The organism is Streptomyces sp. R818 (genome assembly GCF_056172735.1).
Window position 1 is genome coordinate 1,475,328 of record NZ_JAOCNE010000003.1, and the last position, 56,966, is coordinate 1,532,293.

At 72.0% G+C, this 56,966-nt stretch carries 50 protein-coding genes and 1 pseudogene (2 of these 51 cut by a window edge); 31 read left to right on the forward strand and 20 right to left on the reverse strand.

The window, feature by feature from the left end; genetic code table 11:
• Positions 1–173, forward strand: the 3' portion of a protein-coding gene (locus tag N5I75_RS11810) for a hypothetical protein (RefSeq protein ID WP_476676656.1). The gene continues 40 nt to the left of window position 1, outside the view; 173 of the gene's 213 nt are visible here — the last part of the coding sequence; its start codon lies beyond the left edge, outside the window; the stop codon is at positions 171–173.
• A 9-nt stretch (positions 174–182) separates the two neighbouring features.
• Here N5I75_RS11810 and N5I75_RS11815 read toward each other — a convergent pair whose 3' ends face one another.
• Positions 183–824 (reverse strand): mycothiol-dependent nitroreductase Rv2466c family protein, encoded by a 642-nt coding sequence (locus N5I75_RS11815; protein ID WP_476676657.1) that lies wholly within the window; start codon positions 822–824, stop codon positions 183–185.
• Positions 825–1,026: 202 nt separating this feature from the next.
• On the opposite strand from N5I75_RS11815, the gene pepN (N5I75_RS11820) reads away from it, so the two are divergent.
• Both pepN (N5I75_RS11820) and N5I75_RS11825 read left to right on the forward strand, forming a co-directional pair.
• Positions 1,027–3,606, forward strand: a complete 2,580-nt coding sequence (gene pepN / locus N5I75_RS11820) for an aminopeptidase N (protein ID WP_476676658.1) — start codon at positions 1,027–1,029, stop codon at positions 3,604–3,606.
• Between the two features lie 211 nt (positions 3,607–3,817).
• A complete protein-coding gene (locus tag N5I75_RS11825; RefSeq protein ID WP_476676659.1) occupies positions 3,818–4,915 on the forward strand; it encodes a hypothetical protein in 1,098 nt (365 codons plus the stop codon).
• A gap of 2 nt (positions 4,916–4,917) precedes the next feature.
• Here N5I75_RS11825 and N5I75_RS11830 read toward each other — a convergent pair whose 3' ends face one another.
• Together N5I75_RS11830 and N5I75_RS11835 are read right to left on the reverse strand one after the other, a co-directional pair.
• A complete protein-coding gene (locus N5I75_RS11830; RefSeq protein WP_476676660.1) occupies positions 4,918–6,678 on the reverse strand; it encodes a TIGR03767 family metallophosphoesterase in 1,761 nt (586 codons plus the stop codon).
• 215 nt (positions 6,679–6,893) lie between these two features.
• Positions 6,894–7,343: an NUDIX hydrolase gene (locus N5I75_RS11835; RefSeq protein WP_476676661.1), complete on the reverse strand. Its 450-nt coding sequence runs from the start codon at positions 7,341–7,343 to the stop codon at positions 6,894–6,896.
• Positions 7,344–7,601: 258 nt separating this feature from the next.
• Here N5I75_RS11835 and N5I75_RS11840 point away from each other — a divergent pair, with 258 nt between their 5' ends.
• A complete protein-coding gene (locus N5I75_RS11840) occupies positions 7,602–10,937 on the forward strand; it encodes a S8 family serine peptidase (protein WP_476676662.1) in 3,336 nt (1,111 codons plus the stop codon).
• 59 nt (positions 10,938–10,996) lie between these two features.
• On the opposite strand, the gene N5I75_RS11845 is transcribed toward N5I75_RS11840, so the two are convergent.
• Positions 10,997–11,734 (reverse strand): hypothetical protein, encoded by a 738-nt coding sequence (locus N5I75_RS11845; RefSeq protein ID WP_476676663.1) that lies wholly within the window; start codon positions 11,732–11,734, stop codon positions 10,997–10,999.
• A 1-nt stretch (position 11,735) separates the two neighbouring features.
• On the reverse strand, positions 11,736–12,269 hold the full coding sequence (locus tag N5I75_RS11850; protein WP_476676664.1) for a sigma-70 family RNA polymerase sigma factor: 534 nt from the start codon (positions 12,267–12,269) through the stop codon (positions 11,736–11,738).
• 195 nt (positions 12,270–12,464) lie between these two features.
• Between N5I75_RS11850 and N5I75_RS11855 the strand changes: the two genes are divergently transcribed.
• Positions 12,465–13,484, forward strand: a complete 1,020-nt coding sequence (locus N5I75_RS11855; protein ID WP_476676665.1) for an aspartate-semialdehyde dehydrogenase — start codon at positions 12,465–12,467, stop codon at positions 13,482–13,484.
• A 201-nt stretch (positions 13,485–13,685) separates the two neighbouring features.
• Here N5I75_RS11855 and N5I75_RS11860 read toward each other — a convergent pair whose 3' ends face one another.
• Complete coding sequence (locus N5I75_RS11860; protein WP_476676666.1) at positions 13,686–14,198, reverse strand: DUF1203 domain-containing protein; 513 nt, start codon at positions 14,196–14,198, stop codon at positions 13,686–13,688.
• Between the two features lie 131 nt (positions 14,199–14,329).
• Between N5I75_RS11860 and pepN (N5I75_RS11865) the strand changes: the two genes are divergently transcribed.
• The 4 genes from pepN (N5I75_RS11865) (at position 14,330) to N5I75_RS11880 (ending at position 18,748) form a co-directional block, all read left to right on the forward strand.
• Positions 14,330–16,906 (forward strand): aminopeptidase N, encoded by a 2,577-nt coding sequence (pepN, locus tag N5I75_RS11865; protein ID WP_476676667.1) that lies wholly within the window; start codon positions 14,330–14,332, stop codon positions 16,904–16,906.
• Between the two features lie 386 nt (positions 16,907–17,292).
• Positions 17,293–17,559, forward strand: a complete 267-nt coding sequence (locus N5I75_RS11870) for a DUF6332 family protein (protein ID WP_476676668.1) — start codon at positions 17,293–17,295, stop codon at positions 17,557–17,559.
• 53 nt (positions 17,560–17,612) lie between these two features.
• Positions 17,613–18,161 (forward strand): helix-turn-helix domain-containing protein, encoded by a 549-nt coding sequence (locus N5I75_RS11875; protein WP_476676669.1) that lies wholly within the window; start codon positions 17,613–17,615, stop codon positions 18,159–18,161.
• A gap of 32 nt (positions 18,162–18,193) precedes the next feature.
• Entirely contained in the window at positions 18,194–18,748 is a 555-nt protein-coding gene (locus tag N5I75_RS11880; RefSeq protein WP_476676670.1) for a transposase, read from the forward strand.
• 13 nt (positions 18,749–18,761) lie between these two features.
• Here the strand turns inward: N5I75_RS11880 and alc are convergent, their stop codons facing one another.
• Together alc and N5I75_RS11890 are read right to left on the reverse strand one after the other, a co-directional pair.
• Positions 18,762–19,898 carry an allantoicase gene (alc, locus tag N5I75_RS11885; RefSeq protein WP_476676671.1) on the reverse strand — a complete coding sequence of 379 codons (1,137 nt, stop codon included), beginning with the start codon at positions 19,896–19,898 and terminating at the stop codon, positions 18,762–18,764.
• Between the two features lie 64 nt (positions 19,899–19,962).
• Positions 19,963–20,916, reverse strand: a complete 954-nt coding sequence (locus N5I75_RS11890; protein WP_476676672.1) for a LysR family transcriptional regulator — start codon at positions 20,914–20,916, stop codon at positions 19,963–19,965.
• A 39-nt stretch (positions 20,917–20,955) separates the two neighbouring features.
• Here N5I75_RS11890 and N5I75_RS11895 point away from each other — a divergent pair, with 39 nt between their 5' ends.
• On the forward strand, positions 20,956–21,450 hold the full coding sequence (locus tag N5I75_RS11895) for a GNAT family N-acetyltransferase (RefSeq protein WP_476676673.1): 495 nt from the start codon (positions 20,956–20,958) through the stop codon (positions 21,448–21,450).
• Here the strand turns inward: N5I75_RS11895 and N5I75_RS11900 are convergent.
• The 7 genes from N5I75_RS11900 to N5I75_RS11930 form a co-directional block, all read right to left on the reverse strand.
• On the reverse strand, positions 21,357–22,367 hold the full coding sequence (locus N5I75_RS11900; protein ID WP_476676674.1) for a DMT family transporter: 1,011 nt from the start codon (positions 22,365–22,367) through the stop codon (positions 21,357–21,359). The genes N5I75_RS11895 and N5I75_RS11900 overlap by 94 nt on opposite strands.
• 89 nt (positions 22,368–22,456) lie before the next feature.
• Complete coding sequence (locus N5I75_RS11905) at positions 22,457–23,101, reverse strand: LuxR C-terminal-related transcriptional regulator (RefSeq protein WP_476676675.1); 645 nt, start codon at positions 23,099–23,101, stop codon at positions 22,457–22,459.
• A complete protein-coding gene (locus N5I75_RS11910; RefSeq protein ID WP_476676676.1) occupies positions 23,065–24,345 on the reverse strand; it encodes a sensor histidine kinase in 1,281 nt (426 codons plus the stop codon). The genes N5I75_RS11905 and N5I75_RS11910 overlap by 37 nt, the downstream gene beginning before the upstream one ends.
• Before the next feature lie 26 nt (positions 24,346–24,371).
• A complete protein-coding gene (locus N5I75_RS11915; protein ID WP_476676677.1) occupies positions 24,372–26,003 on the reverse strand; it encodes an FAD-dependent monooxygenase in 1,632 nt (543 codons plus the stop codon).
• Between the two features lie 115 nt (positions 26,004–26,118).
• Positions 26,119–26,358 (reverse strand): hypothetical protein, encoded by a 240-nt coding sequence (locus N5I75_RS11920; protein ID WP_476676678.1) that lies wholly within the window; start codon positions 26,356–26,358, stop codon positions 26,119–26,121.
• 20 nt (positions 26,359–26,378) lie between these two features.
• Positions 26,379–28,619: a 4-alpha-glucanotransferase gene (gene malQ, locus N5I75_RS11925; RefSeq protein ID WP_476676679.1), complete on the reverse strand. Its 2,241-nt coding sequence runs from the start codon at positions 28,617–28,619 to the stop codon at positions 26,379–26,381.
• Entirely contained in the window at positions 28,616–28,828 is a 213-nt protein-coding gene (locus tag N5I75_RS11930; RefSeq protein WP_476676680.1) for a hypothetical protein, read from the reverse strand. The genes malQ and N5I75_RS11930 overlap by 4 nt, the downstream gene beginning before the upstream one ends.
• A 216-nt stretch (positions 28,829–29,044) precedes the next feature.
• Between N5I75_RS11930 and N5I75_RS11935 the strand changes: the two genes are divergently transcribed.
• Genes N5I75_RS11935 through N5I75_RS11945 form a run of 3 tightly spaced genes read left to right on the forward strand, consistent with a single transcriptional unit; the run spans position 29,045 to position 31,709 of the window.
• Positions 29,045–29,602 carry a PadR family transcriptional regulator gene (locus tag N5I75_RS11935; RefSeq protein WP_476676681.1) on the forward strand — a complete coding sequence of 186 codons (558 nt, stop codon included), beginning with the start codon at positions 29,045–29,047 and terminating at the stop codon, positions 29,600–29,602.
• Positions 29,599–30,351 (forward strand): ABC transporter ATP-binding protein, encoded by a 753-nt coding sequence (locus N5I75_RS11940; RefSeq protein ID WP_476676682.1) that lies wholly within the window; start codon positions 29,599–29,601, stop codon positions 30,349–30,351. The genes N5I75_RS11935 and N5I75_RS11940 overlap by 4 nt, the downstream gene beginning before the upstream one ends.
• A complete protein-coding gene (locus N5I75_RS11945; RefSeq protein ID WP_476676683.1) occupies positions 30,348–31,709 on the forward strand; it encodes an FtsX-like permease family protein in 1,362 nt (453 codons plus the stop codon). Before N5I75_RS11940 ends, N5I75_RS11945 begins: the two co-directional genes overlap by 4 nt.
• A gap of 16 nt (positions 31,710–31,725) precedes the next feature.
• On the opposite strand, the gene N5I75_RS11950 is transcribed toward N5I75_RS11945, so the two are convergent.
• Positions 31,726–32,805 (reverse strand): mechanosensitive ion channel family protein, encoded by a 1,080-nt coding sequence (locus N5I75_RS11950; protein WP_476676684.1) that lies wholly within the window; start codon positions 32,803–32,805, stop codon positions 31,726–31,728.
• A 269-nt stretch (positions 32,806–33,074) separates the two neighbouring features.
• On the opposite strand from N5I75_RS11950, the gene N5I75_RS11955 reads away from it, so the two are divergent.
• Positions 33,075–33,611, forward strand: coding sequence for an HNH endonuclease (locus N5I75_RS11955; RefSeq protein ID WP_324769927.1), 537 nt, complete (start codon positions 33,075–33,077; stop codon positions 33,609–33,611).
• A gap of 87 nt (positions 33,612–33,698) precedes the next feature.
• On the opposite strand, the gene N5I75_RS11960 is transcribed toward N5I75_RS11955, so the two are convergent.
• From N5I75_RS11960 to N5I75_RS11970, 3 genes are all read right to left on the reverse strand, one after another.
• Positions 33,699–33,947: a hypothetical protein gene (locus N5I75_RS11960; protein WP_476676685.1), complete on the reverse strand. Its 249-nt coding sequence runs from the start codon at positions 33,945–33,947 to the stop codon at positions 33,699–33,701.
• A complete protein-coding gene (locus N5I75_RS11965; RefSeq protein WP_476676686.1) occupies positions 33,940–34,293 on the reverse strand; it encodes a hypothetical protein in 354 nt (117 codons plus the stop codon). The genes N5I75_RS11960 and N5I75_RS11965 overlap by 8 nt, the downstream gene beginning before the upstream one ends.
• Positions 34,294–34,355: 62 nt before the next feature.
• On the reverse strand, positions 34,356–34,826 hold the full coding sequence (locus tag N5I75_RS11970; RefSeq protein ID WP_476676687.1) for an ATP-binding protein: 471 nt from the start codon (positions 34,824–34,826) through the stop codon (positions 34,356–34,358).
• A 248-nt stretch (positions 34,827–35,074) separates the two neighbouring features.
• Between N5I75_RS11970 and N5I75_RS11975 the strand changes: the two genes are divergently transcribed.
• The 17 genes and pseudogenes from N5I75_RS11975 to N5I75_RS12055 all read left to right on the forward strand — a co-directional run bounded on the left by N5I75_RS11975 (position 35,075) and on the right by N5I75_RS12055 (position 56,032).
• Positions 35,075–35,929 (forward strand): helix-turn-helix domain-containing protein, encoded by an 855-nt coding sequence (locus N5I75_RS11975; protein ID WP_476677023.1) that lies wholly within the window; start codon positions 35,075–35,077, stop codon positions 35,927–35,929.
• Between the two features lie 4 nt (positions 35,930–35,933).
• Positions 35,934–36,122 (forward strand): DUF397 domain-containing protein, encoded by a 189-nt coding sequence (locus tag N5I75_RS11980; protein ID WP_476676688.1) that lies wholly within the window; start codon positions 35,934–35,936, stop codon positions 36,120–36,122.
• Positions 36,123–36,127: 5 nt separating this feature from the next.
• Positions 36,128–36,307: a DUF397 domain-containing protein gene (locus N5I75_RS11985; RefSeq protein WP_476676689.1), complete on the forward strand. Its 180-nt coding sequence runs from the start codon at positions 36,128–36,130 to the stop codon at positions 36,305–36,307.
• Between the two features lie 143 nt (positions 36,308–36,450).
• Positions 36,451–37,020, forward strand: a complete 570-nt coding sequence (locus tag N5I75_RS11990) for a Uma2 family endonuclease (protein ID WP_476676690.1) — start codon at positions 36,451–36,453, stop codon at positions 37,018–37,020.
• A gap of 148 nt (positions 37,021–37,168) precedes the next feature.
• A complete protein-coding gene (locus N5I75_RS11995) occupies positions 37,169–38,335 on the forward strand; it encodes an ROK family transcriptional regulator (RefSeq protein WP_476676691.1) in 1,167 nt (388 codons plus the stop codon).
• A gap of 55 nt (positions 38,336–38,390) precedes the next feature.
• A complete protein-coding gene (locus N5I75_RS12000; protein ID WP_476676692.1) occupies positions 38,391–39,728 on the forward strand; it encodes an ABC transporter substrate-binding protein in 1,338 nt (445 codons plus the stop codon).
• A gap of 17 nt (positions 39,729–39,745) precedes the next feature.
• Entirely contained in the window at positions 39,746–40,681 is a 936-nt protein-coding gene (locus tag N5I75_RS12005; protein ID WP_476676693.1) for a carbohydrate ABC transporter permease, read from the forward strand.
• A gap of 6 nt (positions 40,682–40,687) precedes the next feature.
• Positions 40,688–41,596, forward strand: coding sequence for a carbohydrate ABC transporter permease (locus N5I75_RS12010; RefSeq protein ID WP_476676694.1), 909 nt, complete (start codon positions 40,688–40,690; stop codon positions 41,594–41,596).
• Positions 41,597–41,622: 26 nt separating this feature from the next.
• Positions 41,623–42,888 (forward strand): 6-phospho-beta-glucosidase, encoded by a 1,266-nt coding sequence (locus tag N5I75_RS12015; protein WP_476676695.1) that lies wholly within the window; start codon positions 41,623–41,625, stop codon positions 42,886–42,888.
• Positions 42,885–43,859 (forward strand): N-acetylglucosamine kinase, encoded by a 975-nt coding sequence (locus N5I75_RS12020; protein WP_476676696.1) that lies wholly within the window; start codon positions 42,885–42,887, stop codon positions 43,857–43,859. Before N5I75_RS12015 ends, N5I75_RS12020 begins: the two co-directional genes overlap by 4 nt.
• 679 nt (positions 43,860–44,538) lie before the next feature.
• On the forward strand, positions 44,539–45,984 hold the full coding sequence (locus N5I75_RS12025) for a hypothetical protein (RefSeq protein ID WP_476676697.1): 1,446 nt from the start codon (positions 44,539–44,541) through the stop codon (positions 45,982–45,984).
• A 134-nt stretch (positions 45,985–46,118) separates the two neighbouring features.
• Complete coding sequence (locus N5I75_RS12030; RefSeq protein WP_476677025.1) at positions 46,119–47,114, forward strand: glutamate ABC transporter substrate-binding protein; 996 nt, start codon at positions 46,119–46,121, stop codon at positions 47,112–47,114.
• A gap of 52 nt (positions 47,115–47,166) precedes the next feature.
• On the forward strand, positions 47,167–48,489 hold the full coding sequence (locus N5I75_RS12035; protein WP_476676698.1) for a coiled-coil domain-containing protein: 1,323 nt from the start codon (positions 47,167–47,169) through the stop codon (positions 48,487–48,489).
• A gap of 704 nt (positions 48,490–49,193) precedes the next feature.
• Positions 49,194–51,776 carry a serine/threonine-protein kinase gene (locus tag N5I75_RS12040; protein WP_476677026.1) on the forward strand — a complete coding sequence of 861 codons (2,583 nt, stop codon included), beginning with the start codon at positions 49,194–49,196 and terminating at the stop codon, positions 51,774–51,776.
• Positions 51,777–51,780: 4 nt separating this feature from the next.
• The gene (locus N5I75_RS12045; RefSeq protein WP_476676699.1) at positions 51,781–53,103 is read left to right on the forward strand and encodes a protein phosphatase 2C domain-containing protein; all 1,323 of its coding nucleotides are present in this window, start codon (positions 51,781–51,783) and stop codon (positions 53,101–53,103) included.
• 62 nt (positions 53,104–53,165) lie between these two features.
• Positions 53,166–54,509 carry a vWA domain-containing protein gene (locus N5I75_RS12050; protein WP_476676700.1) on the forward strand — a complete coding sequence of 448 codons (1,344 nt, stop codon included), beginning with the start codon at positions 53,166–53,168 and terminating at the stop codon, positions 54,507–54,509.
• A gap of 129 nt (positions 54,510–54,638) precedes the next feature.
• A pseudogene (locus N5I75_RS12055) lies at positions 54,639–56,032 on the forward strand (FHA domain-containing protein).
• Between the two features lie 218 nt (positions 56,033–56,250).
• Here the strand turns inward: N5I75_RS12055 and N5I75_RS12060 are convergent.
• A protein-coding gene (locus N5I75_RS12060; protein WP_476676701.1) for a methyltransferase domain-containing protein crosses the window boundary here: on the reverse strand, positions 56,251–56,966 show its 3' portion. The gene runs 277 nt beyond the window's last position; the window shows 716 of its 993 coding nt (coding positions 278–993); its start codon lies off the right edge, out of view; its stop codon occupies positions 56,251–56,253.

The following is a 56,966-nucleotide window of genomic DNA, read 5'->3' on the forward strand; positions in this document are numbered from 1 at the left end:
GCGACGAGACGCACCACCAGCTGGACAAGGACGAACAGCGCAAGCTGGTGAAGGCCGCCGGGGTGAAGCACCCCCACGAGTTCTGGATGTGCGACGGCGACGACGGGGACTGCCGGAACCTGCGGACCGGCTTCGACAAGCGCCCCTTCGGCGGCGGCCCCCGCAGGATCTGACAGCCGGGCTCAGTCGAAGACCGGGCCCTGGGTGCGGGTGCGCTTGATTTCGTAGAAGCCCGGGACCGAGGCGACGAGGAGCGTGCCGTCCCAGAGCTTCGCCGCCTCCTCGCCCTTGGGCGCGGGCGTGACGACGGGGCCGAAGAAGGCGATCTGGTTGCCGTCCGCGCCGGGGACCGCGATGACCGGGGTGCCGACGTCCTGGCCGACGAGGTCGATGCCCTCCTTGTGCGAGGCGCGCAGCTCGGCCTCGTACTTGGTGCCGTCCCAGTGGTCGAGCAGGGACGCGGGCAGGCCGACCTCGTCGAGGGCGCCGGCGACGGCCTCCTTGGTCGGGCCCTGGCCCTGGTTGTGGATCCGGGTGCCGAGCGCCGTGTAGAGGTCGCCGAGGACCTCCGCGCCGTGCTCCTGCTGCGCCGCGATGACGACGCGGACCGGGCCCCAGGCCTGGGTGCGCATCATCTCCTGGTACTCCTCGGGGAGCTCCTCCAGGCGCGGCTCGTTCAGTACGGCGAGGCTCATCAGGTGCCAGCGGACCTTGATGTCGCGGACCTTCTCGACCTCCAGGACCCAGCGCGACGTCATCCAGGCCCAGGGGCAGAGCGGGTCGAACCAGAAGTCGACGGGGGTCTTCTCGTCCACAGCGGACATTGCTCTCCTCGGAAGTCACGGGATCACCGGGCTGTCTTGCCTGCGGCAACGCGACCCGGGCCCTGCGCATTCCCGGGTGCCCGGCGCGGGAGCCGCGTGCGAGGATCGTAGGCGTTCGAACGGCCCCACAAGGGCCCGGACAGGCCCGTACAGGTCAGGCCACATCAGAACGCCACGAAGAACGTCACGAAGGAGTGCCGCCGTGCCCGGAGAGAATCTGTCCCGCGACGAGGCCCGCGAGCGGGCGGGTCTGCTGTCCGTCGACGGGTACGAGGTCGCGCTCGACCTGCGCTCCGCGGTCGGCGAGGCCACCGGCGACGGGCCGCGCACCTTCCGCTCCCTGACCACGATCCGGTTCCGCGCGAACGAGCCGGGCGCCTCGACCTTCGTCGACCTCATCGCCCCGTCCGTCACCGCCGTGTCCCTGAACGGCGAGGACCTCGACCCCGCCGCCGTGTTCGACGGCAGCCGCATCCACCTGGAGCGCCTGGCCGAGGAGAACGAGCTGGTCGTCGACGCCCAGTGCGCCTACTCCCGCACCGGCGAGGGCATGCACCGCTTCGTCGACCCCGAGGACGGCGAGGTCTACCTCTACACCCAGTACGAGCCCGCCGACGCCCGCCGCGTCTTCGCCACCTTCGAACAGCCCGACCTCAAGGCTCCGTACCGCTTCAGCGCACAGGCCCCCGAGGGCTGGACCGTCTGGTCGAACGGCGTCGGGGAGCTGACCGACGGCGTCTGGCGCTTCGCCGAGACCAAGCCGATCTCCACGTACATCACGGCCGTGGTCGCGGGCCCGTACCACTACGTGACGGACACCTACGAGCGGACCCTCGACGACGGCTCGAAGCTGGTCGTGCCGCTCGGCGCCATGTGCCGCAAGGGCCTCGCCCCCTACTTCGACGCGGACGACGTCTTCCTCGTCACCAAGCAGGGCCTCGACTTCTTCCACGAGAACTTCGACTACCCCTACCCCTTCGGCAAGTACGACCAGGCGTTCGTGCCCGAGTACAACCTCGGCGCGATGGAGAACCCGGGCATGGTCACCTTCCGCGAGGAGTTCATCTTCCGCGGCAAGGTCACCCAGGCGTCCTACGAGCGCCGGGCCAACGTGATCCTGCACGAGATGGCCCACATGTGGTTCGGCGACCTCGTCACCATGCAGTGGTGGGACGACCTGTGGCTGAAGGAGTCCTTCGCCGACTTCATGGGCTCGTTCTCGATGGTCGAGGCGACCCGCTTCACCAACGGCTGGATCACCTTCGCCAACAACCGCAAGGCGTGGGCGTACCGCGCCGACCAGCTCCCGAGCACCCACCCGGTCACCGCGGACATCCGCGACCTGGAGGACGCGAAGCTCAACTTCGACGGCATCACCTATGCCAAGGGCGCGAGCGTCCTGAAGCAGCTCGTCGCCTACGTCGGGCGGGACGCCTTCCTCGAAGGGGCGCGCCGCTACTTCAAGCGCCACGCGTACGGGAACACGCGCCTGGGCGATCTGCTCTCGGTCCTGGAGGAGACGAGCGGGCGCGACATGGGGACGTGGGCGCGCTCCTGGCTCCAGACCGCCGGGGTCAACTCCCTCACCCCGCAGGCGATCCTGAACGGCGAGGGCCGGATCACCGAACTGGCCGTGGTCCAGGAGGCCGCCGAGTCCCACCCCGAGCTGCGCCCGCACCGGGTCGCGGTCGGCCTGTACCGGCGCTCCCCCGACGGCGCGCTGGAGCGCTACGCGCGCGCCGAGGTCGACGTCGAAGGACCGCGCACCGTCGTCACCGAGCTGGCCGGGGCCGACGCCCCCGAGCTGATCCTCGTCAACGACGACGACCTCACCTACTGCAAGATCCGCTTCGACGAGACCTCCCTCGCCACGCTCCGCGAGCGGCTCGGTGACATCACGGACCCCCTGGCCCGCGCCCTGTGCTGGTCCGCGCTGTGGAGCCTGACGCGGGACGCGCTCATGCCGGCCCGTGACTTCGTCGACCTCGTCCTGCGGTTCGCCGGGCGGGAGTCCGACATCGGCGTGCTCCAGATGCTGCACGCCTGGGCCCGCTCCGCGCTCACCCACTACGCGGTGCCGGAGTGGCGCGAGGAGGGCGGGCGGCTGCTCGCCGAGGGCGCCCTGCGCGAGCTGCGCAACGCCGAACCCGGCAGCCAGCACCAGCTGACCTGGGCCCGGTTCTTCACGTCCGTCGCGTCGAGCCCGGCCGACCTCCAGCTCCTGGAGGGCCTGCTCGCGGGCAGCGCGAAGATCGACGGCCTGGAGATCGACCAGGAGCTGCGCTGGTCGTTCCTGGACACCCTCGCCACGTACGGCGCCGCCGACGAGGCGCTGCTCACCGCCGAACTGGCCCGCGACGACACCGCGTCCGGCAAGCGCCACCAGGTGCGCTGCCTGGCCGCGCGCCCCTCGCAGGCCGTGAAGGCGCAGGCGTGGGCGCAGGTCGTGGAGTCCGACGCGCTGTCGAACGCGCTGGTGGAAGCGGTCATCGCCGGGTTCCAGCAGCCGTCCCAGCGCGCTCTCACCGCGCCCTACGCGGAGAAGTACTTCGACGTCATCGAGCACGTCTGGCAGGAGCGCTCGATCCAGATCGGCATGGACGTCGTACGCGGTCTGTTCCCGGCGTTCCAGGACAGCCCGGAGACCCTGGAGCGGACCGACGCGTGGCTCGCCGCCCACGAGGACGCGGCGCCCGCGCTGCGCCGCCTCGTCCTGGAGGCGCGGGACGACCTGGCGCGCGGGCTGCGCGGACAGGCGTGCGACGCGACGGCCGCGCGGTAACAAGGGTGACGCGCGGCGCCGGGTTGACGGACACCCGGCGCCGCGCCGTTCGCCGAGTGTTACCGAATGTGGGTATGACTGCCCGTAACCCGTCTGCCGCCTGGCCCTTTCGGCACTCCAACGCCCGGACTTTAGGGCGAACTTGTCCGGTTTTGTCGACGGCCTTGTAACAGCGGTTAGCGGAGGCGCCCGGTCCGGGAAGGTCCGGGGCATGAACCACGACACCTCCCCGGTCACCCCCGCCGCCTCCGCCACGCCGGCCCCGCTCTCCGCCCGCCCCCTCGGCCACCTGGCCGGCTCCCAGCGGCGCGTCATGAGCGCGGCCCAGCTCAAGGCCCACGGGGTCACCGCCGCCGCGGCGCAGGAGCAGTGCCGCCCCGGCGGGCCCTGGCAGCGGGTCCTGCCCGGGGTGTTCCTCCTCCACCCGGGACCGGCCACCGGCGACGAGCGGCTGCACGCGGTGCTCCTGTACGCGGGCCGCACCCAGGAGAACCGCGCCCAGCCCCGCCGCACGGGCGGCGTCCCGGCCCAGCCCCTCACCGGGGAGGACCACTGCGCGCCGTACACCGAGGCCATGGTCACCGGGCTCGCGGCGCTCGCCCTGCACGGGTTCGTCTCCGCTCCCCCGCTGCTCTCGCTCGACCACGTCGACGTCCTCGTACCGCGCACCCGGCGGCTGCGCTCCACCGACTTCGCCCGTCTGGTCCGCACGACCGCGCTGCCGACGCCCCTCCAGCTGAACGGAGTGCCGGTCGCTCCCGTGCCGCGCGCCCTCGCGGACGCCATCGGGCAGCTCTCCGACGCGTCCGCCGTACGCCGGCTGCTTACGGAGGCGGTGCGGGGCGGGTACTGCGAACCGGCGTCCGTCGTCCGCGAGTTGACGCAGGCCCGGCTGCTGACCCGGCCGCACGTCGTGGACGCCGTGGACTCGCTGCTCGCGGAGGGGCGGGCCATCGCCGAGGACCGGCTGTACCGCATGGTCGTCGAGTACGGGCTTCCCGACCCGCTGTGGAACGTGGACCTGCGCCTGCCCGGCGGCCCGCACCTCGGCGGCGTCGACGCGTACTGGCCCGAGCACGCCGTCGCCGTGGAACTGGACACGCGTGCGCCGCGCCAGGACGAGGACGCGCTGTGGAGCGAGTACGCCCGCAAGCGCGAGTACCTGGAGCGGCTCGGGATCACCGTCGTGCACCTCACGCCGCGCAAGCTGCGCGAGGCGCTCGAACAGCAGGCGGCCGTGGTGCGCACGGCGCTGATGGCGGCGGACGACCGGGACCCGGCGGCGTACGTCGTGGTCCTTCCCCGCTAGGTTCAGCCCTTCTTCAGGACCAGTTCCGTGTTGCGGTCGCCCGGGGTGCCGGAGAGGGTCGCGCGGGATCCCGGGGCGTTGAAGGAGAGTTCGCGGTAGAGGGCGGCGAGGCCGGTCTGGCTGAGGTCGGTGACGTCGGCGCGGTGCGGGGCGGCGGACTCGATGCAGGTGGTGAAGAGGGAGAGCGTGCCGTCGTGGTTGTCGGCGATCTCGATGATCCGGGCGAGCTGGGGGAAGTCCACGTGGGAGGCGGTGGAGACCTCCCAGTAGCCGCCGGTGCCGTCCTCGCCGGGGTGCGGGGTGATGGCGTTCTTGTGGCTGTGCCCGTTGACCCAGGCGAGGACCGGGCGGTGGCGGGCGAGGACGCGGGCGAGCTCCTTGCCGCCGTGGCGCCGCTCGCCGGGGTGGTGGGGGTCCTCGCGAAGGTTGCGCATCGACTTGCTGGTGTGGTGCGAGAAGACGACGACGTGGTCACCGTTCTTCTCGGCCGATGTCAACTGGGCCACCAGCCAGCGCAGTTGGCTCGTTCCGAGCGAGCCCTCGTAGTGGCCGCCGGGGTCGGTCGTGTCGAGGCTGATGCCGAGCACGTCGTCCGAGATGCGGAACGTGTAGTACTGGGTGACGGCGGCGAGGTTGGCCTGCGTGTACCCGTGGCCGACCGGGCCGGGGCCCGTGTGCGCCGGGTCGAGGTGCGCGGCCAGGTACTCGGCGGGGGTGAACGGGGCGCGGGCCTCGTCCGGGGTGACCCGGCGCATCGCCCGCGCATTGCTCCGGAGGAGGTCGCGGAAGGCGCCGCCCTTGGGGTCGCCGCCGTGCTTGACGTTGTCCCAGATCGCCTTGCCCGCCGAACCCGGCAGCTCCATGAGCTTGCGCCCGCCGACGGCGAACTCGGCGAAGAAGGAGTCGCCGGGCGCGTAGCAGCCGCCGGGCAGCGCGTCGTGGTTGCCGACCGTGGAGTACCAGGGGAGGTTCAGCCCCGGGCTGCGGAGTTCGGCGATGGCCGCCGCGAGGAAGCCGGGGATGCGCGGGAAGCCGTGGCCCTGCTTGTCGGCGTCGCGCCGGTCGGAGTCCGGCTGCCAGTAGAGGGGCACGCCGCTGTTCTGGACGCCCTCGTAGTGGCGCGGATCGCCGCTGTTGGGGGTGATGCGCCCGCCGCTCATCGTCTTGAGGAACCAGTCGAGCTCGGTACGGGAGTTGTTGTCCGTGTTGTCGCCGGTCGTCATGACGAAGTGGAGCGGGGACGCGGTGACGGGCGCGCCGCGCAGCGCGTTGACCCGCTCGACGAGCGACACGGCGCCCGCGACCGACAGCGCCTCCTGCGGGCGCCAGGCGCTGGCGGTCTGGGCGCGCAGGTACTCGTAGCGCAAGGGGTGCTGGACGTCGACCAGGTGCAGGTCGGTGAATTGCACGAACGCGGCGAGCGCGGTGCGGCGGGCCTCGCGGCCTGAGCGGGCGGACGTCAGCTCGGAGCGGACGACGCGCTGCCAGGCCGGTCCGTCGCCGAGCTTGCGGTAGCCGGACCCGGCCGGTCCGGTGGCGACGGAGGCGAGGGTCGTGCCGCGCGTGTACGGCAGGAGCGGGGCCGCGGGCGCGCGGCGGGAGGAGAGGGTGCGGGCGGGCGCGGGCCCCGCGGCGGCGGCGGAGCCGCCCGGCGCGAGGGCGTAGCCGAGTCCGGCGGTGAGCGTCGCCGCGCCGGTCGCGGCCAGGAGCGTACGGCGGTCGAGTGCGGCGGCTGCTTTGGTGACAGAGCGTAGGCGCGACATGGCGCGGTCTCCCCGGGTGCGAACGCGTCGACAGTGGCGTACTGGATCGTTGGCAGCGGGGGTGGCGTGCGCGTGAACGGGGACGCAACGCGCAGCGCAGATCGCGGTACGTGGATCACCGGGCGCGGTCGGAGGCCCCGGGTTGTCATGCGCGGGGAGGAACTCACCCCCCGCGCCGTCACCCTGAGTTCACTTTTCAGGGAAGAGAACGCCTCTCAGAGGGACAGGTGTCCCGACGGCGGGCGCTCGCGCCACAGCCGCAGGCCGACGTCGACGAGTTCGACGCGCGGCAGGCCGTCCACGGCGGCGAGGTCGTGCCAGGCGGCCATGTCCGTGGAGCCGTTCTCCTCGTGGCGCAGGATGCCGCCGGTGACGGTGGCCTCGTAGACGAGGCGCAGGCCGTGGAAGTCGGCGACCGTGCCGAGCTTGCGGGGGTAGCGGCGCAGGACGGTGTCGACGCCGAGGAAGGTGACGGGGTCGACGGTGTAGCCGGTCTCCTCGTCGACCTCGCGGACGACCGTGTCGTAGGGGTCCTCGCCGTGGTCCATGCCGCCGCCGGGCAGGGTCCAGCGCTTGCTGCCGTCCCCGGCGACCCAGCGGGCGAGCAGGATCCGTCCGTCGCGCACGCACACGGCGTACGCCGCCACCCTCAGCTCTTTGTGCATCCCCCGACGCTAACGGAGAGTTCGAGCTCTCCACCGAGGGTTCGGGGACGGGCCGGATTACGTCCGGTTAGCGACTGGTTCGTCCCCGATGGCGTATGGCGGAAGTACGCCATGGCTCCATCCCGTCTCGGGCAACTCTCCCCAAACTATGTGCACTTAGATAAAGCTGAGCGGTCATCGGGCACCGAATTCCGGAGCCGTACGAACATTCTTCACGCACCACACCCTCGTTGTCCCACTTCACGTACAGGGATGCTGATGACCCCCGATCCCCAGCGAGCACCCATATCCGGTGCGAGACGCGCGGCCCGGCTCGCGGCCGCCGCAGGTCTGGTGGCCGCGCTCACCGCGGCCGGGCCGATACCCATGGCCTTCGCCGCCGACGCAGACACGGCAGGCACCACTCCGTCCGCCGACCCCGCCGTCAAGGCCGCCAGTGAGAAGCTCGGCGCGCACGACGCGCAGCTCCTCGCCGACGCGAAGGCCGACGGCGAGAAGAACGTGACCCTCATGGTCGCGACCGCCCCGGGCGCCACCGAGCAGGTGGCGAAGCAGCTCGACGCGGTCAAGGGCGGCTCCGTGGGCCCCACCTACGACAAGCTCGGCTACGTCCGGGCGACCGTGCCGACCGGTAAGGCCGACGCCGCCATCAAGGCGGCCGAGAAGCTCTCCTCCGTGCACGGCATCGACCTGCGCCAGGAGATTCAGCTCGACGACCCGACCCCGGCGGGCGACCGTGCGAAGGGCGCGGCGAAGAAGGGCAGCGGCACGTACGGGGCTCCGGGCAAGAACACCCCGGCGAAGAACCCGTACAACCCGTCCTTCGAGACGGGCGCGGTCGACTTCGTGCAGGACAACCCGAAGGCCGACGGCCGCGGGGTCACCATCGGCATCCTCGACTCCGGCGTCGACCTCGGCCACCCGGCGCTGCAGAAGACCACGACCGGCGAGCGCAAGATCGTCGACTGGGTCACGGCGACCGACCCGATCGTGGACAGCGACGGCACCTGGCGCCCGATGGTCACCTCGGTGACCGGGCCGACGTTCACCGCGGGCGGCCGTACGTACAAGTCGGCGGCGGGCACCTTCGGCTTCAGCACGTTCGCCGAGTCCGCGACGACCGGCGGCGACGCCAAGGGCGACCTGAACCGCGACGGCGACACCACCGACAAGTGGGGCGTCCTCTACGACGCGAAGGCCGGCACCGTCACCGTCGACCTGAACGACAACGGCGACTTCACCGACGACACCCCGATGAAGCCGTACAAGGACGGCTACCAGATCGGGTACTTCGGCAAGGACGACCCGAAGACGGACGTCGTCGAGCGCGTCCCGTTCGTGGTGGAGATCCGCAAGGACGTCCCCATGGACCCGTACGGCGGTGACTGGGTCGGGCAGAAGCGCGACTTCGTCAACATCGGCGTCATCGAGTCCGAGCACGGCACGCACGTCGCGGGCATCACCGCCGCCAACGCGCTGTTCGGCAACAAGAAGATGAACGGTGCCGCGCCCGGCGCCAAGCTCGTCTCCTCGCGCGCCTGCACCTGGTCCGGCGGCTGCACCAACGTCGCGCTGACCGAGGGCATGATTGACCTCGTCGCCAACCGCGGCGTCGACATCGTCAACATGTCGATCGGCGGCCTTCCCGCGCTGAACGACGGCAACAACGCGCGCTCCGAGCTGTACACCCGCCTCATCGACACCTACGGCGTCCAGCTCGTGATCTCCGCGGGCAACTCGGGCCCCGGCGCCAACACCATCGGCGACCCCGGCCTCGCCGACAAGGTCATCTCGGTGGGTGCCTCGATCTCCAAGGAGACCTGGGCCGCCAACTACGGCTCCCAGGTCGAGAAGCGTTATGCGATGATGCCGTTCTCCTCGCGCGGCCCGCGTGAGGACGGCGGCTTCACCCCGACCATCACCGCGCCCGGCGCGGCGATCAACACGACGCAGACCTGGCTGCCCGGCTCCCCGGTCGCCGAGGCGGGCTACTCGCTCCCGGCCGGCTACTCGATGCTGCAGGGCACGTCGATGGCATCCCCGCAGGCCGCGGGTGCTTCGGCGCTGCTGCTCTCCGCCGCGAAGCAGAAGCACATCGCGCTGGCCCCGGCGAAGCTGCGCACCGCGCTGACCTCGACCGCGAACCACATCAAGGGCGAGCAGGCGTACGCCGAGGGCTCCGGCCTCATCGACATCGAGGACGCCTGGCGCTCCATCCGCCTCGGCGCGAACGCCCACACGTACACCGTGAAGGCGCCCGTCGACACCGCGATCGACTACGCGCTGAAGACGCCGGGCTTCGGCACCGGCATCTACGACCGCGAGGGCGGCCTCAAGGCCGGGCAGGCGAAGACCTACGACGTGACCATCACGCGTACGTCGGGCTCCTCGAAGCCGGTCCTGCACACGCTGTCCCTGAAGAACAACGAGGGTGACACCTTCCGCGTCGTCGGCTCGCGCCTCGTCCTGCTGCCGCTGAACAAGGCCGTCACCGTCAAGGTGCAGGCCAAGCCGGGCTCCGCCGGGCTGCACAGCGCCATCCTGGAGGTGAACGACCCGCTCACCACGGGCGTCGACCAGCAGGTCATGGCGACCGTCGTCGTCTCCGCGCCGCTGGCCAAGCCGTCGTACTCCTTCACCGCCAAGGGCTCGGTGCAGCGCAACAGCACCACGTCCTACTTCCTGACGGTCCCCGAGGGCGCCAAGGCGCTCCAGGTGCGGATGAGCGGGCTGAAGGCCACCAGCCAGACCCGCTTCATCTCCATCCACCCGTACGGTGTCCCGGTCGACGAGACGTCCACGCCGAGCTGCTACCCGAACTACGAGAACCCGGCCAACACCTGCCGCCCGGACCTGCGTTCGTACGCGGACCCGCAGGCCGGTGTCTGGGAGATCGAGGTCGAGTCGCGCCGTACGTCGCCGCTGCTCGACAACCCGTACACCCTGGACGCGTCGGTCCTCGGCGCCACCTTCGACCCGGCGGTGCAGACGCTGCCCGAGGCGAAGGTCGGTGCCCCGGCCGCCGTGAACTGGAAGGTCACGAACAACTTCGCGGCCATCAACGGCGGGAAGCTCGAAGGCGGTCCGCTCGGCTCGTCGAAGTCCGACCGTCCGTCCATCGCGAACGGTGCCACGCAGACCTCGACCGTCGAGGTGCCCGCGGGCGCCGAGAAGCTCGACGTCTCCATCGGCAACGTCTCCGACCAGGCCGCCGACCTCGACCTGACCGTCTACGACGCGGCCGGCAACCAGGTCGCGCAGTCCGCCGACGGTGACTCCGAGGAGGCCGTCAGCATCGCGAAGCCGGCCGCCGGCACGTACACGATCGAGGTCGCGGGCTACTCGGTGCCGTCCGGCTCGACCGCGTACGACTACGTCGACGTGTTCTACTCGCCGTCCCTCGGCACGGTGAAGGTCGACGACACCAAGACCGTGACCCTGGCCAACGGCGCGTCCACGAACGTGGCCGCCGAGGTCACCGCCGCGGCCGCCGCGCCGGAGGGCCGCGAGTTCTTCGGTGAGGTGCGGCTGGTGAACGAGCGCGGGGTCGCCGCGGGCGTCGGCAGCGTGAAGATCGAGAAGGTCACCGAGTAAGCGGGCCGGTGGCTTGAGCACGGGGGCGGACGCGAGTGGCGTCCGCCCCCGTCGCCGTGTCAGCCCGCCTCCGGGCCCGGGCAGGTCAGGCCCCGGGCCTCGGGGAGCACCGCGAGGATGTCGTCGCGGGCGTCGTCCACGCCGGGCCCGGTCGCCCAGTCCCGACGGCCTTGCCGGTCCTGCGGGTGCAGCGGGACGGCGATGAGCGCGTACGTGCCCGGCTCCAGGTCGGCGCGGGCCGACCCGTCCAGCGTGACGCTGACCGTCGGGTGCCGGGCCGCCGACCGCTCGGGCCGGTAGTAGCGCCTGACCTCCAGGACCACCTGTACGTCACCGTCGGCGCGCGGCGTCACGCTCCGCACGGTGCCTTCGAGCGACCAGCGCAGGCAGGCCAGCCGAAGGGCGCGTTGCTGCGCGCCGGACCCGTCCCCCGATTTCGCGGCCGCGCCGCTGTCGGAGCTGACGCTCTTGTCGTTCGCGCCGCCCGGCGCCTGCACCCCGAGCCACACCATCCCGCCGAACACGGTGACGGCGCAGGCGGCGACCAGCCCGCCGAGCGCGATCCGCAGCGGCCTGCGGCGGCGTACCGGGGCGGGGGCCGGCGCGGGGCGTACGGGTTTCGGGGCCGGGGCCGGGCGGGCCGCCAGCGCGTCGCCGAGCCCGGTGATCTGGTCGCGCAGGAGCGTGACATCGGCCGCGACCGCCGCCGCCTCCGGGTCGTCCGCGACGTCGCCGGGCAGCGGCTCACCCGCGATCGCGAGCAGCAGGAGCCGGTCCTCGCGTGTGCTGTCCTCCACGTCACACCACCTCCTGTTCGTGCAGCCGCGCCCGCAGCACGCGCACGGCCGTGTGCAGCCGGCTCTTGACGGTGCCCTCGGGCACGCCCAGCTCGGCCGCGATGTCGCGGACCGGCAGATCCGCGTAGAAGCGGAGCACGACGACCTGCCGCTGCTGGTCGGGCAGCTCATCGAGGCCCTGGGCCACCGCGAGGGAGAGGACGCGGGTGTCGGCGGCGTCCCGCGCGTCCTCCTGGCGCAGCGAGGCGAGCCGCTCCCCGAGCCGCTCCTGGCGGCGGCGCGCCCGGTGCCAGTCCATGGCGAGGTTGGAGGCGACGACCGCCGCCCAGGCCGAGACGTCGCGCGGGGCGTCCTGCCCCTTCGCCGCCCGTTCGAGCAGCCGCAGCCGGACCTGCTGCACCCCGTCCGGCAGGTCCGCGTACGGCACCCCGCCCAGTGACAGGACGGCTCGCACCCGGTCCTCGACCTTCGCGTCCAGCGGGTCCGGCACGTCCCGGACGTCCGGTGACCGTCTCCATGGTTTTCCGCGCAGCAAAGCCCCTCCCCTCCCCGCGTCCGCCCTGTGACGCGGGAGCGGCCCGAAACGTTCACACGGGTCCCGCACCGGTCCTGTGGCGAAGCCCACGCGTCCCGTACCTCGGACAATCGATTGGACAAGGCGACCCTGGACAGACACATCATGGACGCACCCGCAGGCCGGATGGCCGCTCGCAAGCACGGAGGAACCCCTGTGAAGGTCGGAATCGTCGGAGCCACCGGTCAGGTCGGCACGGTCATGCGCAAGATCCTGGTCGAACGCGCGTTCCCGGTCGACGAGCTGCGCCTGTTCGCCTCGGCGCGCAGCGCGGGCACGGTGCTCGACGGCGTGACCGTCGAGGACGCCTCGACGGCCGACTACACGGGCCTGGACATCGTCCTCTTCTCCGCCGGTGGCGCCACCTCCAAGGCGCTCGCCGAGAAGGTCGCCTCGCAGGGCGCCGTCGTGATCGACAACTCGTCGGCCTGGCGCAAGGACCCCGAGGTCCCGCTCGTCGTCTCCGAGGTGAACCCGCACGCGATCGCGGACCGCCCCAAGGGCATCATCGCCAACCCGAACTGCACGACGATGGCCGCCATGCCGGTCCTGCGTCCGCTGCACGACGAGGCCGGTCTCGAAGCGCTGGTCGTCGCCACCTACCAGGCCGTCTCCGGTTCGGGGCTCGCGGGCGTCGCCGAGCTGCACGGGCAGGCGCAGAAGGTCGTCGCCGACGCCGACAAGCTCACCCACGACGGCGGGGCCGTCGACTTCCCCGAGCCGGACGTCTACAAGCGCCCCATCGCCTTCAACGTGCTCCCCCTCGCGGGCAACATCGTCGACGACGGTCTGAACGAGACGGACGAGGAGCAGAAGCTCCGCAACGAGTCCCGCAAGATCCTGGAGATCCCGGCCCTCAAGGTCTCCGGCACCTGCGTCCGCGTCCCCGTCTTCTCCGGCCACTCGCTCCAGGTCAACGCCCGCTTCGCCCGCCCGATCTCCGTCGAGCGCGCCACGGAGCTGCTCGCCGGCGCCCCCGGCGTCGAGCTGTCCGACATCCCGACGCCGCTCCAGGCCGCGGGCAAGGACGCCTCGTACGTGGGCCGCATCCGCGGCGACGAGACGGTGGAGAACGGCCTGTCGCTGTTCATCTCCAACGACAACCTCCGCAAGGGCGCTGCGCTGAACGCCGTGCAGATCGCCGAGCTGGTGGCGCGGGAGCTCAGCGCCAAGTAGGCGCCTCAGCGGACGCGTCTGCGGGGTTCTTCGCCGTTGCCGGGTGCGGCGTACGTCGTGGCTGGTCGCGCGGTTCCCCGCGCCCCTGGAGCATGCGGCTTCGCCGCAGCCCCATGAGCTCCCCTGTGATGGCGCACGCAGTGCGCCTCTCAGGGGCGCGGGGAACTGCGCGACCAGCCACGACGCGACCCGCACGCGTGCTCAAGGCCGTCGCACCTCGAAGTGCAGGCAGCCGTACTCGACGGCCCGGACGTGGACCAGTGTGACGTCCGGGTCGGCGAACGCCTCGTCGAGCGCCGCGTCGAACCCGGCCGTCGCGTCGGCGGGGATCTCCAGGAGCCGCCCGCCCGCGATGCGGCCGCGCGCGTCGTAGCGGCGCAGGGTGCGCAGGGCGCCGGTCCTGTCGAAGGGGTAGCGGCCGGAATCGGCCACGTAGCCCGCGCAGTCCCCGGCGTCCGCGTGCAGGAAGACCGGGCCCTGCTCGTCGTAGGCGCCGGGGTCCGCGCCCGTCGCGGCGGCCCAGCGGCGCAGTGGCGCGTACGAGACGAGCGCGATGCGCTCCCCCTCCCGGACCGGCGTCAGGCAGCAGCGCAGCGGCGAGCCCGCGTCGTCGGCGGTGGCGGTGTACGGACGGCAGGGCCGGCCCGCGTCGTCGGTGGTGCGGAGTTCCTTCAGCGCGGCTTCCTCAATGGGGCGCGCGGTGTACCTGGTCATGGCTTCAGCCTGCTCTCGCGCGCGCGTGTCCACCGGCGGAAAACGGACATCGCGCTCGTACGCCCCCACGTGGAAGGATGACCGGAAACGTCACAAGCGTTGACCACGCAACCGCACTAGGAGATGACCGCGTGCCTGGCACCAATCTGACCCGCGTAGAGGCGCAGCAGCGGGCGAAGCTGCTCACCGTTGACTCGTACGAGATCGATCTCGACCTCTCCGGCGCGCAGGAGGGCGGCACCTACCGGTCGGTGACCACCGTGCGCTTCGACAGCGCGGAGGCGGGCGCCGAGACGTTCATCGACCTGGTCGCACCGACCGTGCACGAGGTGGTCCTCAACGGCCGCTCCCTCGACGCCGCCGCCGTCTTCCAGGACTCGCGCATCGCGCTGGCCGGTCTGGAGCAGGGGGCGAACGAGCTGCGGGTCGTCGCCGACTGCGCGTACACGAACACCGGCGAGGGTTTGCACCGCTTCGTCGACCCGGTCGACGAACAGGCGTACCTGTACACGCAGTTCGAGGTGCCGGACGCGCGGCGCGTGTTCGCGAGCTTCGAGCAGCCGGACCTGAAGGCCACGTTCCAGTTCACGGTGAAGGCGCCGAGCGGCTGGACGGTGATCTCGAACTCGCCGACGCCCGAGCCGCCCAAGGACGACGTCTGGGTCTTCGAGCCGACGCCCCGCATGTCGACGTACGTGACGGCGCTCATCGTCGGCCCGTACCACGCGGTGCACTCGACGTACGAGAACGCCGAGACGGGGCAGTCCGTGCCGCTCGGCATCTACTGCCGCCCCTCGCTCGCCGAGCACCTCGACTCCGACGCGATCTTCGAGGTGACGCGGCAGGGCTTCGACTGGTTCCAGGAGAAGTTCGACTACGCGTACCCGTTCGCCAAGTACGACCAGCTCTTCGTGCCGGAGTTCAACGCGGGCGCGATGGAGAACGCGGGCGCGGTCACCATCCGCGACCAGTACGTCTTCCGCTCGAAGGTGACGGACGCCGCGTACGAGGTGCGGGCCGCGACGATCCTGCACGAGCTGGCGCACATGTGGTTCGGCGACCTCGTCACCATGGAGTGGTGGAACGACCTGTGGCTGAACGAGTCGTTCGCCACCTACGCCGAGGCCGCCTGCCAGGCGTACGCGCCGGGCTCGAAGTGGCCGCACTCGTGGACGACGTTCGCCAACTCCATGAAGACGTGGGCGTACCGCCAGGACCAGCTCCCGTCCACGCACCCGATCATGGCGGACATCAACGACCTCGACGACGTGCTCGTCAACTTCGACGGCATCACGTACGCCAAGGGCGCCTCTGTCCTCAAGCAGCTCGTCGCGTACGTCGGCGAGGACGAGTTCTTCCGGGGCGTGCAGGCGTACTTCAAGCGCCACGCCTTCGGCAACACCCGCCTGTCCGACCTCCTCGGCGCCCTGGAGGAGACCAGCGGCCGTGACCTGAAGTCCTGGTCGAAGGCGTGGCTGGAGACCGCCGGCATCAACGTGCTGCGCCCCGAGATCGAGACCGACGAGCAGGGCGTCATCACGTCGTTCGCGGTCCGCCAGGAGGCACCCGCCCTGCCCGAGGGCGCGAAGGGCACATCGACGCTGCGCCCGCACCGCATCGCGATCGGCCTCTACGACCTCGACGAGGCGAGCGGCAAGCTGGTCCGGGGGGACCGGATCGAACTCGACGTGACGGCGAGCGAGTCGACGTCCGTCTCCGAGCTGGTCGGCAAGCGCCGCCCGGCGGTCATCCTCCTCAACGACGACGACCTCTCCTACGCCAAGGTCCGCCTCGACGAGCAGTCCCTCGCCGTCGTCACCGAGCACCTCGGCGACTTCGAGTCCTCCCTGCCGCGCGCCCTGTGCTGGGCGTCGGCCTGGGACATGACGCGGGACGCCGAACTCTCCACCAGCGCCTACCTGGACCTCGTCCTCTCCGGCATCGCCAAGGAGTCCGACATCGGCGTCGTGCAGTCGCTGCACCGCCAGGTCAAGCTGGCCATCGACCTGTACGCGGCGCCGGCCCACCGCGACACCCTCCTCGCCCGCTGGACCGAGGCGGCGCTGACCCATCTCCGTACGGCCGAGGCGGGCAGCGACCACCAGCTCGCGTGGGCCCGCGCGTTCGCGGCGACGGCCAGGACGCCGGAGCAGCTCGACGTCCTGGAGGGGCTGCTGGAGGGCACCCAGACCGTCGAGGGGCTCGCCGTCGACACCGAGCTGCGCTGGGCGTTCGTGCAGCGGCTCGCGGCGGTCGGGCGGTTCGACGAGACGGAGATCGCCAGCGAGTACGAGCGTGACCGCACCGCCGCCGGTGAGCGGCACGCGGCGACCGCGCGGGCGGCGCGGCCGACGCCCGAGGCGAAGGCCGAGGCGTGGGCCTCCGTCGTCGACTCGGACAAGCTGCCCAACGCCGTGCAGGAAGCGGTCATCGGCGGTTTCGTCCAGACCGACCAGCGGGAGTTGCTCGCGCCGTACGCCGAGAAGTACTTCTCCGTGCTGCGTGAGGTGTGGGACTCCCGCTCCCACGAGATGGCGCAGCAGATCGCGGTCGGGCTGTACCCGGCGGTCCAGGTCTCCGAGTCGACGCTGACCCGCACGGACGAGTGGCTGGCGTCGGCGTCGCCGAGCGCGGCGCTGCGCAGGCTGGTGTCGGAGTCGCGGGCCGGGGTGGAGCGGGCGCTCCGGGCGCAGGCGGCGGACGTGTAGGCGCCCGCACCCCCGCCCGGGCCGGGCCGGTCACCGTCTGCCGAACGCGGTTCATCGCGGACTGCGGACACGTCGTGGCTGGTCGCGCAGTTCCCCGCGCCCCTGAGATGCGCACTTCGTGCGGCATCTCGGGGGCGCGTTGCTGTGGGGCGCGTTGATGTGGGGGCGTATCTCCCCGAAGCCTGCCTCCCGAGGGACGCGCCACGGGAGGCGGTGGAAGGCGCGGCGTAGCCGCAAGCCTTCAGGGGCGCGGGGAACTGCGCGAGCAACCACGGCGGCGCCGCACCCGAAGAACAGGGGGAATGCCGCACGCAGTGCGCATTCCAGGGGCGCGGGGAACTGCGCGACCAGCCACAGCGAAAGCCGCGCCATGTGACACTGCCCCTATGGACGGCAGGACAGACGCGGGGCGGGAATCCCGGTGGGAGAAGGACGCGATGACGGTCGAGATCGGCTTCGCGTTGTTCACCGGCGCCCTGCTCGGCGGCGCCCTGTACGCCCTGCTCGCAGGCCCCACCTGGATCTGGCACCTGCCCCCGGGCGCGGAGGACCTCCTGCGCATGGCCGGAGCCGTACTGGGCTGCGGCGCAGGCATCTGGCGGGCCGCAGCCGTACTGCTCCGCTTCGACCGGACCCGCCGCCTGGGCCGCTAAGCGGGACCGTTGAAGTTGGGTGTGTTGGGTAGGCGCCCCGTGGGAGGGACACCATGGGGAAAAACCTCCGAGTAGAGCTGACCGACGATCAGCGCCGTGAGCTGCACGGACTGCTGGCTCGCGGTGATCTGACCGCGTATACCCGGCAGCGGGCTGAGTGCATCCGGTTCCTCGACCGTGGCAGAAGCACGGCCGAGGTCGCCGACCTGCTGGAATGCCACCCGGTCACGGTCCGGGCCGCGGTCCACCGCCTTCAAAAGGGCGGAATAGCAGGCCTACGCGATGCCCCGCGCCCCGGCCGTCCAGCCCGGCTTCTCACCCCCCAGGACCGGGCCGCACTGGGCGAGCTGCTGGATGAGTCCGCCGCGGCGGGGACCACGTGGAGCACGCCGGGCCTGTGCGACTGGCTGAAGGCGGAACGCGGGGTGGAGATCTCCACGGACTGGCTCGCGGAGCTGCTGCACCGGGAGGGTTTCCGCTGGAAACGTACCCGCGACAGCGTGCGGCACAAGGCCGACCCCGTCCTCCAGCAGACCGCCCGGGCCCAGCTGGAGGACTTGCGGCCTTACGGCTGGAGGCGAACGCCGGCCGGCGCGACCTGATCTTCCTGGACGAGTCCGGCTTCGCTCCCACCATGCCCACCGGATACACCTGGTCACGCATCGGACAGCGCGCCGTGGTGGCGAAGGAAGACACCCGCGGCCGCCGGGTCAACGTCCTGGGCGCGCAGATCGTCGGCATCGAGCCGGACCTGCTCTGGCAGCACACCGATGGCAAAATCGATGCCCGCATGCTGCAAGACTTCGTCTGCGTCCGCCTGGCGGGCCTGGGCGGCGGCGCGAGCGTGCTCGAGCTGGCTGCCGACGGCGTCGGAGTCGATGCGATCCCGCTCTGGTGCCGCCGACGGCCGTGCACCGTCGTCCTGGACAACGCCTCCGCACACGTGGCCAAGGCGTTCAAGGGCCGTCGGCGACAACTTGCGAGGATCGGAGTCGAGCTCTTTTACCTGCCGCCCTACAGCCCGGAGTTGAACGATATCGAGCTGGTCTGGCGGCAGGCGAAGTACGCGGACTATCCACAACGCACCCAGACCAGCACCGACGACATCGGCCAGGCCGTCGACCAGGCCCTGACCCGCCGACGCAATCGGATCCGCACATCAGCAGGGAACTTCACCCAGGCCGCTTAGACCCCGAACACGCCTACCCGGCGAACCGCTCGCGCAGCGCCACCCGCCCCGCATCCGTCAGCACACCGTGCACCCGCATCCGCGCCACGCCCCCGTCAGGGAACGCGTCAAGCCGCACATGCGTGGCCACGGCCCGCTCCCCCAGCGGGAACCGGTGCAGCGTGTCGGGCTGCAGCCGCGTACGCGGGATGATCTCGAACCACTCCCCGGTGTCCCCGTCCCGCCCGCTCAACGCGATCCACCCCGCCGAATTGCCCTTCAAGTAGGCCGTGTCGATCTCGACCGCGCGGATCTCCCCCTGCGCGGCGAGCCGGAAGCGGACCCAGTCGTTGGTGCCGTGGACGCGGCGGCGCCGGTTCTCCCAGCCGTCGTCCATCTTGCGGGAGGTGCCGGGCAGGATGATCTGGGTCGGGGAGGAGTAGAAGCGGTCGGACGCGTCCTCGTACACACCCCCGTTGAGTACGGAGACCAGGTCGAACGTGCCGAGCAGATCGAGCCACTCGGGGTCGGGTACGACCTCCCCGTGCACGCGGAGGCGGGCGATGCCGCCGTCGGGGTGCTGGCAGACGCGCAGGTGCGTGAAGCGGCGCTCGCTGGTGACGGCGAAGGCGTTGGCGGCGTGCCCGCGCACCTGGCTCGGCGCGACCAGCTCCTCCCACTTCACGTCGTCGCCGAGCAGCTCCTCGGGTCCGGGCGCCCCCGGCACGGCCGCCGCCTGGATGCTGACGCGCTGCGGGTAGTTGCCGCGGAAGTGCGCCGTGTCGACGACGATGCCGCGGATCACGCCGGGCGCCCCGAGCCGCACGATCGCCCAGTCGTGGTCCTCCGGCGCAGGGAAGGGCGACGCGGCCGTGCCGCGGCGGCGCCGCGTCTCCCAGCCGTCCATGATCTTGCCCTTGTGCCCGAAGTGCTCGGGGTCGAAGACGGCCCGCTCGCGTACGAGGAGGTTCTCGCGCTGGGCGAAGAACTCGTCGTTGGCGGCGATGACACCGGCGCCGAGCCGCCGGTCGGCGAGGTCGACGAGCTGGTCGAAGCCGGTCGGGTCACCGAAGGTGCGGTAGTCGGCGTACGGGTCGCCTCCGGCGTAGGGGGCGGCGTCGTTGGCGTGCGGGTCCTCGGGGGCCGGGGTCTGGGCGGGATGCGTCGTCATGCCGGTACTGTCGCCCCGCCGAACCGCGCAGGTCCATCGAAACTTTACGAGGTTGTCATTCAGCTCAGCTGAACAATGGGTCGGGCCGCACGGCCAACGCCTCCAGCACCCTCCGCACGGTCGCCCCTTCCTCCGCCCCCTTCCGCACCGCCGCCACCACATGCCGCACCGGCCGGTCCGCCCCGAGCGCGCACATCACCACGCCGTCCCGCCGCGCCGCCGCCATCCTCGGCACCAGCGCGACCCCCATCCCCGCCTCGACCATGGCGAGGATCGCCGTCCACCCGGCCGCGCTGTGCGCCTGCGCGGGGACGAACCCGGCGGCCTCGCACGCGGCGATCGTGATCTCGGACCAGGGCCCGGAGCCGCCGAAGATCCACGGTTCGCCCGCGAGATCGGCGAGGCGGAGCCCCGGCTCGGCCGCCAGCGGATGACCGACCGGCAGCGCCACGTCCAGCGGGTCCGCGAGCAGCGGCACCCGCGTGAACTTGGGGTCGCGGGCGGTCGGGGCGTGCGCGGCGAGCGACAGCGCGAGGTCCACGTCGCCGGAGGCGAGCAGCTCGTACGCCTCCCCCGCCTCGGCCTCGCGGACGCGGACGGCGATGCCGGGGTGCGCCGCGCGCAGCGCCCGTACGGCCGGCACGACGAGGGCGGGCACGGCGGTGGAGAACGCGGCGACCCGCACCGCCCCCGCCTCGCCGTGCACGTACTGCTCCAACGCGGCGTCGGCGCGCTCCAGTTGGGCGAGGACGGCGTCCGCGTGCGCGAGGACGAGGTGGGCGGCGTCGGTCAGCCGGACCCGCCGCCCGTGGGCCTGGAGGAGGGGCACACCGAGCTGTTTGGCCAGGTTGGTGAGCTGCTGCGAGACGGCGGACGGCGTCATGAGGAGCGCCTGCGCGGTGGCGGTGACGGTGCCGCGCTCCCGCAGCGTCCGCAGGATGACCAGCTTCTTGATGTCCCACCGGTCGGGCGCCTTCGTCGACGCCCTCCGTGCGGGCTCCGGCTCGTACTCGCTCATGCGCCACAACGTAACCCGGCGGCGACTTACGCTGGCGTCATGCGGCAGACGGTACGGACGGTGGAGCCGGTGGGCCCGGTACGGATCCGGGCGGCCAGGCCCGACGAGGCGGCCGAGCTGAGCGCGCTGGCCCTGCGCTCGAAGGCGCACTGGGGGTACGACGAGGCGTTCATGGCGGCGTGCGTCGACGAGCTGACGCTGCGGCCGGAGGAGGTCGAGGCGCGCAGGACCGTGGTGGCGCAGGCGCCGGACGGCCGCCTCCTCGGCCTCGCGACCCTCGAAGGGCTACCGCCGCGCGGCGAGTTGGGCCTGATGTTCGTCGACCCGTCCGCGATGGGCGGCGGCGTGGGACGACTCCTCTTCGACCATGTGCGGGAAGCGGCCCGCGCCACCGGTTTCACCCGCTTCAGCTGGGCCGCGGACCCCCACGCGGTCCCGTTCTACGAGGCGATGGGCGGCCGCCGGGTGGGCACGGTCCCCTCCGGCTCGCTGCCGGGGCGGGTACTGCCGTTGATGGAGGTGGGTCCGCTCTGAGGGGCCGGGCCCTTCCGGCGAGGCGGACGCGCCGCCGACGCCAGGACGACGCCCGTCAGGATCAGCCCCATGCACCCCACCTGCGCCCACCCCATCGCCTCACCCAGGACCGCGTACGACAGCAGCGCCACGCAGACCGGCTGCAGGTAGTAGACGACCCCGGCGCGGGCCGCCCCGACGAGCGCGATCGCCTTGTTCCACGCGAAGAACGCCAGCGCGGAGGAGACCACGCCCACGTACAGCAGCGGCCCGACCGTGCCCGCCCGCACCGCGAACCCGCCCTGCACCGCCACGCTCACCGCGTACGCGGGCACCAGCATCAGCGCGCCGAGCACGAACGTCGCGAACAGGAACGGCACCCCGCCGATCTCCCGCGGCCTGCGCCGCAGCAGCGCGCTGTACGAGCCGAAGCAGACAGCCGCGCCGACCACCCACAGGTCACCGGCCGCGAACCCCGGGCCCACCGATCCGTTGCCGACAAGCAGAACGACACCCGCGCACGCCACGAGCGTCCCGGTCACCCGACGGGCGCTGAGCCGAGCGCCGCCGAGCCGTTCGCAGAGCGCCATGAGGACCGGCGACGCCGCCATGATCATGCCCATGGCGCCGGCGGACGTGGTCAGGCCCGCCTGGTTGACGAGCGTGTTGTAGAGGGTGACGCCCAGGAGCGCGGCGAGCGTGACGTACCGCAAGTGCCGCCGCAGCAACGCCCGTTCACGCCAGGCCGCCCGGGCCCCGAACGGGGCGAGCGCCACGATCGCGACGATCCACCGCCAGAACGCGTGCTGCACCGGCGGCACGCTGTCGTGCAGCGCCCGAGCGGTGACGAAGCTGCCGGACCAGACGACGGTGGCGAGCGCGGCGAGGGCGATCCCGGCGGATGTCCGGGGGCGGTGCGGGACTTTCACGGAGGGCATGCGCCCAACGTCGCAGGACGCGACCCATCACGTCCATCGAAACTTTACGGCGTATGTGTTCAGGTGAACTGAACATTCTTGTGGTCGGCTCACCCCTCCAAATACGCCAGCACCGCAAGCACCCGCCGGTTGTCGCTCTCCCCCGGCAGCAGTCCGAGCTTGGTGAAGATGTTGCCGATGTGCTTGGCGACCGCCTTTTCGGTGACGAACAGCGCCTCCGCGACACCCGCGTTCGAGCGCCCCTGCGCGAGCATTCCCAGGACCTCGCGCTCGCGCGCCGTCAGCGAACCGAGTCTGCGGTCGCGGACCTTGCGGGCGAGCAGCTTCGAGACGACCTCGGGGTCCATCACCGTGCCGCCGCCCGCGACCTGCTCGATGGTGCGCAGGAACGCGGAGCCGTCGGTGACCCGGTCCTTCAGGACGTAGCCGACCGCGCCCGCGCCGTCCGCCAGCAACTCGTGCGCGTACAGCGGCTCCACGTACTGCGAGAGCAGCAGCACGGGGAGCCCGGGGACCCGTGCGCGGGCGGCGAGGGCCGCGCGCAGGCCCTCGTCGCTGAAGCCGGGCGGCAGCCGTACGTCGACCACGGCCACGTCCGGCCGCTCCTCGACGAGGACCTTGTGCAGCTCATCCCCGTTGTCGACGGCGGCGACGACCTCGTGCCCGTACGCGCCGAGGAGCCGTACGAGACCGTCCCTCAGCAGGAAGTGGTCTTCGGCGACGACAATGCGCACGGCACCTCCAGCGAGATCTGGGTCGGGCCGCCGACCGGGCTGTTCACGGCGAGCACCCCGTCGAAGGTGGCGAGGCGGCGCTCGATGCCGGCCAGGCCGCTGCCCAGGGCCGGGTCGGCGCCGCCGCGCCCGTCGTCGGTGACGCTGACGCGCAGGGCGGCGCGGGAGGCGTCGTAGCCGATGTCGATCCACAGCCGTTCGGCGTCGGCGTGCTTGGCGGCGTTCGTCACGGCCTCGGCGACGGCGAAGTACACGGCGGACTCCACGGGCGCGTCGGGGCGGCCGTCGAGGTCGACCGTGACCTCCGCGTGCAAGGGGCTGAGCAGCGCCAACGACCGTACGGCGTCCGCAAGGCCGCGGTCGGCGAGGACCGGTGGATGGATGCCGCGCACGAGGTCGCGCAGCTCCTGGAGCGCCGCGACGGACGAGGCGCGGGCCTCCGCGAGCAGGGCGCGCACCGCCTCCGGGTCGTCGGCGAGCCGGTGCTCGGCGGCGTCCAGCGTCATGCCCATCGCGACGAGCCGGGCCTGCGCCCCGTCGTGCAGATCCCGCTCGATGCGGCGCAGTTCGGCCGCGGAGGTGTCGACGGCGTCGGAGCGCGTCGCCGCCAGATGCGCGATCCGGGCGGCCATCAGCTCCTGCTCGCTCGGCGCAAGCGTGGCCCGTACGAAACGCGCGTGCCGGTCGACGGCGCCGGGGGCGAGGTACAGGCCCGCCCTGGCGACGGCGAGGCCCAGCAGGCCCGCGAGGACGCCGGTCGGCAGGTTCCGGACCGGGACGAACAGGTACCAGAGGCCGTCCCATCCCGCGTCCCGCGACAGGTCCGGGCCGAACACGGCGAGGAACAGACCCCACGCCCCGTACAGCACGAGGGCACCGGGAACGCAGGCGATGAGGCCGCCGACGAACGAGTACATCGTCGTCCACCGCCACTCGCGGAACCGCTGCGCGTCCCCGAACAGCCACCGGTAGCGGGCGAGCAGGCTCCGGCCCTCCTTGTCGCGCGCGGCCGGGGTGGGTGTCGCCTCCACCGTGATCCCCGACCACTCGGCGGCGAGCGCCCGTTCGCGGTCGACGAGGCGGCGCATCCCGGCGGCGGCGCGCGGCAGCAGCCCCGGGAGCGGGGTCCACACCGCGAGGTGCACCATCGACGACCAGTGCACCGCCACCATCGACAGCCACCACAGCCGCGTACTGCGCCGCAGAGCCTCCACCTGCCGTGCGATGTCCCCCGTGCGCGCCATCTCCCCCAGCTCCCCTGCTCGTCCGGCTACCGCAACGAGTATGAGGCGAACTCGGCGGGCAAGTCGGTGGACTTATCTCCCCCATTCCCGAACTCCCCGGGCACCTCCCGCGCCGCCCACGCCGCGTATCCGTCGGGCCGTACGAGCAGCGCGGTGCGCCGGTCGCTCGCCCAGTGCGCGACGCGGATCCCGTCGCTCTTGTACGCGGTCCCCTCCGGCAGGATCAGTACGAACTGGCCCGCGCGCAACGCCTCGTAGAGCCGTGTGCCACCGGCCAGCGCCACATCGGGCACGCGCCTGCCGACGAGCGGGTGGGCGCCCTTCGGGGCCGGGTAGGCGACGCCGAGGCCGGTGATCTGGCCGGTCGCGCGGGTGCGGGCGGGGCCGACCCGGCCGAGGACACCGGTGGCGGCGGCGCGCGCGGCGAGCGTCCAGGGCCGCTTCGCCATCGCCATGCGCACGATGCCGCCGCTGCTGCGCAGGACCGCCTTGCCGACGGGGTGGCGCTCGGCCTCGTACGTGTCCAACAGGGCGTCGCCCGCCCGGCCGCCCACGACCGCCGCCAGTTTCCAGCCCAGGTTGGCGGCGTCCTGGAGGCCGACGTTCATGCCCTGGCCGCCCGCCGGGGTGTGCACGTGCGCGGCGTCGCCCGCGAGCAGGACGCGGCCCACGCGGTAGGCGGGCGCCTGGCGTTCGTCGCTGTGGAAGCGGGACATCCAGCGGGCGTCGTACATGCCGAAGTCGCGGCCGAGGGCGAGCCGGGCGATCCTCTTGATCTCGTCGAGTCCGAGGGGTTCGCTGTCGGGCACGTTGCGCGCCCGGTGCCAGCCGATGACGCGGTGGTAGCCGTCACCGAAGGGCGCGATGAAGGCGAAGGCGTCCCCGACCGCGTTCACCGTGAGCAGGTTCTCCGGCTGCTCGGCGAGGCGGACATCGGCGAGGACGACCGAGCGGATCACGGACTTCCCCGGGAACGGCAGCCCCACCGCGCCCCGCACGACACTGCGCATGCCGTCCGCGCCGACGACGTAGGCCGCGCTCATCTCCGCCCGCTTCCCGTCCTTCCCCCGCACCTGGAGCGTGACCCCGTCCGCGCCCTGGACCAGGCCGAGCACCTCGGTCTCGTACGCGAAGGCGACTCCCGCGTCGACGGCGCGCCGCTCCAGCACCTTCTCGACCTCGTACTGCGGGACGACGAGGAGGTGCCTGAAGCGGGACCGCAGCCCGCTCAGGTCGATCGACAGGCGGCCGAACAGGCGGAGCCGGTCGAGCGGCTGCCCCTTCTCCTCGACCGCGTCGGCCAGACCGCGCGCGTCGAGCTGCTCCAGGGTGCGGGCGTGCACGACGAAGGCGCGGGAGAGGTTGCTGATCTCGTGGCTGCGCCGCTCCACGAGCGTCACGCGGACCCCGGCGGCGGCGAGGTCCCCGGCGAGCAGCAGCCCGGTGGGCCCGGCGCCGACGACGAGGACGGAACGGTCGTGCGGGGTGCCGTGGTGCGCGGTGCCGTTCATGGTGGCCTCCTGCGAGTCTCCGGGTGGTGCCCGTAGCGGCCCGTCCATGGTGCTGTGCGGGCGTGGGATCGAGGAAGACCCGGTCGCCGTGCGAACGATCGTCGCGCGAACGGTGACGGTGCGAACGGTCGTCGCGCGAACGGTCACGGTACGAACGGTCGTCGCGCGAACGATCACCGCGCGAACGCGTCGAGGGCACCCGTCACGCGTACGTGACGGGTGCCCTCGACGGAGAGACTGCGCGGCTCAGCGGCCTGGCGGCTCAGCTCTGCTTAGGCTGCTTGCGCGACTTGTCGCCGAGCGCCACGAGACCGGCGATCACCAGGAAGATGACGATCGGCGCGGCCACGTAGAGGCCGAGCGTCTCGATCACGCTCAGGCCCGTACCCGGGTCGTCGCCGTCGTCGCGCGTCAGGGCGAGCGCGGGGGACGACATGAGCAGCATCATCAGCGTCGTACCGGAGGCCAGGGCGCCGGCGCGCAGGGCGTTCTTCTTGTCCACGATGCCAACGTAGCGAACGCCTAATCGCCGCGCGCGTCCGGGGGGCCTATAAGGGGCGTGTCCGTTCCGGTGGGAGGCACTTCCGTTTCGGCGAACACCTGGAGCAACGCGTGCGCGCGCGGTGAGGCGGTCAGTTCCTCCAGGGTGACGGGGCGTCCGGTGGCGTCGGCGACGGGGAGCCGCCAGTTGGGGTACTCGGCCCAGGTGCCGGGCAGGTTCTGCGGCCGCCGGTCGCCCACCAGGTCGGGCAGCCAGACGCCGACGAGCCGCGCCGGGGTGCGCAGCAGGAAACGGTGCACCGCCCGCACGGCCTCCTCCTCGTCGTCCTGGCAGCCGCGCGGCAGCAGGCCGAGCCGCGCGAACAGGGCGAGCCAGTCGGCGACCTCCGCCGCCGCCTCGGCGGGCGTCGCCGTCGACAGTGCGAGCCGCTCGCGAAGGCGTACGTCGTCGCCGGAGAGCCGGGCGGCGGTGGACGGCAGGTCGTGGGTGGTGGCCGTGGCGACGCAGTCGGTGCGCCACTCCTCGGCCGGGACCGGGCTGCCGTCGCCGCCCGGCGGATAGTTCCGCTCGAACCAGAGCACCGACGTGCCCATGACCCCGCCCGCGTGCAGCCGCTCCCGCACGCCCGGCTCGACCGTGCCCAGGTCCTCCCCGATCACGTACGTGCCCGACCGCGACGCCTCCAGGAGGAGCACCGCCAGCATCGCCTCGGCGTCGTAGTGGACGTACGTCCCCTCGGTCGGCTCCTCGCCCTCGGGGATCCACCAGAGCCGGAACAGGCCCATCACGTGGTCGATGCGGACGGCGCCGGCGTACCGCATGAGGTTGCGCAGGAGGTCGCGGAAGGCCGCGTAGCCGGTCTCGGCGAGGCGGTCGGGGCGCCAGGGCGGCAGCCCCCAGTCCTGGCCGCGCGCGTTGAACGCGTCCGGCGGCGCCCCCACGCTCGTCCCCTGCGCGAAGACGTCGCGCTGCGCCCACGCGTCGGCGCCGCCCGGGTGCACCCCGACCGCTAGGTCGTGGACGAGGCCGACCGGCATGCCCGCGTCGAGGGCGGCCCGCTGCGCGGCGACCAGCTGCGTGTCGGTCAGCCAGGCGAGCCGGCTGTGGAAGTCGACCCGGTCCATCAGCTCGCGCCGCGCGTGCGCCGTCTCCGGGGAGCGGGGGTCCTGCAGCGCGGCTGGCCAGGTGCGCCGGTCGGGCCCGTGCACCTCGGCCAGCGCGTGGTACGTGGCGTGGTCCTCCAGGGCCGTGCCCTGCGCGGCGAGGAAGTCCCAGAAGGCGGCGCGGCGGCCGGGCGTGAGCGGAACGGCGTGCACCGCTTCGAGCGCCTGCCGCTTCAGCGCCCAGACGGCGTCCCGGTCGACGAGCCCGTCCGCGTCGCGCAGCACACCCTCGCGCAGCCGGGCGGCCTCCTTCGCGTACGACGGGACGTACGCGTACTCCGGGATGTCCTCGATCCGCAGGTGGACGGGGTCGGGGAAGCGCCGGGACGAGGGCCGGTACGGGGAGGGGTCGGTGCCCAGGTCGGGACTGCCGGGAACTGCCGCGTGCAACGGGTTGACCTGCAGAAATCCGGTGCCGTGCGTCCGCGCCGACCAGGAGGCCAGATCGGCCAGGTCGGCGAGGTCGCCCATGCCCCAGGAGCGGCTCGAGAGCAGGGAGTAGAGCTGGACGAGCAGCCCGTGCGTCCGCTCGGGCGGGAGCGGCGCCTTGCGCGGGGCGGCGATGAGGTGGGCCGTGGCGATGGCACCGGCCGGGGTCTCGACGGTGAGGACGTGGACGCCGGGCGGGGGGTCTGGCTGCTCGCTGCCGGGGTCGTCGCCGCGGCGGCGGTATGTCCAGCCGCTCGGCTCGTCCGCCGGCGATGCGGCCGACAGCACATGGGACACCGCACCCGGCGCCGCACCTGGCATCGCGGCCGACACCGTGCTCGCCTTGGTGCCCGGCGTCACGCCCGGCGTGAGGGACAACCGCGTGCCCTCCGGCAGCCCCTCCAGCCACTTCGGCCGCTCCGGCCTCTCGGGACCCGCCTTGCCGGGGCTTCCCAGCCACCACACCACGGTCGGCGGCAGCAACCGCGCCGCCGTCTCCGCCTCCCGCGCGGCCAGCGCGTCCCGTACGGCGTCCGGCGTGCTCGCGTCCACGCCGAGGGCGGCGAGCGCGGCGGTGACGGCCTTGTCGGAGGCGCGGACGGTGGTGTCCGGCGCCGGGGAGTAGGAAGTGGCGACGCCGTACAGCGCGGCGAGCCGGGCCAGGCTCATCCCGCGGCCAGGCCGCTCGGGGTGGGCTCGGAAGTCAGCGGGGCCGCGTCGGTGAGGGGCGGCTCGGAGGTCAGCGGCGCGTAGTCGGCGAAGGGGGGTTCGCTGGTCAGCGGGGGCTCGGCGGAGCAGGTCGTGGTGTCGGCGCCGACCGTGGTGGTGTCCGCCTGTTTGGAGAGGGCCGAGAGCAGAAGGTGTGCCGATGCGGCCACGAGGGCCTCCTTCGGTTGAGGGCTGCTGGATCCGAAGTCCTACCCAAAGGACACGACGGCAGACCTGTACGGGCGGACAACGTGTTGCTGCTCACATTGTGGGCAGCAAGAAGAAGTCGACCAGGAGGCGCGGAAAACCGAAAGAACTTCGCTCACTCCTCACCCACCCCTTCGAGCTATGTACTCAGTACATATACGCGGTACATAATGAGCCGCATGAGCACCCGTCACGTCCTGCTCGGTCTGCTCGTCGCCGGACCGCGCCATGGCTACGACCTCAAGCGACGCCACGACGAACGGTTTCCGCAGGCCCGCCCCCTCGCCTACGCGCAGGTCTACACGACGCTGCAACGGCTGGTCCGCGACGGCCTCGTGGAGGTCGACGGCACCGACTCCGACGGCGGCCCCGAGCGCACGCTGTACCGCGCCACGGAGCGCGGCCGCGACGAACTCCTCGGCTGGGCCGGTGAGATCACGCCGCCCGCGCCGCACGTCACGAACGAGATCTTCGCGAAGGTCGTCGTGTCGATCCTGGTGGCGGGCCAGGACGGCCCCGCGCACCGCGCCGATCCCGCCGCCCATCTGCTGGCCCAGCGCGCCGCGCACATGGCGCGGATGCGGGAGCTGACCGCCGTGAAGAGCACGCCGGGCGCCGACCTCACCACCGTTCTCTCCGCCGACTACGCCCTTGTCCACCTCGACGCCGATCTGCGCTGGATGACCACCACCGCGGCCCGGCTCGCCACCCTGACCGCGGAGGTCACCGGCACATGAACACCCTCACGTCCCCCCTGCTGAGCGCAGAAGGGCTCACGAAGTCCTACGGCAGCACGCCCGCCCTGCGCGGCGCGAGCGTCGAGGTGCGCGGCGGCGAGATCCTCGCCGTCACGGGCGCCAGCGGCAGCGGCAAGTCGACGCTGCTGCACTGCCTGGCCGGCATCGTCCGCCCCGACGCGGGCGCGGTCACGTACGACGGGCTCCGGCTCGACGGGCTCGACGAGGAGCGGCTGAGCGAGCTGCGCCGCACCGACTTCGGCATCGTCTTCCAGTTCGGGCAGCTCGTCCCGGAGCTGACGGCCCTGGACAACGTCGCCCTGCCGCTCCTCCTCGCGGGCCGCCCCCGCGCGGCGGCGCGCGGCGAGGCCGACGCCTGGCTCGAGCGGTTCGGCGTGCGCGGCCAGCGCGCACTGCGGCCGGGCGAGATGAGCGGCGGCCAGGCCCAGCGGGTCGCCCTCGCGCGCGCCCTGGTCACCGAGCCGAAGGCCGTCTTCGCCGACGAGCCGACCGGCGCGCTCGACTCCCTCGCGACGGAGCAGGTCCTGACCTCGCTGGTGCACGCCGCGCGCGAGACACACACGGCGGTGGTCCTGGTGACGCACGAGGCGCAGGTGGCGGCCTACGCGGACCGGGAGGTGAGCCTGTGCGACGGGGGTGTGCAGGATGCCTCCGGCGGTCACGGGAGCCAGGTCGCCGCCGGCGCCGCGGTGGCGGGCGGCGCCGCTTGCGCGGAGGTGACGCGATGACACAGCAGAACCTCCGCTCCGATCTGCGCCTCGCCTGGCTGCTGACCCGCGGTGCCGACCGGCTCGAACGGCGGCGGGCCGCGCTCACCGCGGTGGGCGCCGCCGTGGCGACAGGGTTCGCGTCGGTGGCCGTCGCGCTGCTGAGCGTCCGGGGCCAGTACTCCTTCTCGTACGGTCACGGGCTCCTCGACCAGCCGGGCACCCGGCACGGGGTCGTCGCCGGGCTGCTGCTCCTGCTCGTCCCCGTGCTCGGCTTCCTCGGGCAGTGCGCCCGGATCGGCGCCGTCCACCGCGACCGGCGGCTGGCGAACCTGCGGCTCGCGGGCGCCGGGCCGCAGCAGGTGCGGCGGATCGCGGCCCTGGAGGCGGGCGTGGCGTGCCTGGCGGGGACCCTGGCCGGGTTCGCCGTGTTCGCCGTGGCGCTGCCGGTGGTGGGCTGGGTGCCGCCGGGCGTGGCCTGGCCGGTCCTCGTCGCCGTCGTGGTGCTGATCCCCGTACTGGCCGCGCTGGTGAGCGGGGTCGCGCTGCACCGGGTCGTCGCGTCGCCGCTCGGGTACGTCCGCAGGGAGCGGCCGCGGCGCGGGCCCCGGCCGCTGACGGCGCTGCTGCTGCCCGCGCTCGTCGTCGTCCTCGGCGTCGGGGTGCTCATGGGCGGCGGTTCCCGGGCCGGGGTCGCGGGCCTTCCGCTGTGCGTGCTCGGCGCGGTCGTGCTGACCGGCGCGGGTGCGGTCTGGTTTGCCGGCGCGTCGGCGCGAGTGCTCGGCCGGCGCCTCGCCGACCGTACGGACGACCCCGCCGTGCTGCTCGCCGCGGCCCGCCTCCAGGAGGACCCGTGGGCGGCGGCCCGCAGCCACGCGGCGGTCGTCCTCGTCACGGTCGTCGGCGTCGCCCTGGTCGGTGTCCGCCAGGTCCTCCTCGCCGACCTGCACGACATCGAGAGCCAGGGCGAGACGGCCGCGCCGATGGACTACTACACCTTCGGCCTCGACCTCACCGCGGCGGCCGTCCTGATCGCCCTGCTGATCAGTGTGGCGGCGGTCGCCGTGGGCACGGCCGAGTCGCTGTCCACCCGCCGCCGGGCGCTCGCCGCGCAGGTCGCCGCCGGGGTGCCGCGCCGGATCCTGACCCGGGCGCTGCTCCTGGAGACGGCGCTGCCGCTGGCGCCCGCCCTGGCCCTGGCCACGCTCGGCGGCACGGCCGTCCACGCCGCGTACGGCGTCGCCGCGGGCCAGTCCATCGCCTGGGCGCCGCCGCTCCTCGTCCCGCTCGCGGTGTACGCGGTCTGCCTCCTGGCGACGACGACGGCACTGCCGCTTCTGCGCCGCTCGGTACGACCGGGGCGCCTGCGGACGGCGTGAATCCGGCTCGCCCGCGCTACTTCGCCAGGTTGGGCGGCGGTATCGGGGAGGCGGCCAGGGACTGCGGTGAGGTGGCGGAGGCGTAGGCGGAGGGTGCCGCCATGCCGGCGGTCGGGTCGGCGACCGGCGGCTCGCCGTCCACCTGGACCGGGACGCCGCCGACGATCCGGATGCCCGCCTCGTCGAAGGCCCGCTTGATCCGCCAGCGCAGCTCGCGCTCGACGGTCAGGGCCTTGCCGGGCATCGTCTTGGCGGTGACGCGGACCACCATCGAGTCGAGCAGCACGCTGTCCAGGCCGAGCACCTCGACGGGGCCCCACAGCATCTCGTTCCACGGCTCGGTCTTGCTCATCGCCTCGCCGGCCGCCGCGAGCACCGACTTCACCCGGTCGAGATCCTCGTCGGCGCGGACGGTGACGTCGACACCGGCGGTGGCCCAGCCCTGGGAGAGGTTGCCTATCCGCTTGACCTCGCCGTTGCGCACGTACCAGATCTCGCCCTGGTCGCCGCGCAGCTTGGTGACGCGCAGGCCGACCTCGATGACCTCGCCGGAGGCGACACCGGCGTCGATGGTGTCCCCGACCCCGTACTGGTCCTCCAGGATCATGAAGACGCCGGACAGGAAGTCGGTGACGAGGTTGCGGGCGCCGAAGCCGATCGCGACACCGGCCACCCCCGCGGAAGCGAGCAGCGGCGCCAGGTTGATCTCGAACGTGCCGAGGATCATCAGCGCCGCCGTACCCATGATCAGGAACGACGCCACCGAACGCAGTACGGACCCGATCGCGTGCGACCGCTGCCGCCGCCGCTCCACGTTCACGAGCAGCCCGCCGAGCGCGGTGCCGTCGACGGCCTGCGCGGTCCGGTTCATCCGGTCGATGAGTTTGGTGATGGTGCGGCGTACGACGACGCGCAGCACGCACGCGATGACCACGATGAGCAGCACGCGCAGCCCGATGCCCAGCCAGGTCGACCAGTTCTGCTCGACCCAGCTGGCGGCCTGTCCGGCCTGTTCCTGGGCGTCCTTGAGGGTGGGTTGCGGGGAGTCGGACGAGGAGTCGCTCGTCCCCACGGCCGACAGGACGGACAAGATCACGGCAGGTACCTCCAGGTGTAGCCAGGTGCCCGCCACGGACAACCGGCGACAGGAGCGGGCAGACCCACCACACTAACGGGGCATTGTGGGGGGATCGTTGTGATGTTCGAGGGAGAGACGGTGCTCACCTGGGGATGAAGGACGTGTGGTCGAAAACACTCCAAGGCCGTTACGTGGAGATGGTGGCGCCACGACCAGCCAGGAGGGGAGACTGGCTACGAGATCGTCCCGGCGCGAGCCACGCGCCGCCGGCGTACAAGGAGGCATCCGTGCCGCATGTCCTGGTCCTCAACGCGTCGTACGAGCCACTCGGCGTCGTACCGCTCCGCCGCGCGCTCGTACTCGTCCTCGAGAACAAGGCCACGTGCCTCGAGGAGTCCGGCGCCTTCATGCACAGCGCGACACGCACCGTCCCCGCTCCCAGCGTGGTCCGGCTCAAGCGGTTCGTCAGGGTCCCCTATCGGGGGCCCGTTCCTCTGACCCGGCGTGCACTGTTCGCCCGCGACGGCGGCCGGTGCATGTACTGCGGTGGCGTCGCAACCAGCGTCGACCACGTGATCCCGCGCTCCCGCGGGGGTCTGCACGCCTGGGACAACGTGGTGGCGTCGTGCCGCCGCTGCAACCACACCAAGGCCGACCGCCACCTCGTGGAGATCGGCTGGCGCCTGCGCCACAAACCGGCTCCGCCGTCGGGTCTGGCCTGGCGCATCATCGGGACCGGACATCGCGATCCGCGCTGGCTGCCGTACTTGCAGCCGTTCGGCGCGGACGAGGCCCTGGCCCGGATCGAAGGCGTGTCTGCCTGATCTTCGATCCGGGTTCTCGTATCACGTGCTCGGGTAGCTCGGGAGGGGACACGGCCGCACGCCGGTGGGTGTGCGGCCGCCGTCACATCACATCCAGGTGACCTGGATCAGTACGATCCGCTCGCCTCTGATGTCGGTCAGGTAGTCGATCATCAGCCGACCACGGGTCTCGGTGCGCACACCCGGTCCCGTCCCCGTGTAATGGGGGCCTTCCAGGAACACCATGGACTCGCGCACCGCGATCTCGGTCATCAGCCGTTCCGTCGCCGCCCGCGCGTCTTCCGGGAGGCCTTCCAGCACATCGTCCCGGAAGGCTTCCCAGCGCCAGTCAGCCACCGGCGACCTTGCGGTGCGCAGCCCGGACGATCTCGCCCGCCTCCTGCACAGCCCGCTCGCGCACCGCGGGGTCCGGGCTGTCCACTGCCTGCTCGGCCGCGCGCAGCCTGCGTGCGGTCTCCGGGTGCCGGGCGATCTCGACGATCACAGCCCACTGCCGGTAGAACATCCGGATCGGCACGACACTGTCCTCGTCCCCGGCCCGGACGAAGGCGCTCTGCAGGTCCTCGAAGAACTCGGGGAGGCGGGACGGCGCGACCGTTGCCACCGCCTGCCGCAACGCCGGGAGCGTCAGCTCAGGAGCGGGGACGACAGGGCCGTCCCCGTCCGCGTACGGCATGGTCATCGACCGCCCCTTCCGCTCGTCGAGCACCTCTATAGCACAGGCCCACGCTAGCGCCCTTCCGGTCACGCCTCCTCGCTGACGAACGAACACGCCATGTCTCCCTCGTCCCCGCGCAGCCGGTACGGGCGGAGATCCCATTGGGCCCACACCGCCTTGCCCGCCGTTCGTGGCTCCCAGCCCCAGTGGTCCGCCAGCGCCGCGACCAGCGTCAGGCCGCGCCCGAATTGGTCCGTGACCTCCGCCGCACGCGGGCTTGGCCATCGTTCTCTGCGCGGATCGCCGACTTCGACGCGGAGAGTCGTGCTGGTAGCACCCAGATGAACTCGCACAAGACGATCTTTGACGCTCCCGTGCAGGAGGGCATTCGTCATCAGCTCGGAGACGACGAGGGCTACGTCCCCGGCGAGATCCGGGTGCCCCCAGTCGAGGACGAAGCGGGCGGCGCGGTGTCTGGCGAGGGGGACGCTGCGTGCGGCGGGCAGGTAGTCGAGGGTGTCCGCGCTGCGGACGATTCCGGGCCGAAGTTCGGCCATGACACGCACCTCTCTGTGCGGTCGGGTAGTCAGCGGTGGCTTCGCCGCATCTGCGCTCAGGCAGCACGGTGCGCTTCCGCCAACTGGCTGCGCCTGCTGGCTTGTTGTGTACTGACCGTAGCGATGCGCCACTCTCCGGCGCAATGAACTCCGAGACACTTGTCCCCATCGAGTGAAGCGGTCGACGCGTTGACGCCACGCGAGGCACCATTACGTCCGTGAAGCGACCAGCTCAGCTCGGCAATCGCATGTCAACCGTCCTCGGGCGAAGGCTTGGTGGAGAGCTGCTCCGCCTGCGCGATGCCTCGGGCAAGACGCAGCAGCAAGCCGCCGAAGTGATCAGCGCGACCAACTCGAAGATCGTGAAGATGGAACGCGGTTGGGTTCCGATACGAGACCCGGACATCCGGGTGCTGTGCGAGTTCTACGGGTCGGTGGACCGCCGCACCACGACCCGACTCCTGGAGCTGGCCAAACTGGATCGCGAGCGGCGCAGGGCCAAGGGCTGGTGGCAGAATGTGCCGCATCCCGGCACTCTCTCCGAATACATCGCGCTAGAAGATGCCGCAGTCGGCGTGCGCACCTGGCAACTCGCGCTCATCCCGGGCTTGTTCCAGACAGCGGAATACGCCCGCGCACTGGCGGTGAGTGAGGGCGTCGGAGTCTGGGAAGACCCCGACGAGGTCGAGCGCTTGGTGGAGATCCGGCTCCGCCGCCAGGAGCGCCTGCACAGCGAGCGTCCCCTCCAGGTATATGCCCTCGTCTGGGAAGCGGCCCTCAGGCAACTCATCGGCGGTCCCGAGGTGATGCGGGCCCAGCTGGAGCACCTGCTGAAGTTGGCCGAACTCCCGAACGTGCGCCTCCAAGTGCTGCCCTTCCGTGCAGGCGGACACCCATGCATCACCGGCCCGTTCACCATCGTTTCGTTCGCCGAGATCGAGGCGGTCGACGTCGTACACGCCGACACCGTCGTGTCTACTGTGTGGGTGGAAAACGAGGTCGAAAGCGCCGCTTACAGCACCTTCTTCGACCGCACCGCTCGGTTGAGCCTCGCCCAGCGCGACTCGGTCCGCTTGATCGACACCATCCGCCAGGAGGCCTGAGCCCATGCCCGAATTCGACTTCGCCAAGTCCAGCTACAGCAACACCGGCGGCGAGTGCGTCGAGGTCGCCAGCAACGTCCCCGGAGTCATCGCCGTCCGCGACTCGAAGACGCCGCAATCCACCCGTGTCCTCCGCATATCACCGTTGGGTTGGTCCCGCCTGGTCGAGGGACTCCGCCGCAAGGAGCTGTGAAAGCCATGCACAGGTTCGCCTTCGAGACCTCCAGCTACAGCGACGCGGGTGGCGAGTGCGTTCAAGTTGCCCGCAACGTCAAAGGCGTCGTCGCCGTCCGGGACTCCAAGGAGCCGAGCCCTACCGCCCCCCTGGTGCTCCTCTCCCCGACCTCTTGGACCCGCTTCAAGGTAACGCCGCACTGAAGGGCAACGAACCGGCCTCTGCGGAGCGGAACGCTTCTGCACTCTCGTTCGAGTGAACAGACGCGCATACCCCGGACCGCCCCGCCCGGCACGGCCCACAGTTTTGCGCGGGGCATCACGGCCCCCTGGACAGGGAGCCGTTCATGCACCCAGAGCAGGACCCGACGGACCTGCTGCTCGCGGTCGAGGAGGCGTGCGCGATGCCTCTCCGGCCCGAGTTCATCGAGGGGACGACCCACGCGCCGTCGCGGCCGGGGCACCACCACAATGCCGGGGCGGTCAAGCTGATCGTCCAGTTCCATCTGGCGGGGTTCGACCTGGCCGGCGCCAACAACGGGTACAGGCTCGCCCACCAGGACGGAACAACCCGCGCGCTGCTCATCCCGGACTTCTATGTCTGCCGACGCGAGCCCAACGATCTCGACGAGTCCTCTCGCGAGGCCCATCGCGGCTGGTACCCCCTCGACATGGTCGCCCTCGTCGGCGAAGTCACCTCCAGCAACCACGAGACGGACACCGGGCCGAAACTGCGGACCTACGCCGCCGCCGACGTGCCCGTCTACGTCCTGATCGACCGGCACGCCAAGACGGCCACCTGTCACTCCGTCCCGGCCGACGATCACTACACGACCCGCACCGAGGTCGATCTCGGCCGTCCGCTGCCGCTGCCCGAGCCCTACCCGACGCTCGACACCGCTCCGTTCACGGGCTGAGGCCGCCAGGTCGCGCCCGCCTGGCCCCCGTATAACGACTTGGCTCCCTCGCCTCCACCCCCTATTGACGGCCCCGTCGCCGGACACTTACGTTCCTCGCAGCCGATAGGAAAGTTTCCTAACAGTGCGGCGAGGAGGCAGAGCGGCCATGGTGGCAACCCCCGGCACCCCCAGCGTCCTGCGCGTCATGAACGACCGCGCCGCGCTCGATCTCCTCGTCGCCCACGGCCCCCTCACCCGTACCCGCATCGGCGAACTCACCGGCCTCTCCAAGCCGACCACCTCGCAGGTCCTCGGGCGGCTCGAAGCCGCCGGGCTCGTGCGCGCCACCGGGAGTCAGAGCGGGCGCCCGGGGCCGAACGCCATGCTCTACGAGATCGACCCCGGCGCCGCGCACGTGGCCGCGCTCTCCGCCGACCCCACCGGCATCACGGCCGTCGTCGCCGACGTCACCGGCGCCGAGCGCGGCCGGTGCCGGATCGAGGCGCACGCCGTCGCGGAGGACGTGCGGCACCGGACCGCGCAGCTCGTCGCCGAAGCCGTGGACGGGGCGCTCGCCCAGGCAGGGCTCGGGCACGACGACCTCACCGCCACCGTCATCGGCACACCGGGCGCCATCGACCCCGGCACCGGACAGCTCCGTTACGCGCCGCACCTGCCGGGCTGGCACTCGCGCACGCTGCTGGCCGAACTCGCCGAGGTGCTCGGCACCCCCGTCTCCATCGAGAACGACGTCAATCTGGCCGCCCTCGCCGAGCAGTACGAAGGCGCCGCCCAGGATCACGACGATTTTGTGCTCGCCTACGTGGACGAAGGCGTCGGCGCCGCCATCGTCCTTGGTGGTGTCCTGCTGCGCGGTGCCACCGGCGGCGCCGGGGAGATCGGCTACATGCCGTTGCCCGGCGCCCCGCTGGCCCGCGGCGGTGATGCCGTCGCCGCCCGGACGGACGCGGGCGGCGGGTTCCAGAGCCTCGTCGCCGCCCCGGCCGTACGCCACCTCGCGCCGGACGCCGCCGATCTCGCCGGGGCGCTCGCCCAGGCGCCCGTGCTCGACGAGGTCGCCCGCCGCCTCGCCACCGGGCTCGCCGCCGTCGTCGCCGTGGTCGACCCCGAACTCGTCGTCCTTTCGGGGCAGGTCGCCCAGGCCGGCGGCGACGCGCTGCGCGAGCGCGTCGAGGCCGAGCTGACCGGACTCGCGCTGCCCCGGCCCCAGTTGCGCATCAGCGAGCTCGACGGCGACCCCATCCTCACCGGCGCCCTGCGCACCGCCCTCACCCAGGCCCGCGACACCGTCTTCGACACCAGCGGCGCCTGACGCCCGCCCCAGAAGTCCCGCTCCCCCGACCCCGTACACGTAAAGGACGTTCGCCATGCCCCGATGGCGTATACCCCTGCGCGCTCCCGTCGTGCTCGCCGCCGCCGGGCTGCTGCTCGCCGGCTGTGCCAACCCGAGCACCGGCAGCGCCGACGACGATCCGACGAAGCCGGTCACCATCAAGTTCTGGCACGGCTGGTCGGCCCCCGGCGAGGTGAAGGCGATCAACGACTCGATCGTCCGCTTCGAGAAGGCGCACCCGAACATCGAGGTGGAGGCCACCGGCAACGTCTCCGACGCCACCGTCAACCAGGCGCTGCGCGCCGGCGGTGACGAGGCCCCCGACGTCGTCTCCTCCTTCACCACCAACAACGTCGGCCAGTACTGCGACTCCGGCATGTGGGTCGACCTCGACCCGTTCATGAGGAAGACCGGGCTCGACAAGAAGAAGGTCTTTCCGCAGTCGCTGCTCGACTACACGAGTTACGACGGCAATCAGTGCGCCCTGCCGCTGCTCGCCGACGCCTTCGGGATGTACTACAACAAGGACGCGTTCGAGGAGGCGGGCATCACCCACCCGCCCAAGACGATGTCCGAGTTCATCGCCGACTCGGAGAAGCTGACGGAGAAGGACGGGGGCTCGTACAAGCGCGTCGGGTTCATGCCCAACTTCCGGCTCTACCAGAACAGTCCCGACCGGCTGTTCGCCCAGTGGGGGCCCACGTACTTCGACAAGGACGGAAAGTCCCGGCTGTCCAAGGACCCGGCTACGTACGCGTTCTTCGACACCGCGAAGAAGCTGATGGACGCGCAGGGCGGCTACAACGCCCTTGAGCGGTTCCGGACCTCGTTCGGCGATGAGATGTCCAATCAGAACGCTTTCCTCAGCGGGAAACTCGCCATGCATCTGGACGGGGAATGGCGCGGACTGATGCTGGACGAGAGCGAGGCGAAGTTCGACTGGGACGTCGCGCCGCTGCCCGTCCCCGACGACCAGGCCGAGACGTACGGGCGGGGCTATCTCACCGGCACCGTCGCCGGGATCGCGCACAGCAGCAAGCACCAGAACGCCGCCTGGGAGCTGGTGAAGTTCCTGACCGCCGACACGGACCAGGTCGTCGCGTTCGCCAATGCCATTCACAACGTGCCGTCGACGAAGGCCGCGCTCGCCTCGCCGAAGCTCGATGCCGATCCGACCTTCCGCACGTTCCTCGACATCGCCAAGAACAAGTACAGCCAGGTGCTGCCTCCGTCGACCAATGGCGGCATGTACGTCGTCCAGCTCCAGGACTTCTCGTACACCGAGGAGGCGGGGAAGGTCCCGGATCTGAAGAAGGGGCTGCAACGCCTCGACAAGCTCATCGACGCCGACACCCTGCAGTCGCAGAACTGAGGATCAGGAATTCGCGCATGGCACTCACACTCTCCCGGCCCGCGCGCCGCAGACTGCGCACGCTCGGCTTTCTCTCGCCCTGGCTGATCGGGTTCAGCGTCTTCTTCGCCTATCCGCTCCTTGCCACCGTCTACTTCTCGTTCATGCACTACAACCAGATCAAGGCGCCCACCTTCGTGGGGCTGCGGAACTGGAAGTACGTGTTCCAGGACATGCCGCTGTTCGGGCCCGCCCTGTGGAACACGCTGTGGCTCGTCGTGATCATGGTGGCGCTCCGGGTCGTCTTCGGGCTCTCGCTCGGGCTGCTCGTGACGAAGATCAAGAGCGGGGTCGGGTTCTTCCGGACCGCGTTCTATCTGCCCTATCTCGCTCCGCCGGTCGCCGCGACCGTCGCCTTCGTCTTCCTGCTCAATCCCGCCACCGGGCCGGTGAACGAGGTCCTGAGCAAGATCGGCATCGAGGGGCCCAACTGGTTCAACGACGCCGCCTGGGCCAAGCCCTCCCTGGTCATGCTCTCGCTCTGGGGCATCGGCGACCTCATGGTCATCTTCATGGCCGCGCTCCTCGACGTACCGAAGGAGCAGTACGAGGCGGCGGAGCTCGACGGGGCGGGGGCCTGGAGCAAGTTCCGGTTCGTGACCTGGCCGTCGATCACGCCGATCGTGATGTTCGCCGTGGTGACCGGTGTCGTACAGACGATGCAGTACTACACGCAGGCGCTGGTCGCCGGGAAGATCGCCTCCGGTGTCTCCATCGGACCCGGGTCCGTGATCCAGCCGGGGTACCCCGACCACTCGACGCTGACCGTCCCCCAGCTCGTCTACTCGATGGGCTTCCAGAACTTCAACACCGGCGCGGCGTGCGTGCTCTCGCTCGTCCTGTTCGTCATCGCGATGGCCGTGACCATGCTGCTCATGCGCAAGCGCTCGGGCCTGCTCTCGGCGGAGGACTGATCCCCCATGACCACTACGACCCTGCGCCCGGCGGCCACCGCGGCCGCCGCCACCTCCTCCGGGAGAGGCCCGGCCGACGCCCGCGCCCGCCGCAAGCGCGTCCTGCACTGGATCGCCGTCCACAGCATCGCGATCGCCGTCGCGCTCCTCTTCGTCCTGCCGTTCGTCTTCGTCTTCCTGACGTCCGTGATGAGCGACGACCAGGCGATGAGCGGCGATCTGTGGCCCAGCTCCTGGCACTGGGAGAACTACAAGACCGTCTTCCGGACCGACGGGTTCCTCGACTGGTGGAAGAACTCGCTCCTCTACGCGGGCCTGGGCACGCTCTTCACCGTCTGCTCGGCCGTGCCCGTCGCCTACGCACTCGCCAAGTTCCGCTTCCGCGGGCGGCGGACGGCGATGCTGCTCGTCATCTCGACGATGATGCTGCCGCCGCAGGTCATCGTCATCCCGATGTATCTCGTCTGGGCGCAGCAGTTCCATCTCTCCGGGACGCTGTGGCCGCTGATCATCCCGATGGCGTTCGGCGACGCGTACTCGATCTTCCTGCTCCGTCAGTTCCTGCTGACGATCCCGAAGGAGTACATCGAGTCGGCGAAGGTCGACGGCTGCGGTGAGCTGCGGACCCTGCTGAAGATCGTCGTGCCGATGGCCAAGCCGGGCATCGCCGCGATCGCGCTGTTCCAGTTCTTCTACTGCTGGAACGACTACTTCGGGCCGCAGATCTACGCGGCCCAGAACCCGGCCTCCTGGACGCTCAGTTACGGGCTCGAATCGTTCAAGTCCGCGCACAGCGTCAACTGGAACCTGACGATGGCCGCGACGCTGCTCGTGATGGCGCCGGTCTGCATCGTCTTCTTCTTCGCACAGAAAGCCTTCGTCGAAGGCGTCACCCTCACCGGGGTCAAGGGCTAACGGCAGTAAGGACGGTAAGGACAGTTATGAAGCTCGCAGTGGTCGGCGGAGGATCGACCTACACCCCCGAACTCATCGACGGTTTCGCGCGGCTGAGGGACACGCTGCCGATCGAGGAGCTCGTGCTCGTCGACCCCGCCGCCGACCGCCTGGAACTGGTGGGCGGCCTCGCCCGCCGCATCTTCGCCAAGCAGGGCCACCCGGGAGTCATACGTACAACGTCCGACGTGGACGAGGGCGTGGCGGACGCCGACGCCGTGCTGCTCCAGCTGCGCGTCGGCGGCCAGGCCGCGCGCAACCAGGACGAGACGTGGCCCCTGGAGTGCGGCTGCGTCGGCCAGGAGACGACCGGGGCGGGCGGCCTGGCGAAGGCGCTGCGGACCGTGCCCGTCGTGCTCGACATCGCCGAGCGTGTGCGCCGCGCCAACCCGGACGCCTGGATCATCGACTTCACCAACCCGGTCGGCATCGTCACGCGCGCGTTGCTGCAAGCCGGGCACAAGGCCGTCGGGCTGTGCAATGTGGCCATCGGCTTCCAGCGCAAGTTCGCCAAGCTGCTCGACGTGGCGCCCGGCGAGGTGCACCTCGACCACGTCGGCCTCAACCACCTCACCTGGGAGCTGGGCGTCCGCCTCGGCGGCCCGGACGGCGAGAACCTGCTGCCGCGCCTCATCGCCGAGCACGGGGACGCGATCGCCGAGGACCTGCACATGCCGCGCACGCTCGTCGACCGGCTCGGGGTCGTGCCCTCGTACTACCTGCGCTACTACTACCAGCACGACGCCGTCGTACGGGAGCTGCGCACCAAGCCGTCGCGGGCCGCGCAGGTCGCCGAGATGGAGCGCGAGCTGCTGAAGATGTACGGCGACCCGACGCTCGACGAGAAGCCCGCGCTGCTCGCCAAGCGCGGCGGCGCCTTCTACAGCGAGGCGGCCGTGGACCTCGCCGCGTCACTCCTCGGCGGGGGCGGGTCCGCGCACCAGGTCGTCAACACGTACAACAACGGCACCCTGCCGTTCCTGCCCGACGACGCCGTCATCGAGGTGCAGGCCGCCGTCGACGGCAAGGGCGCGCGTCCGCTGCCCGTGCCGCGCCTCGACCCGCTGTACGCGGGCCTCGTGGCGGGCGTCACCGCCTACGAGGACCTCGCCCTGGACGCCGCGCTGCGCGGGGGCCGGGAACGCGTCTTCAAGGCGCTGCTCGCCCATCCGCTGATCGGCCAGATCGAGTACGCCGAGCACCTCACCGACCAGCTGATCGCGCACAACCGGGAGCATCTCGCGTGGGCATGACCGTCCTTGCCATCGACGCGGGGAACAGCAAGACCGACGTCGCGGTGGTCGCGGCCGACGGCAGTGTCGTCGCCATGGCCCGCGGCGGCGGGTTCCAACCGCCCTACGTGGGCGTCGAGCCGGCCGTGGACGTCCTCGCGGAGGCGGTCGGCCGGGCGTTCGCGCAGGCGGGCGTCGACACCGTCGACCACGTCTCGGCCTGTCTCGCCAACGCCGATCTGCCGGTCGAGGAGGAGCAGCTCGCGCGGGCGGTACGCGCGCGTGGCTGGTCCGGGGCGGCGAGTGTGGACGTACGCAACGACACGTTCGCCGTGCTGCGGGCCGGGCTTCTGGAGGACGCCGAGCCGCGCGGGGTCGCCGTCGTGTGCGGCGCCGGGATCAACTGCGTGGGCATGCTGCCCGACGGGCGTACCGCGCGGTTCCCCGCGATCGGGAAGATGTCCGGGGACTGGGGCGGCGGCGGGGGGCTCGCCGACGAGGCGCTCTGGTACGCGGCGCGGGCGGAGGACGGGCGCGGGGAGCGCACGGCCCTGATGCGCACGCTCCCCGAGCACTTCGGGCTGTCCTCCATGTACGCGCTGATCGAGGCGCTGCACCTCGGGCGGTTGGCGGCGGCGCGGCGGCACGAGTGCGCGCCCGTGCTGTTCGCCACCGCGGCGGACGGGGATCCGGTGGCCCGGCGGCTCGTGGACCGGATGGCCGAGGAAGTGGTGGCCATGTCGACGGTTGCGCTGCGGCGGCTGGATCTGCTGGAGGAGGAGGTGCCTGTGCTGCTCGGGGGGAGTGTGCTGGCCGCGCGCCATCCTCAGCTCGATTCCCGTGTGCGGGAGTTGCTGGGTGAGCGGGCGCCGAAGGCGGTGGTCCGGGTGGTGTCCGAGCGGCCCGTTCTGGGGGCGGGGTTGTTGGGGCTGGACTTTGTGGGGGCGGTGCCTGCGGTCCATGCGAGGTTGCGGCGGGCCTTTGCGGGGTGAGGGTCGCGCCGTAGGGCCGGATCTCTCGTCGCCGAGTGCGGGTCGCGTCGTGGCTGGTCGCGCAGTTCCCCGCGCCCCTGAAGCATGCGGCTCCGCCGCAGCCCCATGGGGCGCTTCCCACGTGCGCCCCTCCTAGGCGCGCCGCCGCCGTGCGAGGCGCCCTTGCGCGGGGCGCATCACGCGCGCCCCTCTGAGATGGCGCACGCAGTGCGCATCTCAGGGGCGCGGGGAACTGCGCGACCAGCCACGACGGCGTCGCACCCGGCGAACAAGAGGACCGCCGCACGAAGTGCGCGTCCCAGGGGCGCGGGGAACTGCGCGAGCAACCACAACGGCGCCGCACCCGAAGAACAAAAGGACCGCCGCACGCAGTGCGCGCCCCAGGGGCGCGGGGAACTGCGCGAGCAACCACGACGGCACCGCACCCGAAGAACAAAAGGACCGCCGCACGAAGTGCGCGTCCCAGGGGCGCGGGGAACTGCGCGACCAGCCACGACGGCGCCGCACCCGGAGAACAAGAGGACCGCCGCAGGCTGGCACTCGTGCTCGGGAACCGAACACACCCCCAGTTCGTGTTCAAGGGAGGGGCCGGAAAACAAGATCCAGTGAATGGCTGTGCGGATGTCCGGCGCGGCAGCGATACTTGCGGCCGACGTACGACTCCATGGGGGAGGGTCGAGTGACACACCCGCCGAACGGGAGCGCCGCGCCGCCGAGGCCGAACGTGCCTCCGCAGCAACCGCCGGCGCCGCACCCCGTACCAGCCATGCCCGCACCCACACCCGTACCCCCACCCACGCCGGCAAGGCGAACCGCCTGGGCGGAAGGCGTCGACCGCCTGCGTTCGGCGGCGACCACCGAGCCCGGCCGGCTGCGGATCATCGGCGCGCTGCTCGCACTGCTCGTCGTCGCGTTCGGGGCGACGACGGCGTGGCAGATGACGGACCGCTCGGCGGCGGCCGACGACGTGCTGCGCTCCAGCCAGCCGCTGAGCGCGGACGCGGCCGACATCTACCGTTCCTTGGCGGACGCCAACACCGCCGCGTCCAGCGGCTTCCTGGCGGGCGGCCAGGAGCCCGCCGCCGTCCGCGACCGGTACGAGAAGGACATCCGTACGGCCGCCGGCAAGCTCGTCACCGCGGCCGCGAGCACCGATCCTGGCTCGCCCTCCGCCAAAACCATCGCGAAGCTCAACACGCTGCTGCCGCAGTACAAGGGCCTCATCGAGCGGGCCCGCGCCAACAACCGGCAGGGCTTCCCGCTGGGCGGCGCCTACCTGCGGTACGCGAACGAGAAGATGCAGACCGAGATGCTCCCCGAGGCGGAGAATCTCTACACGACCGAGAACCAGCGGCTGCGCGACGACTACGACGCGGCGACCCCGTACCCCTGGATCGCGATCGCGGTCGGCGTGCTCGCGCTCGGCTTCCTGGTGTGGGCGCAGCGGCGCAACTACCGGCGGACGAACCGGGTGTTCAACCACGGGATGCTCGCCGCCACGGCCGCCTCCGTCGTCGTCCTGCTGTGGCTCGTCGTGGGGCACACGGTCGCGCGCAGCGGGCTCAACGCCTCGTACGACCACGGCGTACGGTCGCTGAACGTGCTGCACGACGCGTCCATCGCCTCCCTGAAGGCGCGCGGGAACGAGAACCTGACGCTGGTCAGCCGGGGCGCCGAGACGACGACCGTCAAGGGCGAGACCAAGGACAAGTACGACGTCGACTTCCAGAAGCAGATGGACGTCCTTGCGGCGAAGCTGACGGCGGCGGACGGGCTGGCCGACGACGCGGCGGGGCGCACGCCCGTCGGCGGGGCGAACGCCAGCATGAAGGAGTGGCTCAAGCGCCACACCGACGCGCGGAACAAGGACGAGGACGGCGACTACCAGGCCGCGCTCGACAAGATCATCGGATCGAAGCAGGACAAGCCGACGGGTGAGTGCTTCGATCTGGTGGACCAGAATCTCGACAAGGCGCTCGCGCACGAGCAGCGTCAGTTCAGCAGCGAGGCGGGCGGCGGCCGTGACGCGATGACGGGGCTGCCCGTCGGCGCGGCCGTGCTGGCCGTGCTCGCCGCGGTGGGCGCGGTGCTCGGCATCGGGCGCAGGCTGTCGGAGTACCGGTGAGAGGGGGTGCGGCGATGAGGGAACGAAGGCCACGAGGGCCACGAGGGCTACGAGGGCTACAAGGGCTACGAGGGCCACGACGTGATCACGGCATCCGCGGGGTGAGTCTGCGCGGCTGGGGCGGCGTGGCGTCGATGGCGGTGGCCTGCGCCCTGACGGTGGTGTTCGCGCTGCTGCTCCCCCTGACGCAGCGCGGCGTCGGCAGCGGCGGCCACGCGGACGCGGCGCCCGCGGAGACCGGAGCCGGTGGTGTCGCCACCGGTGTCCAGGCCGCGGCCGACGACTGCGATCCGGACGTGCCGGGCAAGGAACCGGAGCGCAGTGTCAGCCGGTCCGGCAGTGACAGCGGCGGCGCGGTGCAGGACATCAAGGACCGGGGCTATCTGTCGGTCGGCGTCGACCAGAACAGCTACCGGTGGGGCTACCGCGACCCGAACAGCACGGGGAAGTCAAGTGAGCTGGAGGGCTTCGACATCGATCTCGCGCACGAGATCGCCAAGGAGATCCTCGGCAGCCCCGACAAGATCCGCTTCAAGGCCATCCCCACCAACCAGCGCATCCCGGCGATCAAGCGCGGCGACGTCGACATGGTGGTCCGCACGATGACCATCAGCTGCGAGCGCCTCAAGGACGTCGACTTCTCCACCGCGTACTTCCAGACGGGCCAGCAGGTGCTCGCCCCGAAGGCGTCGGGGATCGACGGGTTCGACGACACGCTCGGCGGCAAGCGGGTCTGCTCCGCCGCCGGTTCGACCGCCGAGACCGCGCTGAAGCAGGGCCTGGCGGAGAAGAAGATCCCCGAGGACACCGACATCTCCACGACGGTGCCGAACCAGCTGGACTGCCTGGTGCGCCTCCAGCTCGGCGAGGTCGACGCGGTGGTCACCGACGGCGCCCTCGCGGCGAGCCAGGCCGCGCAGGACCCCACGGTGCAGCTCAAGGGCGAGCCGTTCACCGAGGAGTACTACGGCGTCGCCATGAAGAAAGGTTCGGACGAGCTGGTCCGCCGGGTCAACGAGGTCCTGGAGGACTACCGCAAGCCGGGCGGCGGCTGGCAGACGTCGTACGACCGCTGGCTGAAGACCGCGCTCGGCGCGTCGGAGGGACCGCCCGCGCCCAAGTACAAGTGACCGGCCCGGCACGCTGTCCGATGTGGGAACCGAAAGAAGCGAGAGGTGATCGATGGGCGTCGCGGGACCCCCTGGTCCGGTGATGGACCGGGACGAGGTGGACCGTGCCCTCGCCCGGCTCGGTGCCGAGCACGAGGCGATCGAGACATCGCTGCTCGCGCTCCAGGACCACGCCGGGCGACGCCTGCTCGAAGGCGCGCAGCTCACCGGGGCGACCCGGGAGCGCTGGGCCGCCGCCGAGCAGGCGATCACGCTGCTCTGGACGTACTTCGACGCGTACACGGGGGCGCTGCGCTCCGCGCGCGACGTCCGTTCCCGGCGCAAGTGGCCGAACCGGGAGGACCTCACGCAGCTGACGGAGCTGCTGCGCGGCGAGTCCGTCACGGTCGCGCCGGGCGCGGGCACGAACGGCGGGGCGCAGTCGATCACCGGTCCGGCGAAGCTGTCCGAGCACTTCACGCTCGCCGCGCTCGTGGAGCGGATGAACGAGCTGTACGCGTCGTCCCTGGACATGGTCGTCGCCGCCGACGCGGTGTGGTCGGCGCTGCCCGCCCGGATCGACCTGCTCGCCGCCGAGCTGCACCGCACACGCCGCCTCGCGCACTCGGTCGGCGTACGGCCCGGTGAGCACCCGTCCGGGGACGACCTGGAGCGGATCACCTCCGCGCTGACCCGGCTGCGCGAGGAAGTGGTCTCGGACCCGCTCACGTACTGGCGGAAGGCGTCGGGCAGTTCGGCCCCGGGGGGCGGGCGGCCGGACACGACGGCGTACGACCGGCAGGCGCGCGCCCTGGAAGAGGTGCGGCGCGAGATCGAGGCCGTGCTGACGGTGCGGCAGGACGCGGAGGCGCGGCTCGGCCGGCTGCGGGACGTGCTCTCGCGCGCGGACCGTACGCTCGCCGAGGCGAGATCGGCGCGCGGCGAGGTCCTCGCGAAGATCGCGGCGTCGGAGGTGCCCGCGGTGTCGGGGCCGCCGATCGCGTTGCAGGAGCAGTTGGCGCGGGCCGCCGAGTACCGCAGACACGGCCAGTGGCACCGGCTCTCGCCGCTCCTGGAGTCCCTGGAGACGAAGGCCGACGACGAACTGCTGCGCGCCCGCGAGTCGTTGACGGCGGTGACCCAGCCCCTGGCCGTCCGCGCCGAACTGCGCGGGCGGCTCGACGCGTACAAGGCGAAGGTGGCCCGGCTCGGGTTCGCGGAGGACCCGTTCCTCGTGGAGCGGTACGACGCGGCGCGCCGCATGCTGTGGAGCGCGCCCTGCGATCTGCGGGTGGCGGGTGAGGCGGTGCTTCGCTACCAGCGGGCGGCCGCCGAGGTGTTGTCGTCGGGCGGCCCCGAGCGGGCGGCGCCCAGCGACCGGAGGGGGGAGTCGTAGCCATGGCCGAGGGGCAGAAGTGCACGCGGCCCGGTTGCACCGGGCGTTACGAGGACATGGGCGGGGAGCTGTACTGCGACACCTGCGGGCTAAAACCGGAGGGCGCGCCGGTACGGGTGCCCGCACAGGGCTCGACACCGGGCTCGGCGCATGGCTCGGTGCAGGGCTCGACACCGGGCTCGGCACCGCACTCGGCGCAGGGCTCGGCACCGGGCTCAGCACCGGGCTCGGTGCAGGCATCGGTGCCGGGCTCGACGCAGGGACCGGCGCAGGGCTCAGCGCGCGGACCGGCGCAGGGCTCGACACCGGGCTCAGCACCGCACTCGGCGCAGGGCTCAGCACGCGGACCGGCGCAGGGCTCGACACCGGGTTCAGCACCGGGCTCGGTGCAGGGCTCAGCGCGCGGACCGGCGCAGGGCTCGACACCGGGCTCAGCACCGCACTCGGCGCAGGGCTCAGCACGCGGACCGGCGCAGGGCTCGACACCGGGTTCAGCACCGGGCTCGGTGCAGGGCTCAGCGCGCGGACCGGCGCAGGGCTCGACACCGGGCTCGACACCGCACTCGGCGCAGGGCTCAGCGCGCGGACCGGCGCAGGGCTCGACACCGGGCTCGACACCGCACTCGGCGCAGGGCTCAGCGCGCGGACCGGCGCAGGGCTCGGCACCGGGCTCTGCACCGGGACCGGCGCCGGCATCAGCAGGGATCGTCGCCGACCGGGGCTGTCAGCGGCCCGGCTGTACCGGCTCCTACGAGGACGTCGGCGGCGGCGAGCTGTACTGCGACACGTGCGGGCTCGCCCCGGTCGTGTCGCCGACCGGGCTGGTGGTGTCGCCGGCGACCGGGATCGCGGGCGGCGGATCGCGCGGGTCGCAGAGTTCGGCGTCGAGTTCGCGGGCGTCGTCGCGCGCCTCGTCGCGGTCGTCGCAGTCGCGCCGGTCGGTGTCGGGGCGGCTGTCGCGTTCCCTTTCCGGGAGCCCGACATCACGGTCGTCGCGGTCGGTCTCCGTGCGCAGCTCGGGCACGTCGGCGAGCGGTTCGGGGCGGGCGCGGCTCGGCGCCGGGCTCGTCCGGGTGCCGGACGTGCCGCGGCCCGACCCGCGCGTGATGGTGCAGGAGAACCCGGAGGTCCCCGAGCGGAAGCGATTCTGCTCGCGGTCGGACTGCGGCGCCCCGGTCGGCCGGGCGCGCGGTGGCCGGCCGGGCCGGACGGAGGGGTTCTGCACGAAGTGCGGGCACCCGTACTCGTTCGTGCCGAAGCTCGGCCCCGGCGATGTGGTGCACGGTCAGTACGAGGTCGTGGGCTGTCTGGCGCACGGCGGGCTCGGCTGGGTCTACCTCGCCATAGACCGGGCCGTCTCCGACCGCTGGGTCGTCCTGAAGGGCCTGCTCGACACGGGTGACCAGGACGCGATGGCGGCGGCCATCTCGGAGCGCCGCTTCCTCGCGGAGATCGAGCACTCCAACATCGTCCGGATCTACAACTTCGTCGAACACCTCGACCAGCGCACCGGCTCCATGGACGGCTACATCGTCATGGAGTACGTCGGCGGCAAGTCGCTCAAGGAGATCGCCAACGAGCGGCGCACGCCGGACGGCAAGCGCGACCCGCTCGCGGTCGAGCAGGCGTGCGCGTACGGCATCGAGGCCCTTGAGGCGCTCGGGCATCTGCACAGCCGCAACCTGCTGTACTGCGACTTCAAGGTCGACAACGCGATCCAGACCGAGGACCAGCTCAAGCTCATCGACATGGGCGCGGTCCGGCGGATGGACGACGACGAGTCCGCGATCTACGGCACGGTGGGCTACCAGGCGCCCGAGGTGGCGGAGGTCGGCCCGTCCATCGCCTCCGACCTGTACACCGTCGCCCGTACGCTCGCGGTCCTGACCTTCGACTTCCAGGGCTACACCAACGTCTTCGTGGACTCGCTGCCCGACCCCGACACCATCGAGGTCTTCCGCCGCTACGAGTCCTTCTACCGGCTGCTCGTCCGGGCCACCGACCCGGACCCGGCCCGCCGGTTCGCCTCCGCGCAGGAGATGAGCGAGCAGCTGACCGGTGTGCTGCGCGAGGTCGTCGCGCTGCAGACGAACCGGCCGCGCCCCGCCCTGTCGACGCTGTTCGGGCCCGAAGTGAAGGTCACGGACACGGAGTTGTTCGGCCGCCTCGAAGGCGAGGTGTCGCGCCTCGGGGCGCGGGCCGTGCCCGTCCGCGTACGGCGGCCGGGACGGGGCCGACAGAACGGGCAGGGCAAGCAGAACGGACAGGGCCGGCAGAAGGCCGCCGCGCTCGCCGCTCCCCCACCCGTGCCCGCGCTGCCGCCGTCGCCGTCCGCGCTGGTCAAGCAGTTGCAGGCACCGCTGACGGCGCTCGCCCTGCCGGTGCCGCGGGTGGATCCGGGCGATCCGAACGCCGGGTTCCTCGCGGGCCTGATGGCGTCCGCGCCCGCCGAGCTGATCGCCGCCCTGCACGCCGCGCCGACCGGCTCCCTGGAGCTGCGCCTGCGCGAGCTGCGGGCCCGCCTGGAGATGGGTGAACTCGACTCCGCCGTACGGGGCCTCGCCGCCCTGGAGGCCGACCACCCCGACGACTGGCGGGTGGTCTGGTACCGGGGCGTGGCGGCGCTCGCGACGGGCGACCACGAGAGCGCGGCCCTGTCGTTCGACGCGGTGTACGACGCGTTCCCCGGCGAGCCCGCGCCGAAGCTGGCGCTCGGCGTCTGCGCCGAGGTGCTCGGGCAGCTGGACAACGCGGCGGAGTACTACCGCCTCGTGTGGTCCACCGACCCGAGCTACGTCAGCGCCGCGTTCGGTCTGGCGCGCGTACAGCTCGCGGCGGGCGACCGGGGCGGCGCGGTGCGCACCCTGGAGTCGGTCCCGGAGTCGTCGATCCACTACACGGCGGCCCGCGTCGCCTCGGTACGGGCGCGCCTGCGGGGCCGGATGACCGAGGGGCTGAACGGGGACCCGCTGCTGAACGATCTGACCGCGGCGGCCGGACAGGTGGAGGCGCTCGACTCGTTCGGGCTCGACGCCGTGCGCCGCGAGCAGTTGTCCACCGAGGTCCTCGGCACGGCGCTCGACTGGGTACTCTCCGGTAGGCAGGGTTCCGGTCAGCCTGCGGGTCCCGGGCGCGCGGTGGTGCTCGGCAACGATCTGGACGAGCGCGGCCTGCGCCTCGGCCTGGAGCGCTCGTACCGGACACTGGCCAGGCTCGCTCAGCGCGGCGAGGAGAGGATCGAACTGGTGGAGCGGGCCAACCGCTACCGCCCCCGGACGTGGGTGTGAGTTGATGGCGCAGACGCACAAGGCGGCCGCTATGTCCGTGTGTCCCAGCTGCGAGGAGCCGCTCGACGAGGGCGACCGCTTCTGCGGCGCGTGTGGGTACGACCTGTCCTCGGTGCCGTCGGCGCCGCCGGGCTCCGGCGACCAGCCGACGCTGACCATGACCGCGCCGCAGGCGCAGGCCGCCCCCGAGGTGGACTGGCCCGACGCGCCCGCGCCGGGCAGTGCGGACACGCCCGCGCCCCTCCACGTACCGGCCGAGATCCCCGGCATCGAGTCCGGCGGCACGGAGCTGCCCGCCGCCGTGAAGCTGGACGACCCGGCGGAGGGCGCGGGCGGTGACTTCGAGCTGGCCGCGCCCGATCCGCGGACGGTGCCGCCGGAGATCCTGGAGGCCGCGACGCCGCCCGCGGGCACGAAGGTGTGCGTGGCGTGCCGCGCGGGACAGGTCGACGCGGACGGGTACTGCGAGAACTGCGGGCACGCCCAGCCGCGCGAACGCGACCACATGGAGCGGGAGTTGGGGGCGGTCGCCGCCGTCAGCGACCGCGGCCTGCGCCACCACCGCAACGAGGACGCGTTCGCGGTCTCCTCGGCCGCGCTGCCCGACGGCTCCCCCGCCGTCGTCGCCATCGTCTGCGACGGGGTCTCCTCGGCGACCCGCCCCGACGACGCGTCCCTCGCCGCGTCCCGCGCCGCCAACGAGGCGCTGCACGAGTCGCTGCCCCGCGGCACGCACCCGCAGCAGGCCATGCACGAGGCGATCGTCGCGGCGGCCGAGGCGGTCAACGCCCTCGCCGAGGAGCCCGAGACGGCGCGCGAGCACCAGCCGCACCAGAACGCCCCGGCCTGCACCATCGTCGGCTCGATCATCACGCGCGAGCTGCTGATCGTCGGCTGGATCGGCGACTCGCGCGCCTACTGGGTGCCCGACGACCGCACGGCGCCCGCCGCCCGGCTCACCGAGGACGACTCGTGGGCCGCGCAGATGGTCGCCGCGGGCCTGATGAACGAGGCGGAGGCGTACGCCGACGAGCGCGCCCACGCGATCACCGGCTGGCTCGGCGCGGACGCCTACGAACTGGAGCCGCACACGGCTTCCTTCAAGCCGGACCGGCCTGGTGTGGTGGTGGTGTGCACCGACGGGCTGTGGAACTACGCGGAGAGCGCGCCGGAGATGGCGCGGGTCGTCCCCGTGGACGCGGCGCGGCGCCCGCTGCACTGCGCCCAGGTGCTCGTCGGGCACGCGCTCGACGGCGGTGGCCACGACAACGTAACAGTGGCGGTGCTGCCGTTCCCGGTTCCGGGACAAGGGGCAGGATCGGCCTGAGCCTCCGTACGGGCGTGGCTTGTACGGGCATGCATGGTTGTGTCTAGGGGGGACTTACCGTCATGGCGAACTTCTCGAAGTCGAACATCCCGCAGTTCTCGGTCGAGGTGTACCAGAACGAGTACCTGCCCGAGGGCGGCCGCGAGGTCAACGCGATCGTCACCGTGACGTCCACCGGCGGTGGCACCATCGGCACCGCCGTGGGCGCACCGCACCTGTACAGCGCGGGTGACAGCCCCGACGCGGCGGTGGCGCTCATGGTCGACTGCTCCGGGTCGATGGACTACCCGCCGACGAAGATGCGGGGCGCCCGGGACGCCTCGGCCGCCGCGATCGACACCCTGCGCGACGGTGTGCACTTCGCGGTGATCGCGGGCACGCACGTCGCCAAGGAGGTCTATCCGGGCGCGGGGCGGCTCGCCGTCGCCGATCCCACCACCCGCGAACAGGCCAAGCAGGCACTGCGCAAGCTCACCGCGGGCGGCGGCACCGCGATCGGCACCTGGCTGCGCCTGGCCGACCGTCTGCTGTCCTCCGCGGACGTCTCCATCCGCCACGGCATCCTGCTCACCGACGGGCGCAACGAGCACGAGTCGCCGGAGGACCTGCGCGCCACGCTCGACGCGTGCGCGGGCCGTTTCACCTGTGACGCGCGGGGCGTCGGCACGGACTGGGAGGTGAAAGAGGTCACAGGCGTCGCCTCGGCGCTGCTCGGCACCGCCGACATCGTCGCCGACCCCGCGCACCTCGCGTCCGACTTCACGCAGATGATGGAGACGGCGATGGGCAAGGAGGTGGCCGACGTCTCCCTGCGTCTATGGACGCCGCTCGGCTCCGAGGTCAAGTTCGTCAAGCAGGTGGCGCCCACGGTCGGCGACCTGACCGGCCGCCGCACCGAGGCGGGCCCCCGCGCGGGCGACTACCCGACGGGATCGTGGGGCGACGAGTCCCGCGACTACCACGTGTGCGTGCAGGTCCCCCACGCCGAGATCGGCCAGGAGATGCTCGCCGCCCGCGTCTCCCTGGTCGTCCCGCAGCAGGACGGCTCGGCGCAGACCCTCTCGCAGGGTCTCGTCCGCGCCGTGTGGACGGACGACATGGCCGCCTCCACGTCGATCAACCCGCAGGTCGCGCACTACACCGGGCAGGCCGAACTGGCGCAGGTCATCCAGCAGGGCCTGGACGCGCGCAAGGCCGGCGACGCCGACGGGGCGACGGCGAAACTCGGCCGCGCTGTCCAGCTCGCGGCCCTGTCGGGCAACGCGGATACGGCGAAACTGCTTTCGAAGGTGGTGGACGTGGTCGACGCCGCGGAAGGTACTGTTCGATTGAAGGCGAAGGTCGCGGAGGCCGACGAGATGACTCTCGAGACCCGGTCCACCAAGACGGTTCGCGTGAAGAAGTAGCAGCTCGGACCGGGTACCGATGCAGGTAGCCGGCCACGTGGCTACGCAGACTGAACGTACGGTCACGTACGAATACGTGCGGATATGAACGGATACGAGTACGTGCGAAGGAGAGGGGGAAGCGCCGACATGCCGACCTGCCCGAACGGACACCAGTCGGGTTCCGATGACTGGTGCGAGGTCTGCGGTCACCGCATGACCGGTGCCGTGCCCCCGCCCCCGCCGCCCCCGGCCGCCGGTTACGGATATCCCGGACCGTCCGTGCCGCAGGCGCCGGGGAGCGCGGGCGGCGCGCCCGAGCTGTGCCCGCAGTGCCGTACGCCGCGTGAGGGCGGCGCGCCGTTCTGCGAGGAGTGCCGCTGGAACTTCCTCACGAACACGGCGACGTCGTACACCCCGGCGGCCCCGAACCCGCCGCTGCCCACGCAGGGCGGGCCCGGTGGCCCCGGTCCCGGTGGTCCTGGTGGGCCTGGTGGGCCTGGTGGGCCTGGTGGGCCTGGTGGTCCTGGGGGTCTCAACCCGGCGCTGCGTTTCCAGCAGCCGCCGCAGGGGCCCGACCCGTACGAGTACCAGGGCTCGCGCCCCTCGCAGATGAACCGGCCCGCAGAGCCGATCCCGCCGAGCCCGTTCGGCAGCGAGCCCTCGGGCCCGTCGCCGTTCCCGCCGCCGCCGGGGCCGAACGGGACCGGGGCGGTCTCCCGCAGGCGTTCCAGCAGCAGCCTCCGGCGCCCGCGCCGCAGCATCCCGGCCAGCCGGGTCATCCGGGTCAGCCGGGGCAGCCCGGACAGCCCGGACAGCCGCAGTCGGGGCCGCCGCAGCCGTTCCCTGACTTCGGGCGGCCGCAGTCGCCGCAAGGGCCTCCGCAAGGTCCGCCGCAGGGGCATCCGCAGGGTCCGCCGCAGGGGCATCCGCAGGGTCCGCCGAGCCCCGGTGGTACGAACGGTGACGACTGGGTGATCTCGCCCCCGTCGTCCGGCCCCGCGCCGGCGTCGGCTCCGTCGACGACGGCACCGCCGTTCCAGCAGCAGCCGCCGCAGGCACACCAGCAGGCACCTCAAGCGCCGCAGGCGCCGCAGGCACCGCAGGCGCCTCAGCAGCAGCAGCGGCCGCAGTACGCGGTGAGCTGGTCGGCGACGATCGGCCCGGACCGCGAGTACTTCATGGCGATGATGCACCGCAGCGGCCCCGAGGCGTCGGGCCTGAACCTGCCCGCGTACTCGCCCGAGCAGCAGCGCCAGCTCACCGGCAACCAGGTCACGATCGGGCGCCGCCGCCACTCCACCGGCGACACCCCGGACATCGATCTGTCGGTGCCGCCGGAGGACCCGGGTGTCTCGCACTCGCACGCGGTGCTTGTGCAGCAGCCGGACGGTACGTGGGCGGTCGTCGACCAGAACTCGACGAACGGCACGACGGTCAACGGCGGCGAGGAGCCGATCCAGCCCTTCGTCCCGGTTCCGCTGCAGGATGGCGACCGGGTCCACGTCGGGGCATGGACCACAATCACCATTCACCGGATCTAGGGGCTCGGGCGGTAGTCGGTCCATCCGCGGCCCGGTGGGGGCTGATCGCGCAGTTCCCCGCGCCCCTGAGACGCGCACTCCGTGCGCCATCTCAGGGGCGACGCCATCAATGGGGTCACACCCCCGATGGAGGCGCGGCGTAGCCGCTCGCCTTCAGGGGCGCGGGGAACTGCGCGACCAGCCACGACGCACGCGCACCCGGCAACGGCCACGCCCCCCTACGGCGATCCCCCGATCCCCCACACATAAGGCCCCCGGGGATCATCCAACCAGGCCCACTCCCGCCCCCCACCAACGGTCACCCCGAACCGTTCGCGCCCAGGCCTCCCCTCCCGCTCGAACAGCGCGAGCGCCTCGTTGGGGTCCATGGCCCCGGCCGTGAGCGTCAACAAGAACCGGAACAGCTCGTCCCGCAGAACCCGCCGCGGCAACCCCCCGATGTGCTGCACCGGCGGAGCCCCCACGCCGCGCAGCGCGACGAAGTACGCCGGGGTGTGCAGGAACCGCCCCTCCGCACGCGTCGCGTCCCGCACGGTCAGCGCGAGCAGCCCGGTGGACAGCGGGGCGAGGATCCGGGCCCCGGGCGCGCACTGCCCGAGCCACGCCACGGGCACGGAGCGCAGCGCGCAGGTCGCCATGATCCGGTCGTACGGGCCGCGCTCGGGGCAGCCGCGCGCCCCGTCCCCGGTGACGACGGCGGGCCGGTGTCCGGCGGCGGCGAGATGGTTCCGGGCCGATTCGGTGATCTCGGGGTCGAGGTCGACGGTCGTCACCCGCTCGTCGCCGAGCCGGTGGGCGAGGAGCGCCGCGTTGTAGCCGGTGCCCGCGCCGATCTCCAGGACGCGGTCCCCGTCCCGTACGCCGAGGTCGACGAGCATCCGGGCCATGAGCGAGGGCTGGCTGCTGGAGGAGACGAGTTCGCCGTCGCGCAGCC

Excerpts from the sequence above, each read along its gene's own strand:
- N5I75_RS11910 (WP_476676676.1), bottom strand. The coding sequence starts at position 24,345 with ATGGCGCGCACGGGGGACATCGCACGGCAGGTGGAGGCTCTGCGGCGC.
- N5I75_RS11815 (WP_476676657.1), bottom strand. The coding sequence starts at position 824 with ATGTCCGCTGTGGACGAGAAGACCCCCGTCGACTTCTGGTTCGACCCG.
- alc (WP_476676671.1), bottom strand. The coding sequence starts at position 19,898 with ATGACGACGCATCCCGCCCAGACCCCGGCCCCCGAGGACCCGCACGCC.
- N5I75_RS11840 (WP_476676662.1), top strand. The coding sequence starts at position 7,602 with ATGACCCCCGATCCCCAGCGAGCACCCATATCCGGTGCGAGACGCGCG.
- N5I75_RS11860 (WP_476676666.1), bottom strand. The coding sequence starts at position 14,198 with ATGACCAGGTACACCGCGCGCCCCATTGAGGAAGCCGCGCTGAAGGAA.
- N5I75_RS12020 (WP_476676696.1), top strand. The coding sequence starts at position 42,885 with ATGACCGTCCTTGCCATCGACGCGGGGAACAGCAAGACCGACGTCGCG.
- N5I75_RS12045 (WP_476676699.1), top strand. The coding sequence starts at position 51,781 with ATGGCGCAGACGCACAAGGCGGCCGCTATGTCCGTGTGTCCCAGCTGC.
- N5I75_RS11875 (WP_476676669.1), top strand. The coding sequence starts at position 17,613 with ATGGGGAAAAACCTCCGAGTAGAGCTGACCGACGATCAGCGCCGTGAG.
- N5I75_RS12015 (WP_476676695.1), top strand. The coding sequence starts at position 41,623 with ATGAAGCTCGCAGTGGTCGGCGGAGGATCGACCTACACCCCCGAACTC.
- N5I75_RS12005 (WP_476676693.1), top strand. The coding sequence starts at position 39,746 with ATGGCACTCACACTCTCCCGGCCCGCGCGCCGCAGACTGCGCACGCTC.
- N5I75_RS11975 (WP_476677023.1), top strand. The coding sequence starts at position 35,075 with ATGTCAACCGTCCTCGGGCGAAGGCTTGGTGGAGAGCTGCTCCGCCTG.
- N5I75_RS12030 (WP_476677025.1), top strand. The coding sequence starts at position 46,119 with ATGGCGGTGGCCTGCGCCCTGACGGTGGTGTTCGCGCTGCTGCTCCCC.
- malQ (WP_476676679.1), bottom strand. The coding sequence starts at position 28,619 with ATGAGCCTGGCCCGGCTCGCCGCGCTGTACGGCGTCGCCACTTCCTAC.
- N5I75_RS11890 (WP_476676672.1), bottom strand. The coding sequence starts at position 20,916 with ATGAGCGAGTACGAGCCGGAGCCCGCACGGAGGGCGTCGACGAAGGCG.
- N5I75_RS11835 (WP_476676661.1), bottom strand. The coding sequence starts at position 7,343 with ATGCACAAAGAGCTGAGGGTGGCGGCGTACGCCGTGTGCGTGCGCGAC.
- N5I75_RS11900 (WP_476676674.1), bottom strand. The coding sequence starts at position 22,367 with ATGCCCTCCGTGAAAGTCCCGCACCGCCCCCGGACATCCGCCGGGATC.
- N5I75_RS11995 (WP_476676691.1), top strand. The coding sequence starts at position 37,169 with ATGGTGGCAACCCCCGGCACCCCCAGCGTCCTGCGCGTCATGAACGAC.
- N5I75_RS12035 (WP_476676698.1), top strand. The coding sequence starts at position 47,167 with ATGGGCGTCGCGGGACCCCCTGGTCCGGTGATGGACCGGGACGAGGTG.
- N5I75_RS11935 (WP_476676681.1), top strand. The coding sequence starts at position 29,045 with ATGAGCACCCGTCACGTCCTGCTCGGTCTGCTCGTCGCCGGACCGCGC.
- N5I75_RS11985 (WP_476676689.1), top strand. The coding sequence starts at position 36,128 with ATGCACAGGTTCGCCTTCGAGACCTCCAGCTACAGCGACGCGGGTGGC.
- N5I75_RS12000 (WP_476676692.1), top strand. The coding sequence starts at position 38,391 with ATGCCCCGATGGCGTATACCCCTGCGCGCTCCCGTCGTGCTCGCCGCC.
- N5I75_RS11970 (WP_476676687.1), bottom strand. The coding sequence starts at position 34,826 with ATGGCCGAACTTCGGCCCGGAATCGTCCGCAGCGCGGACACCCTCGAC.
- N5I75_RS12050 (WP_476676700.1), top strand. The coding sequence starts at position 53,166 with ATGGCGAACTTCTCGAAGTCGAACATCCCGCAGTTCTCGGTCGAGGTG.
- N5I75_RS11990 (WP_476676690.1), top strand. The coding sequence starts at position 36,451 with ATGCACCCAGAGCAGGACCCGACGGACCTGCTGCTCGCGGTCGAGGAG.
- N5I75_RS11940 (WP_476676682.1), top strand. The coding sequence starts at position 29,599 with ATGAACACCCTCACGTCCCCCCTGCTGAGCGCAGAAGGGCTCACGAAG.
- N5I75_RS11945 (WP_476676683.1), top strand. The coding sequence starts at position 30,348 with ATGACACAGCAGAACCTCCGCTCCGATCTGCGCCTCGCCTGGCTGCTG.
- N5I75_RS11980 (WP_476676688.1), top strand. The coding sequence starts at position 35,934 with ATGCCCGAATTCGACTTCGCCAAGTCCAGCTACAGCAACACCGGCGGC.
- N5I75_RS11870 (WP_476676668.1), top strand. The coding sequence starts at position 17,293 with ATGGACGGCAGGACAGACGCGGGGCGGGAATCCCGGTGGGAGAAGGAC.
- N5I75_RS11830 (WP_476676660.1), bottom strand. The coding sequence starts at position 6,678 with ATGTCGCGCCTACGCTCTGTCACCAAAGCAGCCGCCGCACTCGACCGC.
- N5I75_RS11880 (WP_476676670.1), top strand. The coding sequence starts at position 18,194 with ATGCCCACCGGATACACCTGGTCACGCATCGGACAGCGCGCCGTGGTG.
- N5I75_RS11895 (WP_476676673.1), top strand. The coding sequence starts at position 20,956 with ATGCGGCAGACGGTACGGACGGTGGAGCCGGTGGGCCCGGTACGGATC.
- N5I75_RS12010 (WP_476676694.1), top strand. The coding sequence starts at position 40,688 with ATGACCACTACGACCCTGCGCCCGGCGGCCACCGCGGCCGCCGCCACC.
- N5I75_RS11825 (WP_476676659.1), top strand. The coding sequence starts at position 3,818 with ATGAACCACGACACCTCCCCGGTCACCCCCGCCGCCTCCGCCACGCCG.
- N5I75_RS11965 (WP_476676686.1), bottom strand. The coding sequence starts at position 34,293 with ATGACCATGCCGTACGCGGACGGGGACGGCCCTGTCGTCCCCGCTCCT.